This window comes from Paenibacillus cymbidii (assembly GCF_004764705.1).
Classification (GTDB): Bacteria; Bacillota; Bacilli; order Paenibacillales; family NBRC-103111; genus Paenibacillus_AN; species Paenibacillus_AN cymbidii.
Genome location: NZ_SHLX01000003.1, coordinates 1 through 57,671 on the forward strand (window position 1 = coordinate 1; position 57,671 = coordinate 57,671).

A 57,671-nucleotide genomic window follows, 5' to 3' on the forward strand; every position below is an offset into this window, starting at 1 on the left:
TTTTGGGGTGGTAACTATCTCGTCCACCTCCTGGGTAAGCAGCGTCGAAGATAGCATCGTCGAGACGGTTTACGGCGGCGTTGACCACGCGAACCAGATGATTGGCAGGAATATCTACTTCTAAATCCACTGGTAGGAAAAGTTGATCCATGCTATATTGAATGTACAAAGAAACCGACTCCTTTAGGTTTATGGTTGGGTGGTACCTCCATTTTACCAAGGAACGGTTTCTTTTTGTTGTACAAATTGTAACGCGGGTGCCCCCTCAGCCATTTTCATGGCTTTTGGGACACCCTCATTGGCCCCGAACTGCCGCTTTATCGCATTTTTTTGCGAAATAACCAGTGATTTCACTGGTTATTTCGCTAGGGCAGGCTCTTTTTGGCGAAATAGCCAAGAAAAAATGGCTTATTTCCCGGCCAGCGCCCGCTCGGGCCGCTCGCGGCGCGAATAGCGCATGAAACATGCGCTGCAGCGCCCGCTCGGGCCGCTCGCGGCGAGGCGCGTTTACGGCAGCATGTCCAGGAGCCGTTTGGCGGCGGCGGAAAGCGGCACGTCCTTCAGCGTCGCCAGCCCAATCCGCCGCGGCGGAAGCGGCACGGCCAGCGGCAGCGCAACAAGCGCGCCGTCCGCCAGCCCCTGCTCGGCGGCATGGCGGATGACCGCGGCGACGCCGAAGCCGGCGATGGCGAACTGGAGCAGCAGGTCGAAGCTGCCGAGCTCGATGCCGGGTGCGAAGGCGACGCCCGCCTCGCGAAAATAGCGCTCGATCCAGCGGCGCGAGCTTGTCCCTTGCTCCAGCAGCAGCAGCGGCTGGGCGGCCAACGCTGCCGGGGCAACAGGCGCGCCGGCCAGCGCGGCGTAAGGGCTGCCCGCGCCGGCGACGAAGATGTCTTCGACCGGCGCCCGTTCATGGATCGCAACCCGCTCGTCGTCGACGGGCAGGTGTACGATGCCAAGGTCGATGGCGCCTTCCTTAAGCAGATTGATCGTTTCGAGCGACGTGCGGTTCGCCACTTGAATCGCAATGTCCGGGTACTGGCGATGGAACTCGCCAAGGTGGGGCAGCAAGTAGTGCTTGCAGATCGTGTCGCCGGCGCCGATGGCGATGCGGCCGCGCCGCAGCTCGTGCATGTCGGCGATTTTGCGTTCGGCGGCGAACAGCAGGCCGAACGCCTGCTCCACGTGACGGAACAGCAACTCCCCTTCGTCCGTCAGCTTCACGCCCCGCGGAATGCGAAAAAACAGCTGGCCGCCGAGCGCCGTCTCCAACTGCTTGATCGTGTGGCTGACAGCCGGCTGGGTAAGATGAAGCTCCTCTGCGGCGCGCGACAAATTGCCATGTACGGCGGCGGCATGAAACGCGCGGTACCACTCCATATTGAACGATTGCAACGGTATGTTCATCCATAAACCTCATTTATAGTCTATATTATAAATATCAATTTTTTTCATGAATCAATCCCCATTATAATAAAGCTGACGAGCGGAAAGCAAACGGATGCGCTCGCCAATCCGATGCGGAAACGAGGCGGCGAACGATGGGTGTAATCGCGGTAGTGGGTGCCAACTGGGGCGATGAAGGGAAAGGCAAAATAACGGATTTGCTGGCAGGCGGAGCGGATGCCGTAGTGCGGTATCAGGGCGGCAGCAACGCCGGCCATACGATCGTCAACGGATTCGGCAAGTTCGGTCTGAACATGCTTCCGTCGGGCGTGTTCCATGCGCAGGTCGTGAATGTGATCGGCCCGGGCGTTGCGCTCGACGCAACGCGGTTGCTCGAAGAAATCGGGCAACTGTCCGCACAAGGGGTGCCGGAGCCGCGTCTGCGGATATCCGACCGGGCGCAGCTGGTGCTGCCTGTGCACAAGCTGTTCGACGAGCTGGAGGAGGAGCGTCTCGGCGACCGCCGCTTCGGTTCGACGAAGCGCGGCATCGCGCCGTTCTATGCGGACAAATATGTGAAGCTGGGCGTACGGGTTGCCGAAGTGGCCCAAGCGGCCCAAGCGAATGGGGCAACCGAATCGGCCGCCGTAACGCGGCTGCTTGAGCGGCTCGAAACGAATCTCGCCGCCAAAAACGTGCTGCTCCCGCAGCTGTACCACTGCGCGCCGCTACAAGCGGCGGAGCTGCTGCCGCAGCTGCTGCAGATCGGCCGCGCGATTGCGCCGTATATCGCCGACACCGGCGAACTGCTGCGCGAATTGCTGCGGGAAGGGCGAACGATCATCGCCGAAGGCCAGCTTGGCGCGCTGCGCGATCCCGATCACGGCATCTATCCGTACGTGACGTCGTCCTCGACGCTGGCCGGCTTTGCCGCCGTCGGCGCCGGGCTACCGCCGCAGTCGATCGGACGCATCATCGCCGTCACGAAAGCGTACTCCAGCTGCGTTGGCGCAGGGCCATTCGTCACCGAGCTATTCGGTGGCGAAGCCGAAGAACTGCGCCGCCGCGGCGGTTCGGCGGGCGAATACGGCGTCGTCACCGGGCGGCCGCGCCGCGTCGGCTGGTTCGACGCCGTGGCGACCCGCTACGGCTGCGCCGTGCAGGGCGCAACTGAAGTGGCACTAACCAATCTCGACGTGCTCGGCTATCTGGACACGATCCCGATCTGCACCGGTTATGTGCAGGCGAACGGAGCAACGACCGAACGCTTCGCCGCCGATACGGCCGAACTTGAAGGCGCCCGCCCATTGCTGGAGACGATGCAGGGCTGGCGCAGCGACATCGGCGGCGTTCGCCGCTATGCCGACTTGCCGGCGCAGGCGCAGCGCTACGTCGAACGGCTCGAAACGCTGATCGGCGTGCCGATCCGGATCGTTTCGGTCGGCCCCGGCCGCGACATGACGCTGGAGCGGCCATAACCCGCCCCGCGCAAACCAAAAGAACCTGCTCCCCAGCCGAAGGGAGCAGGTTCTTTTGGCCGTCGGGGTCGTTTGCCAGCTCGCAGCCGCCTCGCCAAGCCGCTACGCTTCCGGCATCACCCAAACGATGTGCGCGATGCGCACGAGAAACATCGCGCCGCCGGCCGATCGCAATATCGCATGATCCGGCTTGCAATCGACCAGCGTGCCGCTGACGGCGCCGCGCGTCGTTTCCACGACGAGCCGCCGGCCGGCTACCGTTTGCAGCGTCTGCACCAGGTACGGATCGACGGCAACGATCGGCTGCGCCGCAATTTGCGCCGGGATCGGCATCACATGGCTGCGGCCGTTAAGGCCGTCTTGGGCTCCATACATGGCGGATCGCTCCTTTGCAAGTGCCATACGTATGCCCAGCATATGCGGTTGCCCAGCCATAGGTTCGAATATTCGCCAGCCGGCGCACGGCCGGTGCGATTCGCTGTCCTGCCAGCCACGCCGCATCGTTCGGTGCGATTCGCTGTCCTGCCAGCCACGCCGCATCGGCCGGTGCGATTCGCTGTCCTGCCAGCCACGCCGCATCGTTCGGTGCGATTCGCTGTCCTGCCAGCCGCCGCATCGTCGGTGCGATTCGTTGTCCTGCCGGCCACGCCGCATCGCCGGTGCGCATTGCTGTCCTGCCGGCCGCGCCGCATCGGCCGATGCGCATCGCTCTCCTGCCGGTTGGCCCGGAAAACCGCCGATTGCGCCACTTTCGCACAATTTTACACCTTCATCCTCATTTAACAGTAGGCAGCGGAGGAAAAATAAGGGACGATAACGGTAGCAGTCAGACAGAGGGGGAATGGTCGCGAAGCAGCGAACGTCGGGCAGGGAGCGCGCGTGGGCGAGTGCTGCCACCTTCAGCGATGGAGGCATCCGTCAACGCTTGTCATCCAACATTCGAATCGCGAAGGAGAGATGATTATGGAAACGGTTGCAGAAACATGGCAGTCCCGGCGTCCGCGCCGGAGCGGGGGCGGAAGCAGCAGCGGCAGATTGTTGCTTTACGCCGCCTTGTTCGCGCTGCTCGCGCTGACGGCGTTGGCCGTCATCAGCCCGAACCGGGCCGCCGCGGCCGACACGAACTTCTATGTGGCGACGACCGGCAGCGACACGACGGGCAACGGCACGATCGGCAACCCGTGGGCCACGATCCAGAAGGCGCGCGACTACATCCGCACGAACGGCCTCAACGTCGGCATGACCGGCAACATCATCGTTAATGTCAAAGCCGGCACCTACTATGTCTCGTCGACGATCGCGTTTACCGACGCCGATTCCGGTTCGAACGGCTACAGCGTCATTTACCGCAACCAGGATGCGGCCGGCAGCGCGCATTTCGTCGGCGGCGAGGCGATCACCGGCTGGACGCTGTACAGCGGCAGCATTTACCGGGCGAACGTCGGCACGTCGTGGAAGTTTTACACGCTGTATGAAAACGGCGTGCGCGCCCGCACGGCGCGGTATCCGAACTACACGCCGGACAGCGCGTATCCGACGGCGCAGGCGCCGTATTTGCGGGCCGAAGGCGTGAGCGGCTCGAACACGGTGCTGCAGTACAAATCCGGCGACCTGAACCCGTCCGGGTGGGACCTCGACGACGCGCAGCTGTTCGTTTGGTCCGGCGGCAGCTGGTCGTGGTTCACCGACACGATTCCGATTACGGGCATCAACACGACGACGCGCCAAATTACGCTCGACCACGCAAGCCGTTATTCGCTTTACCAGAACGGCGTCGGCTCGCGTTATTACATCCAGGGCGTGCTGAACTTGCTCGACCAGCCCGGCGAATTTTACCTCGACACATCGGCCGGGTACTTGTACTACTGGGCCCGCGACGGCGCGATCGCCAGCCAGACGATCGTGGCGCCGAAGGTGCAGCGGCTTGTTTCCCTGATCGGTTCGTCCGACACGAACCGCGCGCACCATATCCAGTTCGACGGTCTGGCGTTCGAGGACACCGACTTCACCGACTGGTTCCGCCATGCGCAAGTGAACGCGGGCGATTCCGGCGAAAGCCACACCTACCCGGAATACGACCGGCAAATCAACATGCCGGCGCATCGCACGGGCATGATTTACATGGAAAATACCGATCATATTACGATCCAGAACGCCCATTTGAAAAACGCGGGTTATTCTGCGATCTACATGCTGTTCTACAACCAGAACAACACGATCGCCGGCAACTGGATCGAACATGCCGGTCTGGCGGGCGTGCTGCTCGAAGGCCGGTACCCGGGCGAAGGCGACGTGCTCAAAAACAACACGATCACAAACAATCTGATCCATGACGTCGGCGAGCTTGCCGGCCACGGCGCGGGCGTTTACGTGATGAACGCGGGCAGCAACGAGGTGTCCTACAGCGAAATTTACAACTCGCCGCGCTACGCGGTGGCGTACGACGCTTATCCCGACATTCCGTCCAGCGCCATCTACGTAAAAAACAACGTGTTCAAAAACCTGAACATCCACGACGTGGAGCACGACAGCGGCGATACGGGCGCGATCTACGCGTTCGGGATCAGCGACGATACGCCGTATTTGACCAACACGATCGACCAGGTGACGATCGACAACGTGTACGCCCACCCGTCCATGTCCGATTACGCGCCGAACGGCATTTTTATGGACAACGATTCGAACGGGCAGCTGTTCTCCAACATCAAGGTGACGAACACGCAGAACGGCGCGTTCCGCACGAACGATTCCGGCAGCCATTCGCTGACCAACGTCAGTTGGCAAGCCGGCTTCAACGACACATTGATGGACTACAACAACATCGGTTTCAAAAGCACGTTCGTCTATCCGGTCGTCCCTTCCGGGCTGACGGCGGCGGACGGCGGCAGTCAAGTGAATTTGTCATGGAAAAAAGTGAACAACGCCGCCAGCTACACGGTCAAACGCGGCACGGCAAGCGGCGGACCCTACGGGGCGACGGTTTGTTCCGGCGTGACGGCGACAAGCTGCGCGGATACATCGGCGGCAACGGGGACTACCTACTATTATATCGTCACGTCGACGACAAGCGGCGGCGCCGCAAGCGCGGCGTCGGCCCAAGCTTCGGTCGCTTTCGGGGCCTATTTTGAGGACGGCTTCGAAAGCGGGCTGACCAACTGGACGACGCGCAAAGGAACCGCTTCGACCAGCACAACGCAAGCAAGGCGCGGCGCGAACAGCTACGTGCAGAACGAGGACATGGACGTCGTTTCGCATCCGTTCGGCAGCAATTTGAACCGGGTCGTATCGCTCTATTACTATGACAACGCCGCCGATACGACGATCGATACAATGGCGCGCGTCGACAGCAGCGGGTGGGACGGCAGCGGCTGGCGGGGCATCGGCGTCATTTCGTCGACGTCGACGACGAAGTATGCGATCCGCGTCGACGGCACGTTCACGGCAACGTCCGTCAACCGCTCAACCGGCTGGCACGAGTTCCGCTGGGACTACACCTCGGGCACCAAAGTCGACCTGTACGTCGACGGCGTGCTGGTCGCCTCGCCGACCGGCGTTACATCGTTCAGCGAAATCGCCATGGGCGACTGGTGGGGAGACGGCAAAACCCGCACTGCCTACTACGACGACGCCGAAGTGCTGCGCCTGTTCGACAGCTTCGAGAACGGGCTCGGCAAATGGACGACGCGCAAGGGCACAGCCTCGACATCGACGACACAGGCTCATGCCGGCACGACGAGCTACGTGCAGAACGAGGATATGGACGTGATCTCCGCTTCGCTTGGCGCGGCGCTGAACAAAATCGTCACCCTCTGGTTCTACGACAACGCTGCCGACACGACGGTCGACGCGATGGCGCGGGCCGACAATACCGGCTGGGACGACGGCACGAGCTGGCGGGGCATGGGGGTCAGCACCGGCACGTCGACGACCAAATACGTCACCCGCATCGGCGGCACCTATGCGGCTACGACGGTAACGCGCACGACCGGCTGGCACCAGCTGAAATGGGACTATACGTCGGGCACCAAGGTCGATATGTACGTTGACGGCACTTTGGTCGCTTCGCCAACGGGTGTAACGAACGTCAGCGGCATTGCGATGGGCGACTGGTGGAGCGACGGCCAGACGAACACGATTTATTACGACGACGTTCGCGTCGGCAACTGACGGGCGGTATTGACCGCGGCGTCCGGCGCCGGGCTTGCTCCAAGACTGACAGGCATCTGCAGACTTTATTCCGAAACGGCGAAAAACTTCGCCGGGCGAGTAAGGTCGTCGGATGCCTGTTTTTTGCCGCCTATTCCTACTAATCAAGGGTATTTTAGTCGGCTTTTGACCCGCTGCGGCAGTGCCCGGATTTTGCTGCCAATCGGCCGATTTTGCCTACTTAAATCCAATGTAACAACAACTTCAAACCCAATTGACACCAGTTAGGCCCGGTGATAAGATTACGTTCATAAATCACAGTAATCGCATCGGAATTAAAAGCGTTGTCCTCCGGTCCACCGGCGACAAGCAGCGAGAGTACCATCGACCGATCGATTCGCACGATTTTAACCAAATCGATTCTGCAGGAAAAAGGGGAAATGAACAATGGCAAAGGCAAGGAAAGTACAAACGGCAAAACGGTGGTTTCTGTTCACCTTAACTTCGATTCTCGTCCTGGCGATCGCAGCTTGCGGCAGCAAAACGGATACGTCGAGCGGCGCAGGCGCCAGCTCGTCGCCGAAGGCAAGCGCCGCTCCGTCGGCATCGGGTTCGGCTCCGGCATCGGCATCGGCCACTCCGGCGCCGAAGCCGGCCGTGGAGCTGCTGAACGTCTCCTACGACCCGACCCGCGAGCTGTATGAAAACTACAACAAAGCGTTCGTGAAGTATTGGAAGGAAAAAGCGAACCAAACTGTCACGATCAAACAATCGCACGGCGGTTCCGGCAAACAGGCGCGTTCGGTCGTGGACGGTCTGGAAGCCGACGTGGTCACGCTGGCGCTCGCATACGACATCGATTCTGTGAAAGATAAAGGACTCATCACCAATGCCAACTGGCTGCAAGCATTCCCGAACAACAGCACGCCGTATACGTCGACGATCGTATTCCTGGTGCGCAAAGGCAACCCGAAAAAAATCAAGGACTGGGACGATCTGGTCAAACCGGGCATCGGGGTCATCACGCCAAATCCGAAAACGTCGGGCGGCGCCCGTTGGAACTATGTTGCCGCATGGGGCTACGCGTTGAAGAAAAACAACAACGATGAAGCGAAAGCGAAAGAATTCGTTACTCAGCTGTTCAAAAACGTGCCGGTGCTCGACTCCGGAGCGCGCGACTCGACCTTGACGTTCGTCGAGCGCGGCCAAGGCGACGTCTTGCTGGCTTGGGAAAACGAAGCGTATCTGGCGTTGAAAGAATTCGGCGCCGACAAGTTCGAAATCGTCACGCCGTCGATCAGTGTGCTCGCCGAGCCGCCGGTTGCAATCGTCGACAAAACCGTCGACAAAAAAGGAACGCGCGACGTTGCCAAAGCTTATCTCGAATATTTGTACTCGGAAGAAGGCCAAACGATCGCCGCGCAAAACTTCTACCGCCCGCGTCTGGAGTCGGTTGCGAAGAAGTTCGAAAGCCAATTTGCCAAAATCGAGCTGTTCACCATCAATGACCTCGGCTTCGGCGGCTGGACGCAAACGCAAACGAAACATTTTAACGACGGCGGAGTGTTCGACCAAATTTACAAACCTGCGAAGTAAGCTTCGAGAAGCAAGGCAAAGCAAGCAGAGAAAGGCTTGCCGCCCGTGGGCGCCGGCTGCGGCGCCCTGGCGGAACCGACGATAGCCTAAGGAGCGTATGAACGATGAAGTGGTTCAAGGAACGAAGCATTTTGCCCGGTTTCGGCTTGTCGCTCGGCTTTACCGTCCTCTATCTCGGCCTGATCGTGCTGATCCCGCTGGCGGCGATTTTCGTCAAGACGTCGAGCCTGAGCTGGGAGCAGTTCTGGCATACGGTGACCGACGACCGCGTGATCGCCTCCTACAAGCTCAGCTTCGGCGCAGCGCTGATCGGCGCCGGGATCAACGCCGTGTTCGGCTTTATCGTCGCCTGGGTGCTCGTGCGTTACGAATTCCCCGGCAAACGGTTCATCGATGCTCTGGTCGATTTGCCCTTTGCGCTGCCGACGGCGGTGGCGGGCATCGCCCTGACAGCGATTTACGCGCCGCGCGGCTGGATCGGCTCGCTGATGGAGCCGCTGGGGATCAAAACGGCGTATTCGCCGCTCGGCATCGTGATCGCGCTGACGTTTATCGGCATCCCGTTCGTCGTCCGCACCGTGCAGCCCGTGCTGCAGGAGCTTGACAAAGACATCGAGGAAGCGGCGGTCAGCCTCGGCGCGCGGCGCTGGACGATTTTTCGCCGGGTTATTTTCCCGGAAGTGCTGCCGGCGCTTATCACCGGGTTCGCGATCGCGTTTGCCCGGGCGGTGGGCGAATACGGTTCGGTTGTGTTCATCTCCGGCAACATGCCGATGAAAACGGAGATTGCGCCACTGCTTATCATGACCAAGCTGGAGCAATTCGATTACGCCGGCGCGACGGCCATCGCCCTTGTCATGCTCGTTCTGTCGTTCATCCTTCTGTTGATCGTCAATCTGCTGCAATGGCGCACCAATCGCCGTTTGCTGAGCGCGTAAGGGGGCGGCGGAGATGGCAGGATATGTCGCTACGAAGCTGGGTTCCCCTACCGCGGTTCGGCCCAAGCATGTAACGGAATCGAAGCTTGTCAAATGGATCTTGATCACGATTGCTTTGCTTTTCCTCGGTTTGCTGCTTGTGCTGCCGCTCGTCACCGTATTCGAGCAGGCGTTCCGCAAAGGCGCCTCCGTCTACTTCGCGGCGCTGCGCGACCACGACGCGGCCGCGGCGATTCGGCTGACGCTGCTCACCGCGGCGATCGTCGTGCCGCTCAACCTGATCTTCGGCGTTGCCGCCGCCTGGGCGATCACGAAATTCCGCTTCCGCGGCAAAAACGTGCTGCTCACGCTGATCGACTTGCCGTTCGCCGTTTCGCCGGTAATCGCCGGTCTCGTGTACGTGCTCGTCTTCGGCGCCCGCGGCTGGTTCGGCCCATGGCTGGACGCTCACGACATCAAAATCATTTTCGCCGTTCCCGGCATTGTGCTTGCCACGCTGTTCGTTACGTTCCCGTTCGTCGCCCGCGAGCTGATTCCGCTAATGGAGTCGCAAGGGACGCAGGAAGAGGAAGCGGCGGCGACGCTTGGCGCGAAGGGCTGGAAAATTTTTTGGCGCGTGACGCTGCCGAATATCAAGTGGGGCTTGATCTACGGCATCATCCTTTGCAACGCCCGGGCGATGGGCGAGTTCGGTGCCGTATCGGTCGTCTCCGGCCATATCCGCGGCGAAACGAACACGATTCCGCTGCAGGTGCAAATTTTGTTCGGCGAATACAAGCTTGCCGCTTCGTTCGCCGTCGCTTCGCTGCTCGTGCTGCTGGCGCTTGTCACGCTTGCCGTCAAAAGCCTGATCGAATGGAAATTCGCGCAAGATCACAAGGAAAGCGGGGACAAGTGACATGCACATCGTGGTGAACAACTTGCACAAATCGTTCGGTTCGTTCGAGGCGGCGAAGCAGATCAGCTTCGAAATTGAAAAAGGCCGGCTGATCGGCCTGCTCGGCCCGAGCGGCGGCGGCAAAACGACGATTTTGCGCATGCTGGCGGGGCTGGAGGAGCCGGATTCGGGCGATATTTTGTTCGGCGGCGTTCGCGTGAACGACGTATCGCCGCAGGAGCGGGAAATCGGGCTTGTGTTTCAGAATTATGCGCTGTTTCGTCACATGACGGTTTATGACAATATCGCTTTTGGTTTGACGGTGAAAAAACGGCCGAAGGCGGAGATCAAAGCCCGCGTGCAGGAGTTGATCGACCTGACCGGCCTGAAGGGGCTGGAAAAGCGGCTGCCTCACCAGTTGTCCGGCGGCCAGCGCCAGCGCGTCGCCTTCGCACGAGCGCTTGCTCCCGAACCGCAGCTGCTGCTGCTCGACGAGCCGTTCGCGGCGATCGACGCCAAGGTGCGCAAGGAGCTGCGCACCTGGCTGCGCGAAACGATCGACCGCGTCGGAATTACGACGATCTTCGTCACGCACGACCAGGAAGAGGCAGTCGAAGTGGCCGACCGGATTATGGTCGTCAACCAGGGACGGATCGAGCAGCAGGGCACGCCGTTCGAAATTTACCAGCAGCCGCGCACTCCGTTCGTCGCCGGCTTCATCGGCGAATCGAGCCGGCTGGCGAGCGTGTCCGGCTTGAAAGGCTTCGACGCCGGCTGGTCGTCGCCGGGCGCGATCGTCCGGCCGGAGTTCGTCGAAATCGGCCGCGAGCACGAAATTGCGCTGCCGTCCGCGGCGGAGCAGGCCGTCGTGCGCAATGTGTTTTTCCGCGGCACGAGCTGGCAGGTCGAAGCCGATATCGGCGGACGTTCCGTGTATGCGTACCGCACGCTGGAGCAGCCGCCGCTTCAGCCCGGCGATGCCGTGCTGGCGCTCATTCACCGGCTGTACGTGTTCGACGGCGACCAGACGAAGGTGCTGGAAAATACGCGAAAAATCGATCCGCTGCCCGTTCATATTTAACGGCGAAACAGCGGCAGAGGAGGAGGTTCGGCTATGGAGCACGCCATCACGATCGCATCCGGTTCCGGTTCGGGCGAGCTGTCCGCCGTCCTGCATTATCCGAAGCAGGCGCGCGGCGGCAAGGGAGAGAGCGGCAGCTGCCGCTGGCCGCTGATCGTCGTCTGCCACGGCTTCGTCGGCAACAAGATCGGCGAGAACCGGCTGTTCGTCAAAGCGGCGCGGGCGTTCAGCGAAGCCGGTTTCCTCGTCATCCGCTTCGACTATGCGGGCTGCGGCGAAAGCACCGGCGAATACGGCGGCGAAGGCGGCGGGCTCGACGCGATGATCGGGCAGACGCAGCGTGTGCTCGATTACGGGCTGGGGCTCGACTGCGTCGACGCGAACCGGGTGACGCTGCTCGGCCACAGCCTCGGCGGCGCCGTCGCCGTGCTGACCGCGGCGCGCGACAACCGCGTCAAGTCGCTGGTGCTCTGGTCGGCGGTTGCCCATCCGCTGAACGATATCGTCGGCATCGTCGGCAAACAAGCCTACGAAGAAGCGGTGGCGCTGGGTGCCGTCGACCATCGCGGCTACCGGCTGAGCGCACCGTTCTTCGAATCGTTGACCCGTCACCAGCCGCTGCGTCAGGTGCGCCAATTCCGCGGCGACGCGCTGCTTTTGCACGGCACGCTCGACGACGTCATCCCGGTCGATTACTGCTTCCTGTACCAGCGCGTCTTCTGGCTGCGCAGCGACGGGCAGTGCGACAAGGAAGTGATTTTGCAGGCGGACCATACGTATTCGGCGGATAAAAGCGCGCAGCAGCTCATCGCCAAAACGGCCGATTGGCTGACCTATCTGGAGAAGCGGAAGATGGAGTGGCACGACTGGACGATTTAAGCGGAGCAGGCGGATCAGTCCGGATTGGATTTACTCTGACGTAACTGGACCTGGCTTGATTGACTCCACGACTCAACTGACTCAATTGACTCAACCCGGCTTAAATCCGACTAATCATATTGGAATATACAAAATGGAGGGATTCGCGATGGGGAAACCGCTGGAAGTGGATGAAACCTGGATCGAGCGCATCAGCCGCAGCTTGAACGGACTGGAGTACGGCACGGTGCAAATTATCGTTCATGACGGCCGGATCGTACAAATCGAACGCACCGAACGAAGCCGTTACGAACTGGAGGCGGCGCAGTCGCAGCGCGAAGCTTCCGGCGGCACGCGTTCCGCCAAGCGGTTCAAGTAATCGTCCCTGTTGTGCACGGCTTATACAGTCGAGTCGACCAGATCGCTGGAGACTTCCCCGCCTTATGAGGCGCAGGGAAGTCTTTTTGTATTCGCGCGTGTGAAGCGCGCCCATTCGAATCGAAGGAGAGATCGATGATGAGCATCGTTATCATATCGGGCAGCCCGTCCGCGCGTTCGCGGTTGTCGGCCATTGTGGAGCAGGTGAAGGCGGCGCTTGCCGCCGAAGGGCAGGAGTGGACGGAAATCGCGGTGCGCGAGCTGCCGCCGGCCGATCTGCTTCACGCCGCGTTCGACAGCCCGGCGATCGCCGAAGCGGTCGGCAAAGTGGAGCAGGCCGGCGCCGTCGTCATCGCGACGCCGATATATAAAGCGTCCTATACAGGCATCCTGAAAGCCTTTCTGGATCTGCTGCCGCAAAAAGGGCTGGAGCGCAAAATCGTGCTTCCGGTCGCCATCGGCGGCACGATCGCCCACCTGCTGGCGATTGATTACGCGCTGAAGCCGGTGTTGGCGGCGCTCGGCGCGCGGCATGTGCTCGGCGGCGTGTTCGTGCAGGACACGCACGTGACCTGGAGCGAGCAGGGGCAAGCCGTGCTCGACGCGGAGACGGGCGCGCGTCTGGACGGCGCCGTGAAGGAACTGGTGCGCGAGCGGCGTGCGAGCGCCGGTGCTGCTGCGGTGGCGCAACGGGTGTAGAAATAGGCCCTGTTTTATTGCCTATTTCGCTAAAAACGGGTGGCAGCAACAAAATAGCCGGTGAAATCACTGGTTATTTCCGGGAACCATTCGATTTTGGGACTGTTTGCTCCGAATAGCCAGCGAAAACACTGGCTATTTCCGAAGAAGCAGCAAAAAGGAAGGCAATAAGCCATTTTTCATGGCCTATTTTGCAAAGATACTCATTCAAGGGAGCGATTATATCCATGTTAGCCGCGATTCGCAACAATATATTTCCCCGCAAGCCGAAGGCCCGACTTGCCGCCGTGCTGGCGTTGACGCTGGCGCTCGCCACGGCTCTGGCCGGCTGCGGCGCCAAAGACGGCGACAGCAAAACAACCGCCGCCGCAGGCGCGACGTCCGGCGCATCGGCCAAACCGGCCGACAAGAAAACGCTGCGCATCGGCTTCCAGAAGTACGGTACGGTCAACATTTTGAAAGCGAAAGGCGATCTTGACAAAGCGCTCGCGGCCAAAGGCTACACCGTCACCTGGACGGAATTCCCCGGCGGCCCGCAGTTGCTCGAAGCGCTCAACGTCGGCAGCATCGACCTCGGCCACACCGGCGAAGCGCCGCCGATTTTTGCCCAGGCGGCCGGCACGCCGCTCGTCTACCTGGCGCACGAGCCGGCAAGTCCGCTCAGCGAAGCGATTCTGGTGCCGGCGGATTCGCCGATCAAAACCGTCGCGGACCTGAAAGGCAAGCAGGTGGCGCTGAATAAAGGCTCGAACGTGCACTACCTGCTCGTCAAGCAGCTGGAAAAAGCCGGGCTGAAATACGAAGACATCAAAACCGTGTTTCTCCCGCCGGCCGACGCGCGCGTCGCCTTCGAGCAGAAAAACGTCGACGCCTGGGTCATCTGGGATCCGTTCTTCGCGGCGGCGCAAACGGCAACAAAGGCGAGAATATTGGCTGACGGCAAAGATACGGTAGCGAACAACGAGTTTTACCTCGCCTCCCGCACGTTTGCGGAAAAAAATGCGGACGCGGTTCAAACCGTGCTGGACGAAATCAAAAAAGTCGACGACTGGGCCAAGTCGAACCAGAACGAAGTGGCGAAGCTGCTGTCGCCGCAGCTCGGCATCGACATCCCGTCGCTGGAGCTGGCGTCCAAGCGGAGAGAGTACGGCATTCTGGCGATTGACGACGCCCTGATCGCCGACCAGCAGAAGATCGCCGACGCCTTCTTCAAGCTCGAGCTGATTCCGAAACAAATTTCGATCAAGGACGCCGTATTGAAAAAATAACGCCGATCGCCGGCGCAAAAGAAGGGTGAGCAACCGATGGAAGTGTTCTGGTTCATACCGCTGCATGGAGACGGGCGTTACTTGGGAACGAGCGCAGGAGCAAGAGCCGTTACTTATGCCTATGTGCGGCAAATCGCGCAGGCGGCCGATGAACTGGGGTTTGGCGGCGTGCTGCTGCCGACGGGAAGATCGTGCGAGGACGCCTGGGTTGCGGCGTCTTCGCTCATCCCGGTGACGGAACGGCTGAAATTTCTGGTCGCCATCCGGCCGGGGCTCATGTCGCCGACGTTGTCGGCGCGTATGGCGGCCACGTTCGACCGGCTGTCGGGAGGTCGGCTGCTGGTTAACGTCGTCACCGGCGGCGATCCGGTCGAGCTCGCGGGCGACGGCCTGTTCCTCGGCCATGACGAGCGCTACGAGCTGACCGACGAGTTTCTCCGCGTCTGGCGGCAGGCGCTGCAAGGAGAAGAGGTGAATCACGAAGGCGACCACCTGCACATCAAAGGCGGCAAAGTGTTGTATCCGCCAGTACAGGCGCCGTATCCGCCGCTTTATTTCGGCGGTTCTTCGCCGGCGGCGCAGCAGGTGGCGGCCGATCATATCGACGTTTACCTGACGTGGGGCGAACCGCCGCAGCAGGTAGCGGAGAAGATCGCGCAGGTGCGCAAGCTGGCCGCTGCGACCGGCCGCAACGTGCGCTTTGGCATCCGGCTGCACGTTATCGTGCGCGAAACGGAAGAGGAAGCGTGGGCGGCGGCGGATGAGCTGATCGCTCACCTGGACGACGATACGATCGCTTCGGCGCAGTCGATTTTTTCGCGGATGGACTCCGAGGGGCAGCGGCGCATGGCGCAGCTTCATACCGGCGACCGCGGCAAGCTGCGCATCGCGCCGAACTTGTGGGCCGGCATCGGCCTCGTCCGAGGCGGCGCCGGCACGGCGCTTGTCGGCAGCCCCGAACAAGTGGCGGCCCGCATGCAGGAATATGCGGCGCTTGGCATCGAAACGTTCATTTTCTCCGGTTATCCGCATCTGGAGGAGGCGTACCGCGTGGCGGAGCTGCTGTTCCCGCTGCTGCCGCTGCAGCAGCAGCGGCCAGGTCGCGCCGAAGCGGACGAACGGCATTTCATCAGCCCGTTCGGCGAAATGATCGCCAATGAACAGCTGCCTAAGCCGGCGAAAGGAGGGCAGCCGCATGAGCCGCACGAATCCGGCGATCCGCGCCGGCAGCAGAAGCTGGCGCTTTGACAAGTGGCTCGCCTGGGCCGTGCCGGTCGCCATCGTCGCCGTCTGGCAGCTGCTCGGCGATAACGGCCTGATCGCTACCCGGGTGCTGCCGACGCCGTACGAAGTGGCGCAAGCGGCCGTGCGCATGGCGCACAAAGGGGTGCTGCTCGACTACATCGGCACCAGCACGGGCCGGGCGCTGCTCGGCTTCGCCATCGGCGGCGGCATCGGTTTTGCCCTCGGCCTGTTGAACGGTCTGTTCCGGTTGTCGGAGACGCTGCTCGACACGTCGGTTCAAATGCTGCGCAACATTCCGCATCTGGCGATTATTCCGCTCGTCATTTTGTGGTTCGGCATCGGCGAAGAAGCGAAGCTGTTCCTCGTTGCGCTCGGCAGCGTGTTCCCGATTTACCTCAATACGTTCCACGGCATCCGTTCGGTCGACCCGGGGCTGATCGAAATGGGGCGCGTTTACGGCTTGCGCGGCGCGAAACTGTTCTGGAAAGTTGTGCTGCCCGGCGCGCTGCCGTCGATTCTGGTCGGCGTGCGCTTCGCGCTTGGCTTCATGTGGCTGACGCTGATCGTGGCGGAAACGATATCCGCCGATTCCGGGATCGGCTACATGGCGATGAACGCGCGCGAGTTCATGCAGATGGACGTGGTGGTGCTCAGCGTCGTGCTGTACGCGCTGCTCGGCAAACTGTCCGATGCGGCGGCCAAGTGGATGGAGAGGGCGTGGCTGCAGTGGCATCCGAATTTCAAGAAACAGGCGAAAGCGGGGAAAGCGGCATGAGCGGCGCAGGCAAGGGCATTCACTTGAAGGCGAGCGGTTTGTCCAAAACGTTTGGCGCGATCAACGTGCTGCAAGGCGTCGAGCTCGATATCGCACCGGGCGAATTCGTCGCCATCGTCGGCCGCAGCGGCTGCGGCAAAAGCACGCTGCTGCGCCTCGTCGCCGGACTGGAGCAGGCAAGCGGCGGCGACGTGCGGCTCGACCGCGAGGCCGCGACGGGCATTCGCCGCGACGTGCGCGTGCTGTTCCAGGATGCGCGGCTGCTGCCGTGGAAGCGCGTCGTCGATAATGTGCGCATCGGCGTGCGCGGCGGCGGCAAGGCGGAAGCGCTGGAGGCGCTGCGGCTTGTCGGCCTGGCGGAGCGCGCGGCGGAGTGGCCGGGCGTGTTGTCCGGCGGCCAACGGCAGCGGGTGGCGCTGGCCCGCGCGCTGGCCGGCGAGCCGCGGCTGCTGCTGCTCGACGAGCCGCTCGGCGCGCTGGACGCGCTGACGCGCATCGAAATGCAGCAGCTGATCGAGAGGCTGTGGCTGGAGCAGCGGTTTACCGCGATTCTCGTCACGCACGACGTCAGCGAAGCGGTGGCGCTTGCCAATCGCGTCGTGCTGATCGAACGCGGCCGCATCGCATTGGATGTGCGCATCACGCTCGACCGGCCGCGCGACAGAGACTCCGGCTTTGCCCATTTCGAAAAACTCATTTTGGACCGGGTCATGGAAAAAGAACGCGAAACGGCCGATGTGCCGCCGCGCAAAGAAATTTCCTTTTCGATTTGAACGTTACGGCCTCAATTATGGCGACTGGAGGGACATGCCGATGAGTCAAGCAGCAGCGGAGCGGGTGCCGGCTGGCCCGCAATTGGTCCATCTTCCCGACCTGCAGTTTGCAAGCTGGTGTTATGAGCATTACGGCTTGAACAAGGGGGTGTACAACACGATCGACGAGCGGCTGTTCGCCGCCGGATTGGTAGAAATCACGTCGCGCCGCGCGGCGTTGCTTTCCTTTCTGGATCAGGCGACGCACCGGGGCATCCGGATGCGCGACGGCAAGTTTCTGCGCTTCGGCAAAGGCGGTCTGACCGTGCTGCTGGAGCATTTTCTGCAAGGGGGAAGGGCCTGAAGTCAAGGGAAGGATGCCCTTCCGAAGCGGTGACAGTCGCCGTTTCGGAAGGTTTTTTGTTTCCTATTATATTGAAAAAATAACTATTATTCTATATTATAGAATAATATATTAAAAGAAAAGAGGCCAATAATAGCCAATGGAAAAAAAACTGCCGCTGATTGAACATCCGTTTACCTCTTACCCGGTACCAACCGCCATCTTGTCCATCATCCTTCAGAATCAGAACGCGCTCCCATGGCTCTATAACAACTTTATCCAACTGTATTCGCGCAACATCCGCTTCAACCTCGGTTTTTATCATCACCCGGATTTGCTATTCGCTATTTGTCCGTTCGTGAAGCGGTTTGTGATTCCGAGAAGCGTGATGAGACGTATGGAGACCGTCGTCGACTGGATGCTGCCGAATCTTGACGACGGGAATTATATCCTGGTGATGGTGAACGGCAAATACATCCCTGCCTACAAGCAGTATTACCGCAAAGAGCACTTCAATCATCCGGTGTTGATTTATGGCTGCCATGCCGACGAACGCCTGTTTTATGTTGCCGACTTTGCAACCGGCAGATATGAGTCGTACACCGCAACCTTTGACGAGATGGACATGGCGTATCGCTCCACCGATCGATTCGAAGGGCTTGACGATTATATCGGGGGCGTCAATATGCTGCATTATGAGTCGGCCCCTGAATTGTCGGGCATTCGGAGCTATCGGTTCAATACGGAGCTCGTTGTGAAGCTGACGGCCGATTATCTCGACTCGCGCGATACGTATCGATTATTCGGGTTCAACAGCGACGATTGCCTCTACGGGATTCGCATTCATCAAGCGCTGGCGGAAAAACTGAACGCATTGGCGGAGGGGGAGCTGAAGTTTGACGACTTCGGAAAAATCCCCCTCCATGTGTTATGGAACCATAAAATGTGCATGCTGGACCGATTGAAATATATGGGGCAAACTAATCTTTTGCAGGTGAGTCCCGAACTGATAGCCCGTTACGAACCTCTGGTGGCGTTGTCGCTCATCAATCGAAATTTATTTCTGAAAATGCAGCTTACGGGGCAACGAAGCACCGCAGCCACAATCGCAAAAAATATAACCCAAATCGTTGAAGCGGAACACGACATTTTAACGGAATGGCTGCAATTGAATCGAATGTAAGTACAGGTCGCCAGATACGGAGGGATAACGGATTACCCCAACTTATCGCAGATCAGCAGCGCAATTTGCTGAATCGTGGCAAAATGTTCGAACAACAATTCCTCTTCTTCAAACATAATGTTGAACTTCTCTTCCAGTACGACAATCAATTGCACCGATTTGATGGAGTCCAGTCCCAGTTCGCTTAATTTTCGTTCCGCTGCAATGTCCTCCGAGTGGCCAAGTATGCTTTTAATGACGGTTCCGATGCTTTGCGGCAGATCGGCAATTTCCGAATGGACCTCCATTCCCGCTCACACTCCGGCAGCAGCAAATCGGTATTCGGTAGGCGATTGATTGTAGTATTGCTTAAAGAACGAGCAAAACTGCGAAGTCGAAAAATAGCCGAGGTTTGATGAAATATCTTTTACGCTCAGCGTCGAGTTGGTCAGCAGAAAGGCGGCTTGTTTCATGCGCAGCATCTGAATGTGCTTGATGGGTGAAATTTGGAACACCTTGGAGTACATATTGCTTAAATAAACGGGATTGCATGGAACCAGTTCGGCCAAATCCGAAAGCGAAATCGGCTTGCAAAAGTTGGCGCGAATGTAGCGGTTGATGCGGATCAGCCGCGAGTCCACTTTTCCCGCCAAATCTTGTCCGCGTGGTTCGGTCATGCCCCCGTTGCCTGCCTGGAGCGTATCGAGCAGTTGCTTTATGAAGGCGGCCGTTTGCTTCAGAAAGGAAGGCGTAATGGGGCGGTCGGCGATAAAGATCGCATTGATGTCATGAAGCAGGGGGGCGAGCTGCCCTCTGTTCTCCGCCATGAGCAAGGGCATGGAATGACAGGCTTGAAACGACGGGCCTTTCAAGACCAGGCCTCTTACGGTGACCACATAGGCGCTCCGGTTGCTGATTTTGAATTTTCTTCCGATTGCGAAACTGCCTTTGTTCAGCGTCTGCCGGGTTCGATTCCATTCCAGGGTGATCGAATCGATAGCTTCGACGAAAATAAGCTGTTCCTCTCCTGTATGCCATAACTCATGGTGTCGCGGAACAATGGAGATATTGCGTTTGATCGAACAAACCGACAACTCCACCTTGCACCATCCATTCTTGGTATACTATGTATACAAAACTCATAAAATATACTCCTTAAAATAACAGAAATGAAATGGCAATTCAAGTCTATGGACAGAACTGTTGATCATTATACATTTTATATCCAGATATACATATAGGATTGAGTGAAATAGGCATGTATGGTAATTTAAGTTTTATATTCCTGCAACGGAGGGGCAGATGGAATGAGTAACCACGCGTTGGAGAAAGAGCTGATTCTTCTGGCGGTTCTAAAAAATCGATCGAATGCGGAAAATAATAGAATAGAGGAAATCGCTGCGAATGAATTGGATTGGGGATGGATCGGCGGTCAACTTTTACATCATCGGCTGACGGGCTACTTCGTAATTGGTCTTGGACCGCTCGCAGAACAATTGATGCACGAGGAATTCTCGAAAGCGCTTGAACTCATCATGAAGTCACAAGCACAGCAATTAGCGGAAACGAATCAAATCATTCTGCCGATTCTTAAGCAGTTTGAGGAGAGCGGCATTCCATATGCGGCGCTGAAGGGATTGGTATTTAACGCCTCTTTATATGAACCCGGAGAACGGCGTTCGAACGACAGCGATATTCTTGTCATGGAGGATGACCTGGATCGCCTGGACGCCATTTTACGAAAGAACGGCTACATCCAATCCAATCGGCCAAATGGCGAATTCAAGGAAGCTTCCAGGAAAGAGAAAATGATACAACGGATGAATTATCATGACTTGGTTCCGTATGTGAAACAAATCGACGCTGTATTTATGAAGATTCATGAAATTGATATCAACTTTCACATGGATTCCAAGGATAACGATATTACCAAAAAGGTGTTTATGCTCGGGACCGAGCGTTATAAAAACGGGCATTATGAGGTAAAGGGTCTGCCATGGGAAACTCATTTGGCGCAGCTTTGCATTCATTTCTGTCGGGAAGGCACCAGCAGCATATGGAGTTCGGGCCGCCGGGATGTCGTTTTATACAAGATAGTCGATATTGCGAATACAGTAAGGCTTGCCAAAGACGAAGAGCATCTGTTCCAATGGATATCCCTGATGAAGCAGTTGAGTCTTGATAAAGCATGTTATTATACGCTCCACTATATAGCGCAATTTTATCCGCAGCTCCTCTCCCTGCAAATGTTGGCGACTGTCCGGCCTGACGACACAGCGTACTTGGACGAAATTGCAATTGCGGGGGAAGACAGGATCGTCAAGCGCCAATCGGCGTTTATCGACACGGCTTTCAATCTTACCTATAAAAAATGAGGTCGCGATCATGATTCGTATGAAAATCCCGATCGCCGAACAAGCGGAAGCCGCCGACGATTTGGTTCGGCTTGTCGGTTTTGCCTCGGAGAAAATCGTTTCCATCGAAACGCTCGGAGAAGATCTGGTAGTTTCGTTGGAAGAGGGAGCGAATGAAGAAGATATCGGTTCCAAAATAAAACGAATCCTCAAGCATCGTTCATCCTCAAGCCCGCCTGCGGTTATATGTTCCATCGGGGAAACGAGGCGGGAGCGATTTTGTACAGATTTCCCCGAACAATTGGTGAAGCGGTACGGGAACGGTTTGATTGGCCTGAAAGGCGAGGCACTGCGATTGTTTGATTACTTTAATGAAAGGTTTCGGGCGTTTGCTCTCGAAGCGGAGGCTGTCGAGAACCAATACCCCACGTTGTTGCCGATATCCGTCTTGGACAAAACCGGGTATTTGCGAACCTCGCCGCAATATTCCATGTACGTATGCCATCCCAAGGAAGACGTAGACGACTTGTTGCTGACGAGTAAAGCTGCAGGAGACAAGCGCATCAAAGAAATCATTCATGAACCTGAACATGTCCTCTCTCCGGCAGCCTGCTTTCATTGTTATATGGATTTGGAGAAGACAGAACTGGCGCGGCCTTCGGTTTTTACTTTCTTGCAAAAAGTATTCCGACACGAAGGAAGGATGAATTGGCGCGGTTTTGGCCGGTTATGCGATTATCATGTGAGAGAAATTGTATTTATCGGCGATGATCGTTTCGTCAGAAAGAAACGAAGCGAATGTATCGAAAAAGTCAAACAACTTGCAGAAGAACTATCCATTGCCTCAAGACTTTGCGTAACGAGCGATCCTTTTGTCGTGCCGACCATGCAAAAATTCAAACAAATTCAGATGGAAGAAGAAAGCAAACTTGAACTTCAATTGGCTTACGGAAAGGAACAATTTCTGGCAACCGCCTCCTTCAATTTGCACGGTGCAGCCTTTACATCTCCTTTTCAAATTCAAGTAAAACATATCCCGCATGCGGTAACCGGATGCATCGGATTCGGACTGGAAAGATGGGTGCTCGGTTTTATGGCGCAGCATGGAACAAACCCGAACGATTGGAAAAAAATCATCCCTTTGTGAGTGGTAAGGAGAATGAAGTATGGGGAATGTAGAACAAATTGTTTTGAATAGCTACCGTAAAGTGCTGGAAGATTCGGGAAGGGATACGAATGTATCACTGGATGTCGTCATCGGAAGAAATACCGGCCTCGATTCGTTAGGATTGGTAAACCTTATGGTAGAGATTGAGGAAGCGCTTGACATTACACTGGAATCCGTATTGATTGAAATCCGGCAAAGTATCATGTTATTCGAGTTGGTGCCATTGGTGGAACGGGCGCTTAAGGAGTCTATGTCATGAGTTTCATAAGCGTGGACAAGATCTCGAAGCAGTTTTTAATACCCAAAAAGAAGCAAGGTTTTTGGGGATCCGTTCAAGCGTTGTTTTCCACACGACATGAAAGCAAGATGGCCGTTAATCAGATTTCTTTTGCGATTGAGCGGGGAGAAATGATCGGATTCATTGGGCCGAATGGGGCGGGTAAATCAACCACCATAAAAATGTTGACGGGCATCCTTGTTCCTACATCGGGAGAAATAAAAGTGAACGGGAAAATACCAATCAAGCATCGTGAAGAAATGGCTGCCGACATTGGTGTCGTCTTCGGACAGCGGACCCAACTATGGTGGGACTTACCGCTAATCGAATCGTTTCAGCTTTTGCGTTACATATATAAAATTCCTGCATTGCAGTTTCACAAAAACCTGGCATTTTTAACTGACTTGCTGGATGTGGGCGAATTTATGAACACACCGGTTCGACAGTTGAGTTTGGGGCAACGAATGAGAGCCGACCTGCTGGCCGCCCTGCTTCACAATCCATCCGTACTCTTTCTGGACGAGCCTACAATCGGTTTGGACGCGATTGCCAAGGAACGAATCAGAGAACTGCTAGTTTCAATCAATAAAGAGAAGCATGTCACCGTATTGCTTACGACACATGACATGATCGATATTGAAAAGACGTGCAATAGAATGATCATTATCGACAAAGGCAACAAAGTTTACGATGGCGGCATCGATGAAATTCGGGCCAACTATGGCAGAACTCGAACGCTTGTTGTCGATTTTAAACAGTTCCCTCATCTTCCCGCCATTGATGGCGTCACCTCGGTCTCGCAGAACGGGCTGCGGTTCGAAATCCAATTTGAAAAGAATAAAATATCGGCCTCTCAACTTGTCAGTCTGATTTCCAAACATAATGATCTTATGGATCTTACCGTTCAGGAACCTGAAATTGAAGCCATAATCAAAGAAATATACAACAACCCGGCAATAAAAAAAGCCGGCCGCAGTCATGAGACCGCCATATGAGAACCTATGTACAAGTTGCGAAGCAATCTTTTCACCGAAAGTCTTCCTTCAAGCTTGAATATTATTTGGGGCTATTTGGATCCATCCTGAGTATTTTCATCAGCATTGCCATTTGGAGTGCGGTATACGGCTCTTCTTCCCGGATTGCAGACATCAGTCAATCGCAAGCGATTACTTATGCCGTTCTGGCCCTGTTGCTCAGAACCGGGTTAACCATGAACGAATTCATTATCGAGAATAAAATCAGAACAGGAGAAATAGCGACTGAACTGATTCGTCCGTACCGTTTTTTAGCCTATCTTTTTTCGATTGTGATCGGCGAAGTCGGATTCAACATATGGGCCAAAGCAATTCCGCTGGTCTTGATTTGCTTGGTATGCATCCATCTTGACATCTCGAGTTCGTGGCTTCATATCGCTGCATTTATGATAAGTGTGATGTTCAGTTACTTGCTGTTGTATGTTATCAATTGTATTTTTTGGCTATTGTCGTTTTGGGTACATCAGACGTGGAGTATGATTACGATAAAAAACGCCATTTTCCTTCTCGTCTCCGGAGCGACTGTTCCTTATTGGTTTTTGCCCGAATGGCTTGCCCGTATTTTCGAGTGGATGCCTTTCAAAACGATTTATTTCAGCCCGTTATCCATTGTCTTGGGTAAAATGTCGAATGGGGACATTTGGAAGCTTTATGGCGAACAAGCGGTTTGGATTCTCGTATTTGCTGCCGCAGGATTGTGGATGTGGCGAAAAGCCCAGAATAAGCTTGTCATCCAAGGAGGCTAGTCGGTTGAAAGGCTTCGGCAGACATTCCGCAATGGAGTACGCTGTGTTGTATGTCCGATTTTTAAAAATGATTCTCATGTCTCGCATGGTGTATAAATGGGATACGTTTCTGATCTCGTTCTCCGTGCTGGCCAGAGAAAGCGTTACAGTAATCACGTTATTTCTCATTCTTGCTCGTTTTCATGACATTCGGGGATGGGATATGCCGGACTTGTTGTTTATGTACAGCTTTGTATTTTTAACCTACAGCCTTTGCGTGCTTGTATTTACAGGCGTAAGAGACTTCGAAGGGGCTGTCCATCTCGGCGAGTTCGATAGTTACCTGACCAAACCGATTTCGCCCTTGTTCCATGTTATCGCCAGAAAATCGGATATCATGGCAACATTGGGCCATGGCGGATTGGGAATCCTTCTTTTCGTGTATTCCTTTGATCGGGTCGGATTTGCGTGGTCGCCGCGAATGGTGCTTATTGTGTTGTGGCTGCTGCTGAGCGGCGTACTTATCCAGGGAGCTCTATTGCTGGTATGTGCCGCCTTAACATTCTGGACGACAAAGTCGAGCGAAATTCAAAGCATTTTATTTTATCAGACGAGAGGCTTTATTGCTTACCCGATTTCCATATATCCCAAGGTAATTCAAGCCATTCTGACCTTCGTCGTGCCCTTGGCATTCGTCAATTATTATCCATCCAAGTACCTGATCAACCAAGAGCAGATGTGGCTTTACCTTTCTCCTCTCGTGGGGATTGTTTTTTTTGGTTTTGCCTATTCATTATGGCGAAGAGGATTGCTTCAATACAAAAGCACAGGTCATTAATCGAGGTGGGCCATGGATAAATTTGATCTTGTTGTCGCCAAAAAATATGACTTTATTAAGGATTGTCCCGAGCATCAAGTCATTACCTGGATCGAAAGCAACGGAATGGACGCCAGGCTCCTTTTTCATCGCCAGATTCACGACAGTTTGTCGTTTCTTTATCATTGTTTTCAAGAAGGAGAATACAATTGCAGTTTTTTGTCGGTGGACATATGGCAAGAACTTTATGAAGTGTACGGCATAACCAATCAGTCGGATAATTCATTGCTGCTCGACCTTACCGTCGACGACATCATTGAGCGGTTTGGAGTGCCTGTTATGCTGTCATGCGACAGTTATTACTTGCCATACTCCAAAAATTTCAACCAATCGCACACCGGAACGCGAGTGATTATCCTGAAAGTGGATCCTGACACGAATCGGTATTTGATCGGGGAAGCGCCTTTTCAAATTTGCGAATGGGTTCAGAAGCCGCTCATTCAGCGATCTCATACAGCGGAACAGCCCGGCAGAGGGTATTTTCATCTTCCCCGTCTGTCTTCAATGAATGCGAATCCAATGGAAACAACGCATCTTGTCGAGCGGTTGAAGGAGCAGTTGTTGAAGGTCCTCAGCGTAGATTCGGACAGAATCCTTCAAGATTTGCTCCAGGAACTGCCTGCGTTGCTGCTGCAAAATGCCACCGTTTTCGTGCTGGAATGTTGCATGCATCTTCAAGCGGGATGGATCAAGATGGCGAAGTTTCTGGAATGGCTGCAATCGTCATCCGGCAGGGACGAGAAGTTGATCGAGGAGGTTTACGGGTTGGTTTATGCTTGGCAACGATTGCAGTTGGATTACGTGAAGATGGCAAAAAAGCCCGGTCCTCTCGGGGAACTGCTGTGTCACAGGCTTGACAACCTCCGCAAACAAGAGTGTTCGTGTTACCGTTCCCTGATGATTTATCTCCAGGAGTTGAAAACGATTCATGTCGGACGATCGTAGTCAGTTGGTGGAGTTGGTTTCGGCAATTGTCAAGAATCATTTGGGCTTGCAAAATGACATCGCGGCTACAACGGATTTAAAGCAGTGCGGCTTGGATTCCATTACCTTCATTCAAATTGTGGTCGATATTGAAACGAGTTTGGCGATTACATTTGCGGATTCCGACTTGATTTCGGATCGTATGGGCACGATCGATCAAATCGTAACGTGCATTCGGTAGCAACGGAGAGCAAAACATCAGTAAAAGGAAAGGTGAAACTTATGGCGGAATCTGTTCAAACGATCGATGAAGGTACGGAAAGCTTGCTTGATCTGAATGAATTTTTCTTCACGCCGACCGAAGATATCGTCATGATCGAAGGCAGCGGTATTTATCTCAAAGATAATAATGGCAAAGAATACATCGATTGTGCATCGGCAACGTTTAATTTGAGTTTGGGATACAGCCATCCGGATGTGATCAACGCAGTAAAGGAACAAGCGGATAAATTGATTCATGTTACTTCGAGCTATATGACCAACCCGGTAGGAAATTTGGTGAAGAAACTGATTGAAGTAAGTCCGGAAGGGCTGTCCAAAGTACATTTAAAAATATCCGGGGGCTCTACGGCAAATGAAGGCGCCATCAAAATGGCACAGCATTATAACGGCAAAACCGACGTCATCTCGCTGTTTCGATCGCATGTGGGCCAAACCATTTTCACCATGAATGCTTCCGGAAATTCTTTCCGAAGAGAGCCGTTTCACTTGGGGCAACCCGGTATTGTCCATGTGCCGCCGGCATATTGCTATCGTTGTTTCTATAACCAGAAACCTGAAACATGCGGAATGTTATGTGTGGAAAGAATCAATGATTTTATCGACTATGCAAGCTCGGGACAGGTTTCCTCCATGATTGTTGAACCTATCCTTGGGAACGGAGACAACATAACGCCGCCCGCGGCATACTTTCCCGCTCTTCGCAAATTATGCGACGAGCGAAACATCACGTTGATTTTTGACGAAATTCAAACGGGAATCGGCAGAACGGGGCATATGTTTGCGGCGCAATATTATGGCGTTACGCCGGATATTATAACAACCGCAAAGGGATTGGGCGGAACCGGGTTTCAGGTAGCTGCGATTATAACAAAGCCGGAGTATGCCGCGATGGAAGGACATCATCATTCCTTTACTTATGGTTCGAACTTATTGTCGGCGGCAGCGGCAGTAAAAACGCTCGAGATTGTTTGGGAAAAAAGCTTTTTGCAAAACGTTGCCGATGTAGGAAAGTATATCATGAAACGATTGTGGAAATTGCAGGAGATTTATTCTGTTATTGGCGATGTGCGAGGAGTAGGATTGATGATCGGGATCGAGATCGTTGACGATGAAAACAACCCGGATGTCAATTTAACCGGATATATCAAGAAGAAGGCATTTGAATACGGTCTCATCATGAGAACATCGCGATATGGTTATGGAAATGTTCTGAAGATTCGCCCGCCGCTTACGATTACGATGGAACAGGCCGATGAACTGTGCAATCGATTGGAATCCTGTTTTAACCAAATTTTCCGGAAACAATAATGGCAATGGTGTAAGGGGTATGAGTCAACATGCAGAAAAATTGCGATCTCGTTATTATCGGCGGCGGGTTTCGTACTTCGACCTTTCTGGCATCGTCGCCGGAATTATTCAAGCACCATATTGTTGTCATCGAAAAACGCAATGAATTGGGACCGGGAGCCTTTGGCGAATATAATGTGACGACATCTTCCTCAGGGGCGAGTTTATTGAAAGAGATTGTTTACAAAGGACCTTTCGAGCAATTGAACCAACATCCGCAAGTCAGGATGGTGGCTCAATGCGAGAAACCGGTACAAGCAGAAACGTTGGCATTGGCGCTAAAGGAAATCGGGCATGTAATTTACGATACGCTCGGAGGAGCTTCAAACGTCATCCTGCATTCATCGGTCAGAAGGATTGAAATGGATTCTGCGTCAAGCTCCGTAACTATTTTGCTGGATGACAATAAGCGAATTCGCGCCAACCATGTGCTATTGGCCACCGGCAGATGTGAAAGGGCTCATCCGGAACTTGAAGCTTGGCGGGACAAGGTTTGGTTGTCAAGTAAAATAATCCGTTCCGCTGCCAGATTGGCTTTAAAGGAGGAGCTTGTCCGTATCCAAGCTTGCCCGATCGTTATCGCGGGATGCTCGCATAGCGCAATGTCGGCATTAAGTTTACTGCTTGCGGCGACAGATGAATTGGCAGTGGATTGCAAAGGCTACAAGCGGCCTCCAATCACGATTTTGCAAAGAAGTCCGGCGCGGCTTATGTATGACAACGTGGCGGAAGCAGGCAGCGGGCAGGTGCCCGGCAGAGAGCAAATATTCAACCGCTCCCGGGACGTATGTCCCGTTACAGGCATCGTATTTCGCGACTCCGGTTTGCGTCACGGTTCCAAAGAGCTGTATATCAAGCTGTTTAACGGACAAGTCGACAACACGCGGGTCGTACGGGTGAGCAAACTTGAAGATGCTTCCGGGCTGCTGGATGCTGCCGGGTTAATTGTTCAGTCGCTCGGGTATCATGGCGCAGCTCCGGATATATTCATGGCAGGAAAATTGTTTCGTTCCGCGGATTCCGATAAGCGGCTTAATGCGGATCCTAATGGGGCTGCGGTTGTAGGCGGCGTAAATTTTGAAAACTTATCCGTTTTGAGAGCTGAACCTACCCCCAAAGAGTATCGGGATCATTCCGTTTACGGAAGCGGATTGTACAAGCGGTTAGCGCTGCGTTTGGAGCAAAGAATAACGGGTGCAAGGGTGAATGGGGATGCCGGGCGATAATCGCACGTTTCTGTTAAATCTTTTGGCTGACCGGTTATGGGAAAATAAAACGCCGGACACTCCTTATATCGTTGGCATTACGGGGATCGACACTTCAGGTAAAACCGAACTTTCCAAAGAATTATATCAAACGTTTCAAATGAGGAAGGTCGATGTGCAGATCATACATCTGGACGATTTTCATCATCCCAAAGCAATTCGATATTGCCCCGGCCTAACCGAGCCTCAACAGTATTATAAGCAAAGTTTTGATTTTGAAAGACTGATTGATGAAGTTCTCGATCCCATCCGAAAGCATAACGGTTTTCAAGGAAATCTTCTGCATCTCGATCTGACCGCGGACACCCGGACTGTCCGGCGAAAGTATTCGATTCATCCCCATACCGTTGTCCTTCTTGAGGGAGTCTTTCTGTTTCGCTCCGAAGTACGGCCGTATGTCGACTTCTATATTTATCTGGAAGTAAACGAGGACAACGTTATGAAACGCGCTATGTTGCGCGATGTGCCTTCACAAGGCAATGAAGTTTTAAGGAAGTACGCCAATAAATACTTGCCTGCCCAAAAAGAGTATCTCATGGAGCATCCCCCGATGACGATTGCCGATGTAATTGTTAACAATTGCGACTGGGACAATCCGCAAATCATAAAATGGCCAAGGGAGGAGGGGGATAAGCGTGACGAGTAGGGCGGTAGTTTTCGACTTATGGAACACCCTTGTTCCTTTGCCGGATTGGCTCAAGGACTATGCATTCAGAGAAACGACAACGATTCTTCAAACCGATCCGTTGCTGCTCAAAGAAGCTTGGTCCCAAACGCGAACGAGCCGGGAAACGATGAATTTATTTACGTACTTGAAGTGGTTGCGTTCTTATCTCGATGCAAAGTGGTCGGATGAAGAGATGACAGCCTTTATAAGGCTTCGTAAAGCGATTCACGGCACTGCGTTTTGCAATCCGGACGAAGAAACGGTAAATGTATTGAAGTCCATAAAATCAATGGGAATACCGACTGCGCTTGTATCCAATTGCAGCAGCGATGTACGTGAAATGATTTCCAACTCGTTTCTCGAGTCGTTAATTGACTGTAAAGTTTTATCGGCAGAAACCGGCATAATGAAACCGGATGAACAAATTTTCAGACTGGCGGCAAATCGATTGGGAGTGGAGCCTGCTGAATGCCTATACGTTGGCGATGGGCATGACAATGAACTTGAGGGAGCGACCGGAGCAGGAATGAAAGCGATGATGCTGGATAAATATAGTGGGAAGAGATGGAACGGGAATTGTGTTTCATCACTTTCCGAGGCATGGAAGGAAATTTCGCAAAACTGGATTCGGGAGGAATACCGGTGAAAAAAATACTTGTCGCTAATACGGGAGAACGAGTTTATGCCAAACAACTGATCCAACGCGCCGATGTGCAGGCAACATTTATCACAGAAGCAAGATTCGTAGACGCTTATCCGGAAGGGACGGATATCATCGTCGTTGATAATTTAAACGAACCGGCTTTGACTGCACAATCGGTGCTGACTCAATGCGACGCCGGCATGTATGATGCCGTGATCTCCCTCTCGGAGCGGGCTGCGCCTGCCGCGGCTTATTTACGGGATTATCTTGGCCTCGGCGGAGCGTCGGTTCGTACCGTTCTGAACTGTACGAACAAATTTGCCATGAAGCGACGATTTTCGGCGGCCGGATTAAGATCAGCCCAATTCCAACTTGCATCTACGCCGGAAGAAGCAGTAACCGCGGCCAAGAAATTGGGCTGGCCCGTCATTATAAAACCGGTCATGGGGTCAGGTTCCGATATGACGATGGTTTTCGAAAATGAGGATGTTTTTGCCTCCATACAAGGACAGGAATATTTTCAAAAGTTAACGAATCCGGCTACTACATCTGCCAAAAGATTTCCGGTTATCGTTGAATCGTTTTTGAAAGTGAGTTCGGAGTATCATTGCGATGGATTCGTCAGGAATGGCACCGTTGTTTTTGCACGAGTATCCCGTTATATCAGGCCGGTTCTTGAGTTCACTGCCGGCATCCACGGCTCTTTCTTGTTGAACAAACAAGATCCGATGGCGGGGAGGATTCTGGATATTCATCAACAAGCCGTACTCGCGACCGGAATAGAAAACGGCGTAACGCACTTTGAAATCATGCAAACGGATGAGGACTTATTCGCCGGCGAAATCGCGTGTCGCCCGGGTGGCGGCGGTATCCGCAGAATGATCGAGCTCCAGAGCGGTTTTGATGTTTGGGCGGCATATTTGGCCGCTTCTCTGAACGAAGAATACAAATGGGAAGAACCGGAATCCGTAACGGCAGGCAAACAAATCGCGGAATTTATGCTGCCCGTCAAACTCGGGACTGTAAAAGCCGTGAGTACGGCAAGTGACTTTAGCGGAGTTCCCGGCTATATCGAAGCAAATATGAAAATCAAATCCGGCGATACAGTAGACGGTCTGATCGATTCCGGGGCTATTAGCGGCATTGTGTTTGCATGGATAGACGAGCACAATCGAATGGAAGAAGTCATGAGAAAAATCGAGGCTGTTTTTTTTCTTGAGATGGATACTCATTAATGGGGTTGGACAGCTAAAAAAGCGTATTGGAGATCATTATGGCATCCAAATATCTTATTGTTCCCATGCAGCCTACTCCTAATGGACGATTGCATATTGGACATGGTGCCGGAACGTATTTGCGCGCCGATATTTTGAGTCGAGCGCTTAAAGTTCGCGGTCATATGGTTCGAACCATTACAGGAAGCGACGGTTTTGAAAATTGGGTCTTGGCCGAGGCTTACCGAGTTGGAGTGGCGCCGGAACTTGTTTGCAGCGAAAATCATGAGAACATACGTCGCGATTTACATGCGATGGACATTCAATTTGACAGTTGGATCGATCCTCGTTCCGAGCAGCATTTTGCCGCTTATGCAGCCGTACATGAACGGATTCTCGACTGTATGCAGCAATCGGGAGGAGCTTCCTTGATCGAGGAAAGAATGCCCTACTCGACAGAAACCGGCGAAGCATTAATTGGAACATGGATAGCAGGGGAGTGTCCTCAATGCGGGAAGGCTTGCGGAGGAAGTTCTTGTGTTTTTTGCGGGGCGCACTTTCAACCGGAAGAAATTGTGGCTCCCCGATCGCGATTGAATGAAAGCACAATCACATGGAAAACGGCGTCATGCTGGTTCGCCAAGCCGAATAATAGCAACAAGATCATTGCGTCACTTGAACAATCCGGAGTCAAATCGATTTGGATGGAAGCCGTTATTCACTATCTGAATCGGCGCGAAGGGAAGATTCGTTTGAGCGCACCGGGCAGTTGGGGGATTCCGAGTAAAATGGTGCCCGAAGGTTACGTTCTGTCCAATCCGTACTATGTTTACAGTATTTATTGCGGCGAAGTTTATAAACAACTCGAAGGAACGGAACGAAATCCATTCGATGCCCTAAGCAAGGTAATTACGGTGGGGGCCTTTGGAAATGACAATTCAACGCCGGGGCTGGTAGCGCCGCAAGTAATAGCGCAACGGTCGAATGGGTTATTCAAGCCGTTTGACGCGACGTTAGTCAATGGAATGTTGCTACTGGAAGGGGAGAAATGTTCAACAAGCAAGCGTCACGGTATTTGGCTGTCGGAGCTGCTTCAGGGTTCCGCCCTGGTAAATTCGGATGAAATCAGATATTTTTTCGCTCAAACCGCTCTCGATCACGGCAGCGACAATATGACGTTATCGAACTTGGTGCAACAAATAAATTTGTTCAGAGAATGGATTCGATTCAAACTGGCACCTTCGATTGAAGCCGTAACCAGTGCCGCAATCCATTATGACGACGGTTTGGCCCTGGCATTGGCGAAGCAATCGCGATGGCTGGAACCCAATCAGTTCGATCTTGTTGCCGCGATGAAAGTGCTCCAGGATTGGATGGTTGCCGACCAAATAGAAACCGGCTTGTGGCTGCTTGGCGTGTCGCTGCTCGGTTTTCCCATTATGCCGAAACTATCGCGACAAATTTGGGAAAGGCTCGGTTTGCATGGCGATCCCCGGATCCATGCGCTGCTTGACGGTCCTGCGCAACCGGATCCCGAACAAAAATGGATATTCGCCGCACAACTGGATTTGACAGTAAGTTTAATGAGCCCCTATGTTCATTTTTCCGGGAAATGAATCCGACTATCGGGCACACAACGGAGGGATCGGGTGAACACAAGAAAAAAAGGACCATCTGTGTTGGTGGACGAGAACGTTTCTTATCTGATAACGAAACCCGACTGTTTGAATAATCCTGCGGTGATCAATGATTTAAAAAGCCAACTGCACTACTATAATTTGGAGATTATCGGCGAGTTCACGATAACGCTTTCCAGGCATGAAGTAACCTTATGTTGGCCCGATTACGTACGTTATCCTGTCACGCTGCATTTGCTGTTCCAATATATTGCCGATCGGCCGCTCGGAGTTTATTTGCTGAAAGGCAACGATGCGATTAATAAAACGAGTGAAATCAAGAAGATCGTTCGCAGTCGATATGCACAACATGCCTTTGCCAATTGCATCCACACGCCGTCCAATAAGCAGGAACTGCTGCTTCAACTTAAGGTGATAGAACCTCGGATGGGGATGAAAGTGGAGTATTCGATGCCAATTGAACCCGATAGCGTTGTACGAGACGAGGCGATTTTACCGGGAATTTGGGGGGGATTGGCAAAAATAACGGGAGAAACGTTCCATGAGGTTATCGATTCTGTGTGGAAATCATTGGGCAATTTGCACGAATTCAAAGAGGGCATAGAAACACAAGCAGGGGAAGAACAGGCGCTATTGTTCAATGATGACACGAACGGGATTGATTATGTCGCATCCTGTTTGATCGAAACGTTTCCGGATTGGACTCCCGAACGAGCGATAATAACCGTTCTGAAAGTCGACCAGACAGGCAGTGCTTGTTTGTACTCGGGCGACAAGGAGAAGATAAGCGATATTATCGGCAAGTTGAACGGGTTGAATTTGCAGGTAAAGGCGGTTCGAATTCAGGACATGCAATAAACCGGCAGTTGATGCGGTGAGCCTGGTCCGAAGCGGGTTGGGGGAAAAATGAATTTATTTCAAAAACAAATGAATCATTATGCAGAATTAGCCGTTCGTTTAGGCGTCAATATTCAACAAAATCAAACACTGGTTATTGACGCCCCGGTTTGTTCCGCCTATTTTGTAAGAGTTTTGGCGGAAAAGGCATACGATGCCGGTGCGCAAACCGTACATGTCGAGTGGAGTGACGGAGAAGTTCAACGTTCAAAATTAATGCGCTCTTCTTTGGAATCGTTAGCGGATTATCCGAAATGGAAAGCGGCAGGATATGTGGAATGGGCGCAACGTGGCGCTGCATTTCTTACGATTCAAGCTCCTCAACCGGGCTTAATGAAAGACGTTCCTACCGAGCGTGTTGCCTTGTTTCAAAAAACAAGCGGACAAGCTACGCAAGCGTTTCGTGCCTATCGCATGTCCGAAAAGGTAAATTGGCTCGTGATTGCGTTGCCGACACAAAGGTGGGCGGATCAAATATTTTGCGGTTGGCCGGGTCTCACTGCTGAAGAACGATTGGAAAAATTATGGGAGACAGTGTTTGCGGCACTTCGCCTGAATCAGGACGATCCGATGGAAGCATGGCAATCCCACATCGGCAGAATGAAAAACCGACTGATGAAGTTAAATCGGGCTCAATATAAACAACTGCATTTTACGGCACCGGGAACTTGTCTGACGATCCAACTGCCCCTGAATCATGTTTGGATTGGCGGGGGAAGCAAGACGGGAGACGGCGTTAGTTTCGTACCGAATCTGCCGACAGAAGAATGCTTTACTGCCCCGATTCGCACCGGCGTTAATGGAACCGTACGCGGTACCAAACCGCTTTATCATGGGGGGAAGCTCATCCAAGAATTTGCTTTTACATTCCGGGAAGGAAAAGTAATTGATTTTCAGGCGGATGTCGGCAAACAAGATTTGCGTTCTTTATTCGAAACGGACGAAGGGTCGTGTTATCTTGGCGAAGTTGCCCTCGTCCCGTCCACTTCCCCACTCGCAAAGGAGAACCTGGCGTTTTACAATACGCTATTTGATGAAAACTCTTCTTGTCATATTGCTTTTGGCGCAGCGTATGCCAAAAATATTGCCGGAGGGGAAAAAATGACAAGAGAACAATTATTGCGACACGGTATCAATCAGAGTTCGCAACACGTTGATTTTATGATCGGTTCCCGGGAAATGGATGTCGAAGCGCAAGCGCCTTCCGGCGAGTGGGTGCCATTATTTAGAAGAGGGGAGTGGGTTTAAGCAACATCGATCGCCTCCCCTTTCAATCTAGCAATCGGGCCATCCCGCTGGTACAAGCGTCGTTTCGGACGGACCTGCCGCCGCATAAGCTGTTGGAAAAGCCGGCGGAGGGTGAAGAACGTGTATGGAGGGATATTCAATTGCGCTGTCGGGATAGCGGGGGCGATCATGGCATACTCATTTGGCGAATGGACGCAGCTTCATCACTTTTTTCTTCTGGTCATCGCAGTCGATTATTTCACCGGCGTTGCCGCTTCGCTCAAGGAAGGGAAAGGATTGAACAGCGCCTTCGGCTTCTGGGGCATCGCCAAAAAAGGGCTGATGCTGCTGATCGTCATGATTGCGCACCGGATGGATCTCTTGTTCGGCACGGAGCTGGTGATGATCGGCACGATTTATTTTTACACGGCGAACGAGCTTATTTCGATCACCGAAAATTACGGCCGCATGGGACTGCCGATGCCGGATGTGATTCGGCGCATGATAGCCGTGCTCAAAAACAAGGGCGACAGCGACCGGCAATAATCGGAAGCTGCGCTTTTTTTTTGCCGTCTCGGCCCTGGCGGTCCGGCCCAGTGGAGGCATGACCGGCAATATGGTAAAATGGAGCCACACGTTAACCGCAGCCGGGAGTGATGGCCATGAACAAAAAGTATTTTACGCTGGAGGAAGCGAACGCCTTGTTGCCGCTTGTGGAACGCGAGCTTGTCTCGCTGCAGCAGATGAAACGGACGTTCGAAGAGAAATATACGGATCTGCAGGACAAGAAGGCCGAGCATGTTTACGGCGTGCAGGAAGCGGCGGAGGAAGAGGATCCTTTTTTTGCCGCGGAATTCGAGCTTGAATTTCTGCAGATCGAAGCCCGCACGCTGATGCAGAGCATTCGCCGCAAAGGGGCCGAACTGAAGGACATCGACAGCGGCCTTGTCGATTTCCCGGCGCTGCTGGACGGGAAGGAAGTGCTGCTCTGCTGGAAGCAAGGCGAAGCGAGCATTACGCACTATCATGGCCCGTACGACGGCTTCGCCGGAAGAAGGAAGCTGGAAGGGGAAGCGTGAGCCGGATCGTGGCGAGAAAAAACAGCCGCAGCGCGGCGATGACGCAGAAGCAGGCCCACAGAGGCATGATCGCCAGCAAACCGCCGGCTGCAAGCGCTCCTGCAGCGTTGCCCAAACACATGACGAGCTGGTAATCGGAGAAGTAGTCCAGCTCCTTGCGGTGTTTGCCGGCTTCCTCCATCATGATCGACTGCGAAGCTACCTCCTGCACGGCGATGCAGACGCCGATCCAGGCTTGCAGCGCGACGAGCAGCCCGAATTTGCCGATCCACCCATACGGAAGCACAACGACGGCGGCGCCAAGAATGGCGGCGCCGTAAATTTTGCCCGGGCCGAGCTTCTCGATGCCGCGCCGGGCCAGCGGCAGGGCGAGCGCCGACAGCGCGCCCGACACGACGGCGAACAAGCCGATTTGCGCGTTGGTCAGGTGCAGCATCTTCACATGATAGATAATGAACAGCGGCGCAACCATGTTGATGCCCGCCGTATTGAGCCCGATCCACCACATCGTCCGGTCGCTTTCCCGCAGCGGCGTTACTTTGCGGAAGCGGATCGGCTGTTTGTCGTTTGGCGCCAAGCCGGCGATTAATGCCATTCCGGCGAATGTGGACAAGCAGCCGACCAGCATCGATACGACATAGTTGTAAGGAAAGAAGCGGTCGGACATGTCGAGCGCGTGCCCGATCGTATAGCTGCCGGCTACCATGATGACGATGCCGATCAGTTTGTTCGTGCTGAAGATGCGCGGGAACTCGCCCGGCTCGACCCATTTGCGCAGGATGGCCGGCTTCTGCGCCTCCGTCACCATGACGGCAGCCGCGTTCAGGCCCCAGAACGTGAGTACCCACGGAATCGCATGAGGAAGCATGACACATAGCGCCATACTGAGGAAGGCAAACTGGCGAACATAACCGCCGGTCAAATAGACGAGCCGGCTGATCGGGAACTGGCGCGCCAGAAACGCCAACGACAAGGCGCCGAACAGCTGCGGCAGCACGTTCGACAAGGCGATCTCGAAATTGCTGGCGCCCAGCCGGGCGATCAATACTTGCAGAAATGTAAAAAAGGCGACGTTTTTGATGTTTTGCAGCGCGGCGTCCGCGTATATTCGGTTGGTGAGCTTCATCGGTTCCGCATCCTTCCGCCTGTTGCGATGGTCATCAATCATTCGTGAGGCAAAAGGCAGTCGAATCGTCTTGTGCAGCAGCGTCAACATGCACATTCTTGCATCGTCAGGAACGGTTCCGCTTACGATAAGATATTGTCTCTTCCCAGCGTACCTCCAACCGGATGCCGTTAACATGGACTTTTGTGCTGAAAAACATGGATTATTATGAGCAGTTGGGGAGGAGCGGAATCGTCCTTGCTTGCTGCCGATTGTCGAAATGATGCTCATATTTAAGAAATATGCCGTTTAATTGTGCGTAATATATATTGAATAATCATGAATTAGTGTGTAATATATAGTTATTAACAGCAATCATACGACATGTATGCGGCGGGCGTGCGGCATCGGTGCAGCACAAGCTTGCAGCCGGAGGAGGCGAAATGCAGGTGGAGCAGACGGCAATCGAGAACATGAGGAGCCATGCGTCGGAGCGGCATCTCGGAACGGTAATTTGCCAGCATTGCGGCAACGTGATCGATACACTCCCGACGAATGGCGTGAAGATGCTGTACGGCGATTGCGGCACGATCGAATGCGCAGTCGCCAGAGCAGGGGCGGCGCAGCAGCAGAGCGGCTGCCGCTGACGGAGGATGCAGATGGGCGGCAAGCCGCGTATCATTCGCGCGGGTCGCAACGGCAATGTTCAACCGGCCGTTCTCGCGAAGAGGCGAAAGCTTCTTCGGCGGGAGCGGCTTTTTTTGCGTCGGGACTTTCGCGCGCGAGGTGGAACAAGTGGAGACAACATTATGAGGGCTGCGAAGTCGCTTCAGGCGCCGGCATGCGGCATAAGGAGCGTTTCACCGGAAAGTAAATGTCGAGTTCGGAGTTCGGGGCGTGCGGCCCGCGGTAACGGGCGTCATAAAGCTGGATATCGTAGCGATCGGCGTAATTGTAGCCCGCAAGCGTTCTCCATTTGGAATGAAAATAGCCGTACGTGTCATACAGCGCCCGCAAGCTTCCTTTATGCGTGACGTCCGCATATTCGTGTTCGGGGAACGTCCGTGCCGCCATTCCTTCGGGGATTTCGTCCGTGCCGCGCACCTCGTAGCTACAAAACCATTCGTACTCCTCAAAGCCGGTGAAGCCCTGCGGATAAATGCTGACGCCAAACAGCTTCCGCGAAACGGTTGACCTGATTTCGCCGGCCCGCTGGGCGAGAAACGAGAGGGTGAACTTGCCGATCGTGTCGTTCTTTTTGTGGTCGGCTTTGGAGGTGGTGCAACCCATCCCAACGACGGTGATGGCTTCCACCCTGGCCAGGCGGATTGCGAGAACGCCAGACGGCTTGTGTTCCATGGCAATGGACTCCTTTCAGCGGAAAGCAGGATTCGGCATGTCAGGTACGGCAAGAAGCAAATGCCAGGATATGCCCGTCAAGGTCGCGGATGGCGAACTCTCTCATGTCGTATTCGACCGGATCCTTCGGGGGATAGGCGATCAAAGCGCCATTGTCGAGGAATTGTACAGCGCATCGGCGTCGTCGATCCAGACGTACATGTCCCACGACCAGCCGTCGATATGATGATTCGGCGTTATCGGCGCTTGCGCATTGGCCGGTCTGCCGACATGAAGACGGGGCGATATTCCAGCATCCTGGCCTTGTTCATGGTATCGATCCTTTCTCGCGATTTGCGGTCATTGCGATTTGGAGCGGACGGGCAGGCAAAAATCGATAAACGCTTTGCGATCCGGATCGGTAAGCGGGTTGTTGTAAGATATCAGCAACGTCGGGCGCCAATCGAACTCGTAGTCGCTGCCGGGCAGCCAATTGCTCAAGCAGGTCATCATAAGCCGGCGATTGACGTGTTCCTCTTCGGCCAAACGGATGACGGCATATGTGCCGCCGGGCAGTCGGCACATGCTCAAATCCGCGGGAGGCGCGGGATCGGGGCGCAGCGTCAGGCAAGCGTCGAAGTGCCCGTTGTCCGGCTGCCGCAGGTACCAGGGGAACCGCGGGATGCCGAGCAGCACAGTGTCGCTTCGCCACAAGCCCCTCCCCGAAGCCAATGCGTTCAGCCGCGCGAATGAGTCCGCTATTTGCCGGTCGGTGCGCCGGTCGCCGAAATGGCGAATGTAAACGGCCCGCCCCGGCGGCAGATGGCGAATGGCCATGCGCATCGTGTACTCGCAAGCGACCGTATTGCCTTCATTATACTCGCGCCGATAAAAATAGCTTTTCCAAAGCTGGTTTTCCATTTTGCAAATCTTGCTTTTAATGAAGGTGTGCTGTCCGGCGTAATCGGTCGGGCTGACGCCGTAACCGGCTTTGAACGATCGCGAGAAAACGGCCAGCGAAGAGAAGCCGCACTCCAATGCGATCGTCGTGAGGGTGGCCGATTTCCGGAACAGCAGCATATGCACGGCCCGCTCCAGCTTGCGGCGAACGCAGTACGCGTGGATGTTTTCCTGAACGACCGCTTTGAACAGGCGGTGCAAATAGAACGGCGACACCGCCACGGCGGCCGCTATGTCGTGCAGCGCGATATCCCGTGTTGCGTTTTCGTCGATATAATCGATGGCCCGATTGACGATCGCCGCATGCTCTTCCGCCAGGCCCGGATTTTTGGTTCTCATCACGGCGCAGCCGATCCCTCCCTCCGCCACTGGCTGACTGGAATGCTTATTTCATTTCCATTTCCGGCCAGCCTTTCCCTTCTTTATGCCAAAATCTTTTGCGCCATAAAGGCGCCGCGGGAAATAGGCCATAAAAAATGGCTTATTCGCGCCATTTCACGCGACTCTTCGAAAATAGCCAGCGAAAACATGGCTTATTCAGCCCAGAGAGCCGCCAAGCGGGGCTTTGCTAACGAAATAACCAGTGTTTTCACTGGCTATTTCGCCAATACCCCCCATTTTCGGTATAATAGCCAGCGAAAACATGGCCTATTTCGCCATCCCCCTTGTCTCAGCGCACAAAAACCCCCTCGACCGCCGTTCCAGAGGACGGCGGGAGGGTGTTCGAGCCGCAAGCCAGTACAAATTCAATACAAATGGCAAGCCGCGTAGTGGTTCGGTTCAATTTCCTTGAACGGCGGCATCGTTTCCGCGCATTGCGGCATCGCTTTCGGGCAGCGCGTGCGGAACGGGCAGCCCGACGGCGGGCTCAGCGGGCTCGGCACGTCGCCCTGCAGGATGATGCGCTCGCGCTGCCGTTCCACCGCCGGGTCGGGAATCGGAATCGCCGACAGCAGCGACTGCGTGTACGGATGCAGCGGCTCCTTGTAAAGGCGGTCCGCGTCGGCCAGCTCGACGAGCTTGCCCAAATACATCACGCCGATGCGGTCGGAGATGTGTTTGACCATCGCCAGGTCGTGCGCGATAAACAAGTACGTCAGCCCGCGCTCGCGCTGCAGCTTCATCAGCAGGTTGACGACCTGCGCCTGCACGGACACGTCGAGCGCGGAAATCGGTTCGTCGGCAATGATGAACGACGGCTCGATCGCCAGCGCCCGGGCGATGCCGATCCGCTGCCGCTGCCCGCCGGAAAACTCGTGCGGGAACCGCCCCGCGTGCTCCTCGTTCAGGCCGACCGCATGCAGCAGCTCGCCGACGCGCTCCTTGCGCTGGCGGCCTTTCGCCAGGCCGTGCAGATCGAGCCCTTCGGCGACGATGCTGCCCACGGTCATCCGCGGATTAAGCGACGCGTACGGGTCCTGGAACACCATCTGCATGCTGCGGCGAAAGTGCATCAGTTCCTTGTCCTTCAATCGATGCACGTTTCGGCCTTCGAACAACACTTCACCGCCGGTCGCCTCGTACAGCCGGATGATCGTCCGACCGGCCGTCGATTTGCCGCATCCGGACTCGCCGACGAGGCCAAGCGTCTCCCCTTGGCGGATGGAGAACGACAAGTCGTCGACAGCCCGCAGCATGCCGCCGCCGACCGGGAAATGCTTCTTCAGCCCGCGCACCTGCAAAATCGGTTCACCCACGCGCCATCGCCTCCTTGTCGTCGACCGGGCCGCGACTGCCGGCCGTAGCGCCTCCCTGCACATGCGCGGCGAACACCGGCGCCTCCACCTGCGGCGCGTCCGCATGGTTCAGCCAGCACGCCGCCGTATGGCCCGGGCCGATATGAAAATGCAGCGGATCGTGGTCGATGCATACGTTCATCGCATGCGGGCAGCGGGCGGCAAACGCGCAGCCGGCCGGCGGCGCATACAGATCGGGCGGCGTGCCCGGAATCGGCGCCAAATCTTCCTTGCGCATGCTGTCGAGCCGCGGCACGGAGCGCAGCAGCCCCCACGTATACGGGTGTCGCGCGCGGTAGAAAATGTCTTCGAGCGAGCCCTGCTCCGCGACTTTGCCGGCGTACATCACCACGACGCGCTGCGCCATATCGGCGACGACGCCGAGGTCGTGCGTAATCAGGATGATCGCGGCGTCCGTGCGCTGCTGCAGCTCTTTCATCAGCGCGATAATTTGCGCCTGGATCGTTACGTCGAGCGCGGTCGTCGGCTCGTCGGCGATCAGCAGCTTCGGGCTGCACGCCAGCGCGATCGCGATCATGACCCGCTGGCGCATGCCGCCGGACAGCTCGTGCGGATATTGCCGCACGCGGCCTTGCGGATTCGCGATGCCGACCAGCTTCAGCAGCTCGACTGCCCGCGCCTCCGCCTGCGAAGCGCTCATCCGCTGGTGCTTGCGCAGCCCTTCGGCGATTTGGCTGCCGATCGTCATCGTCGGATTGAGCGACGTCATCGGATCCTGAAAAATCATCCCCATCTCCGAACCGCGGATGCGCTCCATCTGCTTGTCGGACAGCTTGACCACGTCCAGCTTGCCGTCGAAGACGATCGAGCCTTCCTTGATTCGGCCGGGCGGCATCGGGATCAGCCGCATGATCGTCTGCGCCGTCACCGATTTGCCGCAGCCGGACTCGCCGACGATAGCGAGCGTTTCGCCCTTGTTCACCGCAAACGACACGCCGCGCACCGACTGCACTTCGCCGCCGTGCATCCGAAACGACACCTTCAAATTGTCCACTTGCAAAATCGGTTCGCCCATCGTGGCGCCTCCTTGCTTTTTTGCGCGCTTATTTGCGCATTTTCGGATCGAGCGCGTCGCGCAGGCCGTCGCCAAGCAGATTGAAGCTGAGCAAAATCAAGCTGAAGACGATTGTCGGATAAACGAGCCGGTGCGGGTAAAGCCGCATATACGTCGCGCCGTCGGACAACAGGTAGCCGAGCGATGCGAGCGGCACCCGAATGCCGAGGCCGATGAAGCTGAGGAACGCTTCGGTGAAAATCGCCGCCGGCACGACAAACGTCAGCTGCACGATAATAATGCCGAGCGCGTTCGGCACCAGATGGCGAAAAATAATCCGTCCCGAACCCGCGCCGAGCGTACGCGCCGCCAGCACGTAGTCCTGCTCCTTCAGCGTCAAAATCTGGCCGCGCACAAGCCGCGCCATCGGCACCCAGCCGGTAATCGAATAGGCGATAATGATGGTTGAAATGCCCGGTCCGATAAACATGATCATCAGAATCGTAATCAGCAGGAACGGGACCGAATAAACGATTTCGATGACGCGCTGCATGATGTCGTCGACTTTGCCGTCTTTGTAGGCGGAGATGCCGCCATAGATAACGCCGATGACCAAATCGAGCAGTGCCGCAACGATGCCGATGAACAGCGAGATGCGCGTGCCCCACCAGACGCGAACCCATAAATCTCGGCCAAAATCGTCGGTGCCGAACGGATGCGCCCAGGTCGGCTTTTGATTTTTGATCGGCAAATTGATCGTCTTGTAGTCGTAATGCGAGAAGAGCGGGGCCGCAATCGCCAGCAGCGCCAGCACAATCAGGATCGCAAGCCCCGCCATCGCCGGCTTGTTGCGGCGCAGCCGCTGCCACGCGGCTTGCCAGAACGTCACGGAAGGGCGCACGATCGTTTCGCAGCCCGCTTGTTTGTCCGCCGGAGCGAACGGTTCGTTGACCATTGCGGACACGTTACGACCTCCCTTTGCCAAGCCGGATGCGCGGATCGATCAAGCCGTACAGCAGATCGGTCAGGAACAGCACAACGACCAGAATCGCCGAGTAAAAAATCGTCAGCCCCGCGATCATCGTATAGTCGTTGGTCGATACCGATGAAACGAAATGCGTGCCGAGCCCCGGCACGGCGAATATTTTTTCCACAACGAACGTGCCTGTAACGACATTGACGAACACCGGGCCAAGAATCGTCACCACCGGCAAAATCGCATTGCGTATCGTATGGCGCCAGACGATCGACGAGCCGCTGAGGCCTTTGGTTTTGGCCGTTTTGATGTAGTCGTTGTTCAGCACGTCGAGCATCGACGTACGCATGAGCCGCGCCAGAATGGCGACCGTGCCGAACGAGAGCGCGATCGCCGGCAGGATGCGGTGCGCAGGTCCCGTCCACAAGCCGGGCGGCAGCCACTTGAGCTTGACGCCGATGTACAGCGACAGCAGCGGGCCGAGCACGAACGAAGGGATGGAGATGCCGATCACGGCGGTGACCATCGAGACGCGGTCGAGAAAACGGTTGTGGTTGAGCGCGGCGATCAGTCCGAGCGTCAGCCCCGCAACGATGGCGATGGCAAGCGCGAGCAGGCCGAGCTCCAGCGATGCCGGGAACGCCTGGCGAATCACTTCGGTCACGCGGCGGGCCGGAAACTGGAACGACACGCCAAGATCGCCATGCAGCAGATCGTTCAGAAATTTGAGGTATTGCTGCCAAATCGGCTTGTCGAGCCCGTATTGCTCGTACAGGATGCGCCGGTTCGCCGGGCTCAGCTTGGCCGACGCTTCCCCGAACGGGTCGCCCGGCAGCAGCTTCATCAGCAGGAACGTCAGCGTGGCGATCAGCCATAACGTAACGAGCATGTAGAACGTTCGCCGCAGCGTATATTTCAGCACGAAGCCCACTCCAATGCGGGAGAATAAAAGCAAAGAAAAGCCGTTCGCCGATAAAGGCTCGGGAACGGCCGGTCATGCAGCGGTTTTACCACAATAGAATTTATGAGGTTCCAGACGAAGCGGAGATGTCAAAATCTATTTGGCGATAAAACCTGCCTTTATACGCGGTCGCTCATCCTGAATGGCCTCGATAGAGGTTTTCTCATTTTACGTTGGCCCAGCGCAGCTCGAATTCCATGCCGTAGGACGGCAGGATGACGCCGTCGATATTCGGTTTCTTCAAATATACTTTCGAGCGGAAATAAAGCGGGAAGATGCCGGCTTCCTTCATCAGCAGCTTTTCGGCGTCGGCCAGCTCCTGCGCCCGTTTCGCCGGGTCCCGCTCCGTATCGGCCGAACGGATCAGACCGTCATACGTCGCATTGGAGTAGTCGCCGTAGTTGAACGCGCTGCCGGTCGTAAACATGTCGAGGAACGTCATCGGATCGTTATAGTCCGCGCCCCACAACGACAGCACCATCACGTAGTTTTTGGACATTTCCTTCTCGACGCGCAGCGCGTGTGGCACCGGTTCGGCTTGCACGTCGAGCTTCAGGTTCGTTTGCAGCTGGGAAACGATGTATTCGAGCGATTTTTTGGCCGTTTCCGTGTCGTCGCTCGTAATCGTCAGCTTCGGCAACGCCGGCATGTTCAGTTCTTTCAGGCCGTCGGCCAGGAGCTGCTTCGCCTTGTCCACGTTGAACATTTCCTGTGTGTCGCCGACCGTTTTGCGGAAGTCGTTGCCGTTGCCGTCGAGCGTGCCGGCCGGCACATAACCGGTGGACGGGACCGAACCGTTGGCGAGCGTCGAGTCGACCAGCCCTTTGCGGTCGATGGCGAGGCCGATCGCCTGACGGACTTTGGCGTTCTTGAACGCCGGCACTTTCGTTTCCTGGAATGTGATGTAGGAGCTTGTCAGCTCCGGCTTCAGCGTCGTGTCCGGCTTGCCTTCGTACAGCTTGATCTGGTCCGCCTTGATTTCGGTCAAGGTGGCGCCGCCCGTTTCGTACAGGTTAAGGCCGAGGTTCGTGTCTTTGACGATATTGACCGTAAATTTCTCCAGCTTGACGTTGGCAGCGTCCCAATACTTGTCGTTTTTGACGAATTCCATCGTCTGGTCGTGCGTCCAGCTGACGAGCTTGAACGGGCCGGCGCCGATCACCTTGTCTGCGTCCGCGCCGTTCTTTTCGCCGAGCGGCTCGATAAAGTCTTTTTTCTGCGGGAAGAACGTACAGAATGCCAACATTTGCGTAAAAAACGGCACCGGTTTTTCGAGCGTAATGACGAGCGTTTTGTCGTCTTTGGCGACGACGCCGAGCTCTTTTTGCTTCGCTGCCACTTCGTCCGGCGTTTTCGCCGCGGTTACGGCCGCGCCGCCTTTGATCCATTGCAGCAAAAACGCGTAGGAAGCTTTGGTCGCCTTGTCAAGCGTGCGTTGGTACGAATAAACAAAATCTTGCGCCGTCAGCGGGCTGCCGTCGGCCCAGACGAGCCCGTCGCGCAGCGCGATCGTATACGTCAGGCCGTCGGCGGAAATTTGCGGAAGCTCCTTGGCCAGCGCCGGCTGCGCTTTGTTGTCCCGATCGAGCCGGTACAACGATTCGCCGATCGCGTTAATGAACGTAAACGCGGCGTTGGAATTCGCTTTTGAAGTATCGAGCACGGGAGGTTCGGCGGAGTAATTGATTTTCATCTCTTGCGCCGGCGCTTTGCCGCCCGCATTGCCCGTTGTTCCTTCTTCTTTGTCTTTGCCGCAGCCGACGGCTGCCGTGCCAATGACGGCCAGCGCGAGCGCGGCGGTCACCCCTTTTTTCCACAACATGCAAAAGACCCCTCCTGATGATTAAGGTGCAGCCATACCGGCAAATATTGACCGGCAGTTCAGCCTTTGCAACTATATCGGGCGGCATCGCTTCCATCCAGTCCGTTTTGCTGGGATGAAAGGCGAATGCTGGACAGGTTAGTTTTTCATAGGATGTCGCGGCCACGGCGGATCTATGCGCTTTGCGGCGGCGGCGCGGCATGCGCGACGGCGCGATTGTGTGGTACAATGGGGAACGATTGCAGACGCAAGCCACAAGGCCGCTTGCTGCTTGCCGCTGGTATCGGCGGCGGGGGCGGTCCGGATTACATAGCGGGTTATCGACGAGGAGGCGCGTAGGATGGGAGACTTTGCAGGCGGCGAAACGATTCGGATCGGCATTATCGGAGCGGGGGGCATCGCACGGGATCGGCATATCCCGAATTTGCGCCAGTTGCCTGGCGTGCGGCTGGTCGGCGCGGCGAACCGTACGCCGGAGAGCGCGAAACGGGCGGCGGCCGAGTTCGGGCTGGAGCGGGCGTACGACGATTGGCGGCAGCTGCTGGACGATGATGGCATCGACGCCGTTTTTGTGTGCGCGCAGCCGTATATGCACCGGGAAATGACGCTTGCCGCGCTGGAGCGGGGCAAGCATGTGTTCTGCCAGGCGCGGATGGCGATGGACCTTGCGGACGCAAAACGGATGCTGGAAGCGGACGAACGCACGCCGCTGACAACGCAGCTGTGCCCGGCGCCGCATTATATGGCGGTGGAGCCGTATGTGCGCGAGCTGCTGGCGGAAGGGCGGCTCGGCGACATTCGCCATGTCGAGCTGGTGCACGCGAACGCGTCTCTGCTCGATCCGCAGGCGCCGCTGTACTGGCGGCAGCGCGCCGACAAGCAGGGCATCAATTTGCTCGACGTCGGCATCACGGCCGAAATCCTGAACCGTTGGTTCGGCACGGTCGGTCGCCTGAGCGCGCTGACGCGCACGTGGGTGAACGAGCGCCCTGCGGACGAAGACGGCCGCACGGCGGTGGAGTTGGCCGATTCGGTGACGATCATCGGCGAGTTCGCGGCGGGGGCGATGCTGACGGCGCTCTACACCGGCAGCGTGGCCGGCGGCAGCCAGCGGCTGACGATCTCCGGCTCGCGCGCGACGCTGACTTGCTTCCCGACGGAAGCGTTTGTGCTGCTGAACGATGGAGGCGGCGAGAAACGCGTGGATATTCCGGCCGAGCGTCTCGGCGTTTGGCGAGCGGAGGCGGAGTTCGTCCAGGCGATCCGCGAAGGCCGCAAAGGCAACCCGTCGCTGCGCGAAGGCATCCGCTACATGGCATTTTCGCAGGCGGTGGCGGATTCGCTGGCCACAGGGAAGTTGACGGAGCTGGAGCGGGTGTGAGGGAAGAGGCATTAATTGCGAAATAGGCCATGTTTTCACTGCCGGCTATTATGACGGCAACGAATAACAGGGAACAGAACACGCAGACGGCGGCACCCCAGGGCTACGCGATTCGTAGACTGGGGCCGTTTATGTTTCGTCGATGCAAGTCCGTCGTGCGGCGTTGGCGCGGTCGCAGCAGCTTCCTGTTGTAGCCGGAACGAGCTTGCATTATCATGATGTGGAAGGGAGGGACAAGGGTGTCTACTGTCAGAAAACAATCAAACCAATCAATCTTTATCCAGTATTTGTTATCCTATTTGCTGGTCCTGATTATCCCGATCATCGGCGGGGTCATGATGTACAGACAAATGATCGATGTTGTGGAGAAGGACGCCGTACAGTCGAATTTGGCGCTGCTTGAGCAGAGCAAATCCAGTCTGGAAGGACGCTTGGCGGAAGTCGACAATATTGTAAGGCTGCTCAGCCTGGATTCGAAGGTCACCCGGTTGCTCGCCGGCGGCAATAATATGTTCTACGATTACGAATTGAATCTGGTGCTGCGCAATTACAAGCTGACCAACAATTTTATCGATTCCATCCTTGTATACATCAATGATAGCGACAAGCTGATTTCAAGCGATCTTGTGATGGACAATCCCGGCCTGTACTACGGGACTTTGTTTCAGTATCAGGACCTCACTTACGAGCAATGGAAACGGTACATAGTCGGCAAAACCTATTACAAAGAAGTGCTGCCCACGGTCAACGTCAGCATTAACGGAAAGGAGGAGCCGAGACTGGCTTTTCTGCAAACGATTCCGATCAACAACTCAGGTGCTTCCGGAGCGATTATGGTGCTGATCAAACAATCCGAAGTGCAGAACATGATTCGCCCCGCCAAAGTCGAAGACGGATGGGTAACCATTCTGAATGAGTCGGAGTCGAGGTTGGTTGCTTACGGTGACATACCCGGGACGGTCAATTTTGATGCCGTGACGAAGGGCAAGTCGAACGAGGTCATGCAAAGCCGGCACCAGCTTATTTTTTCTGTATTTTCCCCGGATACGAAGTGGTCTTACGTGGCGGCGATTCCCAAGGATTACGTAATGGGAAAAGTAAATGCGATCAAAATGACGATCATCGCCATCATGCTAATTGTTATCGGGTTCGGCGTATTCGTATCCTATATGCTGACGAATCGCAACTTCCGCCCGATCAAGAAGCTGTTTGAGTTTGTCAAGGATAATCTTGGGAACGAAAATGGCCGAAAGTATTCCTTCGATTCGCTGCAAGGGTCGATTTCGGAGCTGCTGAACAACAATGAAAAGTTAAAGCTCGGGATGATGCAAAAAACGCCTTTGTTGAAAGCAGCTTTTATTGAAAGGGTTTTCAGCGGCAGAATCAACAACGGTGCGGAATTGCAGCTTGCGCTGGAAGGGGCCGAGTTGGTTTTGCCGGCTGCCGACTATGTTGTTTTCATCGTCAGAATCGACTCATACGGTGATGCATCGATCGACGAAACGTCGCTCGGGCTGAGCGCGGCCAAGGTCGTGTTCGAGAAAACGTTGACGGATGTCGCGGGCACCCAACTGCTTGTCCACGATTTCGAGGAAGATCGGGTGGCCGTGCTGTTTCCGCTGAATGCCGGAGACCAGGCGCACAACCGGGCTGAGCTGGAACGGCTGCTGAACGGTCTGCATTCCCGGTTGAAGGACAACAATGGCATTTCGACATCGTTCAGTGTCGGATCCGGTTGCCCGTCCTTGCTGGAAGCTTATCGTTCCTTTCGCGACGCGTTGGATGCGCTTCAATACGGCAGCGGAGGGAACGAGCGGATCGTTTGGTACGATGCCGGCCAGCAGGACCGTTATTACTTTTATTATCCGACCGATATGGAGAACAAATTAATCAATCTGCTGAAAATCGGCGACATTGCCGGCGTGACACGCCTTGTCGGGGAACTGCGGGAGGAGAATGTCTTCTCGCGCAAATTGTCGCGGGAAGTAACGGGTTATTTCCAGTCGGCCATCCGCAATACTTACGTCAGACTGGTTTCCCAGTTGGTCCGCGAAGACGCGGCGATCATCGACTGTCTGACGGAAGAAATCAAGTTGGCGGAACAAACGAAACGCGCGGAAGAGCTGCTCGAACAAATCCAGCGCGTCGCGCGTATTTTGTCCGAACGGATGAACGACAAGAAGCAGAAACAGACGAGTCAGCTTCGGGACCAAGTGATGGCTTACATTTGCGATTCGTTTGCCAATCCGAATTTGAGCCTGTATATGATCGCTTCCCGGTTCGGCATGACGGAGGTATACATGTCGCGCTTCTTCAAAGAACATGCCGGGGAAAACATTTCGCAATACATCGAGCGCATCCGCATGGAAACCGCCAAAAAACTGCTGGTGGAAACACAAACGTCGGTCAACGAAGTCGCGGAGCAAGTGGGCTATACGAGCGCACAAGTGTTTCGAAGAGCGTATAAGCGCGTGTATGGCACCGTCCCCAGCGCCAGAACGTAATGCTGTCTTCGTGGCAGTCACGACCCGCCATTCGCTCGCAGGCCAACTGCGTCCGAATGGCTTTTTGCGCTGCCTGGGATAAGAGAAGTATGTTCTGCAAGAAGTGTTTCCTTGGCGAGCCGCTCGTTTCATTGCCGTTTCGGTCGCCAGTCGTCAGAATTGTACGCAAAAGCGTCCCGCTGCAAGAACCGCCCCTTTTGCCTGCCGGACAGAGCATTATACTGAAGATGATTTACACGATGAAAGGTGGAGGATGAACAGGTGTTCAGGCGAACAAGATTAATTTGGCTGGCTTTTTTTCTGCTGGCGACGGGCGTCGCGTTGTTCGCGAGCGAACGGGCCATGGCGGCGGCAAGCGACAGGTATACGATGGATTTGAGCGGCACTTGGAGCTTCACCCCTGTAGGGGGGACAACGTCGACGATGAAGGTGCCGGATACGTGGGACCGGTACGAGGAGTTCAAGGATTCGACACAGGCCGCCTATGAGCGTACAGTCTATATTCCTGCCGATTGGGCGGGGCATACGATCCTCATCGACTGCGAGAAGATGAGCGCCAAGGCGGAGGTATATATCAACAACTCCGGAACTCCCGCCGGAACGCAGACCGGCGTTTTTATGCCTTTTACTTTCGATATTACTCCATACCTCACGCCAGGAGCCGATAATACGATCAAAATCGTCGTTACGTCGGACGGCTCCGACATCAGGGATGCGAACGGCAAACCGTTGTGGCCGGTTGGCTCCAATGCTTACAACAGATTCTACGGCCTTCAGGCGCCGGTTGTTTTGAAAGCGGTTCCGCAGGTGCATGTGGAAAGCGCCTTCGTTCGCACGTCCGTCACCGCCGGCGAAATTGCGATCGACTACGTCGTCCGGAACGACAGCGCGGCAAGCCGCACGCTGGTGTTGTCCGGGTCGGTTCGGCACAACGGAACGACGGAGAAGACGCTCGCCGACAGCGCACCCTTTACGGTAGGCGCCGGTCAAACGGCGACAATTACCGTTTCCGAGAGCTGGAGCAATGCCGTCCTGTGGTTCCCGGACAACCCGTATATGTATCAGCTTGCCGCAGCCGTCAAGGAAAGCGGAACGACGTTGGACACGTTCGAGGCGGTCAAGTTCGGCTTCAAAGAAGTGAAGGTGGATACGACGGCGGGGAATTTGCTCCTGAACGGCATTCGCCTTAATCTTCGCGGCGACTCCCCGGTGCTTGTCGGCCGCTCCGACAGCTTCTCGATGAAGCGGATCGAAACGGATATCGACTACGTCAAGATGATCGAAGAGTGGAAAGGCCTGAACATGAACGTCGTACGGAGCCACAAGGGCGAGTTTCCGGAAGCATTGCTGGACTTGTGCGACGAGATGGGCATGCTGGTCATTTCGGAAACGACTTTGTTCGGGAGCATCGGGCCATCGCTGTTTACTGCCGCCAACTGGCAGGCGGTGAAAGCCAATTCAATCGCATATTACAATGCCCGCATTCCGCGCATTCGCAATCATCCGTCGATCGTCTTCTATTCGCCGGCGAACGAGTTGTATGCGCTTCCTCATGCGACGTCGCAAGAAAGGAAGGATCTGGTCGACGCCGTCAGAGCGATCGACCCGACTAGGCCGGTTTGCCTCGATGGCGACTGGACGGCGGGCGGCGGGGTTACGCTTCGAAGCGACAGCCTCAACTCGCACTATCAGGGCGGATTCCATACGGACTATCCGGTGAACAACGATATTTACGGGCGGCTCAGCAATAAAATTACGAACAGTCTGATTATGGCCTATGGTGAATTCCTGATGGGCCAGAGCGGCGAGAATGGCGGCAACAACAGACCGCACACGGTTGTGGAGGTGCAGGCGATGCAAGGGCTGCAGTCCAGAGCGGCCCGCTACAAGGATTATGCCGATATACGGCCGTTCTCTCTCGATTGGGCCTGGAAGGAACATTCGCGCAGCCGGCTGCAGGCCGACATCCTGCGCAAGTCGTTCGCGCCGGTGGCGGTATTCGACAAAGAGTATGACCGCTTCGGGGTGAATCCGCTGCTGCACGCGACGGAATATCCGGCTGTCGCTTCCGGTGGAACGGTCTCCCGGACGCTGATTGTGTACAACGACGAGTTCAGCGATTCGAGTGTGACCTTGAAGTGGTACGCTTATTTTGGCGGCAGCCTGGTGGCGAGCAACAAGTACAGCTTAAGCGTGCCTTTGGGCGGCCATGCGGAGCAGAACGTAAGCTTCACGGCTCCGGCGGGCAACGGAAATCTTGTGTTTCGGATGGAGGCATGGAAAGGCGGGAGCCTGAAGTTCGACGATACGCGGCATTTCAAGCTTGGCAACGGCGGAGACGATCTTGCGCCGGGCGCTGTCGCCAATCTGACTGCCCATTCGCCGACGGAAACGTCAGTCGTGCTGAACTGGAACGCGCCGGGCAATGACGGGATGTACGGAAGGGCAAGCTTTTACGATATCCGCTACGCCACCGCGCCGATTACGGCCGCAAGCTGGCCGGATGCCGTTCAAGTGCCGAATGTCGTTCCGCCATCAGCCGCACTCGACGAAGAGAGCATGGAAATATTCGGCTTGTTGCCCGGCACGACGTATTATTTCGCTATCAAGTCCTTTGACGGGAGAAATACATCCGGGCTTTCCAATGCGGTCAGCTTGTCGACGGTTGCCGAAGGATATGTCGGCCGGATCGCGGCCATGGCGGCCAAAAGCTCCTCCGGCGATGCGGTCGAACAGTGGACGGACGATCTGGCCATCACCACCGTCGACCAGGGGTATGTGACACCGGCGGGAGGTACGGATCCGTCGGCGGGTCTCAAGTATACATTTCTGAATTTCGACATCGCGGCGATCAGCGATGCCGACAACGTTTATCTCAAGCTATTCTATAAAGGAAATGCAAGCGGCAAAAATGCGGATTTGACCCTCTACGGCATCGACGACACGAGTTGGACCAATGCGACGGCATTTACGCAATCCGGCTTGCCTGGCATCCGCAGAGGCTCGAGTATGGTCGACGGCGACAAAGGACTGCATTTTATCCGCATGCAAAGCTTGGCGAACGGTTCGGTCGGCAAGTACGTGACGATCGATGTTACCGAATATGTAAAGAGTCGCCTGAATGCGGGCCAAACCAAAGCCGCCTTCATGCTGTACGGCTTTAATATGTACTGGGACGATCAGGATTACGTCGGTTATTTTGCCGGTATTAACGAAACGGGGCATGAGCCGGCGCTGGTCGTGAAGTCGGGCCAGCCTGCTTCTTGGTCTGTCGGAACGTGGGCCGCAACCGATCCGGATGCGAATGCGGCCATCGGAACAAACGCCACTGCTTCCACGACATATAGTTCCGCCGTAGTGGCCGCGCAAGCGGTGGACGGTCAGCCTTCGACCTGGTGGACGGCCTCGTCCGGCGCGTATCCGCAATGGCTGCAAGTGGATCTGGGAGAGCCTTTCCTGCTTCGGGCGGTGAAAGGGGATTTCAACTACGACGGAACGACGTATTACAAGCTCGAAGGCTCGCTCGACAACGTCAACTGGACGACCGTGGCGGATCGGACGACGACGGGGGCGGTGCGGTTTTTCGAGGAGAAAATGAATGGAGCTGCTTATCGTTATTTGAAGCTGACCGGGACTGGCAACAGCAATGGCCATTGGATGCGAATCGCGGAACTGGAAGTTTACGGCCGAAACGCGACACCGCCTCCGCGGGATCTCGCCCGATTCAAGGCGATGCTGGTTTCCAGCAAGTACAATGACGGCGTGAAAGGGTCCAAAGCGTTCGACGGTCTCCCTTCCACGTGGTGGACGGCGTCATCGAGCGCCTATCCGCAATGGATAAAGGCCGACTTGATCGATCCCCGCACATTGGGCTCCGTCAGCGGGGAAATCCGGCAGACAGGCGCGAATATCGGGACCAGCTATTACAAAATCGAAGGCTCCAACGACAATGCCAACTGGACGCTGCTGAGCGACAAAACCTCGACGGGGACGCAGAAAACGATTCAGGATACCGTGGAAGGCACCTACCGCTATGTAAGATTGACCTTGACGGGCAATACTGTCGGCCAATGGGCCAGCATTCCGACGCTGGAGTTCTATGGAGGTCTGCAGGACAATTCGGGCTTCGAAGCCAATCAGGCCGCTACCCAAACGCCGGACGGATGGAGCGAGTGGGTTAACGGCAATGTGGCTGCTTCGCTTACGGAAGCTGCGAATCCGCGGTCGGGCGGCTACAATCTGGCACATCGCGGCACAAGCGCATACAAGACATTGACGTACCAGACGAAGACGGGGCTTCCGGACGGTCTTTATACGGTGAAAGCATGGGTCAGAAGCAGCGGAGGTCAGAACCAGGCAAGGATGATCGCCAAAGACTACGGAGGCGCGGATCGGTTCGTCAACATACCGGCCACGACGACGTATACGCAAGTCACGCTTGCCGACATCGAAGTGACGCATGGCACGTGTGCGATCGGGTTCTGGTCGGATGCCCATGCGAACGAATGGATCACCGTGGACGATGTGGAGTTTTATCGGCAATAACAAGCCGATTGCAGCCGATAGAACAGGCTCGATCGCCGCGCATGCGGAGGTCGGGCCTTGTGATAACCGGCGGAAGTTAAGCGGCGTATGGTATGCAACAAACGTTCCTTCACGTAACCGCGGGGCAAAATGGCCAAAAGCCTCTCCTGCAACAATTGTCTCTTTTCGAACCGGATGCAATTCCCTATAGTGAAACCAACGAACAGTCTCGCGAGCTGCTTGCTGCAATTGCTTGCCATTGCATACTGTATGAAGAAGGTGAAAGAGCGTTTGAGTGATCTTGCGAACAGATCCGGAATGGGCCGGACGATCGCCGGGATGCCGGTTCCTGCCAAGCGGCTGAGCAAGACGGGCAAGGCGATATGGCGCCACTGGGGATTGTATTTGATGCTATTGCCTCCCGTTGTTTACGTGCTGGTGTTTAAATACGTACCGATGTACGGGATCCAGATCGCCTTCCGGGATTTTTACCCGACCGATGGAATATGGGGAAGCGACTGGATCGGCATTGCCAATTTCGAGCGGTTTTTCTCTTCGTTCGTCTTTTGGCGGCTGATTCGAAACACCCTGGGGATCAGCATTTATTATTTGCTGGCTACGTTCCCGCTGCCAATCGTATTGGCGATCGGGCTGAGCGAATTGCGCAACCGTTTCTTTCAGAAAACCGCGCAGCTGGTGACGTATGCCCCGCATTTTATTTCGACCGTGGTTATGGTGGGGATCATCGTCCAGTTTTTGTCCCCCCATGGCGGCATCATCAACAATATGATTGTGGCGTTGGGCGGCAAACCGATTAATTTTATGGGCGAACCGGCTTACTTCAAATCGTTGTACGTCTGGTCTGGCGTCTGGCAGAACGTAGGTTATTCCGCGATCATTTACATCGCGGCATTGACGGGAATCGATCCGCAAATTCACGAAGCTGCCGTCATTGACGGAGCGAGCAAATGGAAGCGCATTCTTCATATCGATATTCCGTACATTCTCCCGACGGCGGTCATCCTGCTCATCTTATCCGTCGGCCATATGATGAACGTTGGCTTCGAAAAAACGTATTTGATGCAGAACACGATGAACATCAGTTCCTCCGAAGTCATATCCACTTACGTGTACAAGGTCGGGCTGCTACAAGGCGATTTCAGCTATTCGACCGCGGTGGGCTTGTTCAATTCCGTTGTCAATCTGGTGCTGATCCTTGCCGTCAACCGGGCGGCAAGACGGTTCGGCGACACGAGTCTATGGTAGGGAGGAGCGGTGGAATGAAGACGCGAATGAAACGCAGCCACTCGGACAACTTGTTTGACTTTTTCAATGTGTTATTCATCGGAATTCTGGTGCTTGTCATCGCTTATCCGCTGCTCTTTATCGTGAGCGCGTCGCTCAGTTCGCCGTACGCCGTCGTGTCCGGCAAGGTGTGGCTCCTGCCGGTGCAGTTCACTTGGCGCGGGTACGAGGCTGTATTTCGGAACGATCAGGTGCTGATCGGCTATGCGAACTCGGCGTTCTATACGATCGTCGGAACGCTGCTGAATGTCGCCATGACAGTGTTTGCGGCCTATCCGTTATCGAGAAGGAGCTTGAAGGGACGAGGGTTGTTCACCTTTCTGTTCGTCTTCACCATGCTGTTCTCCGGGGGGCTGATTCCGAGCTACTTTCTGGTCAAGGATCTCGGCCTGATCGACACGCGGCTTTCCTTGATATTGCCCGGCGCCATGGCGATCTGGAATATGATTATTACGAGAACTTACTTCCAGACGACGATTCCGGAGGAGATGTACGATTCGGCGCAAGTGGACGGCAGCGGAGACATCCGGACGTTCTTCCGCATCATTCTGCCGGTTTCCGGTCCGATCCTGGCCGTGAATGCTTTGTTCTATGCGGTGGGGCATTGGAACAGCTACTTCGATGCGCTGCTGTACATCAAGCGGGCAAGCTTGTATCCTCTTCAGATCGTATTGCGCAACATTCTGATCGTCAATTCCGCCGACATGACGATGATCGCCGATGTGAAGGAAGCGGCCGAACGCGAAGGGCTGATCGAGCTGCTCAAATATTCGTTGATTGTTGTGGCGAGCGCGCCGGTATTGATCCTGTACCCGTTCGTGCAGAAGTATTTTGTCAAAGGCATGATGATCGGGTCGGTTAAAGGATAGCTGCATTGACGGGTAGTCTTCGTCTCTGGAGAATAGAAGATCATAGGGCAACCATAAAGGGAGGATTCACATGTACAAACATGCGGCAAAAATCGGGTTCGGCTCGCTTGTTTTGGCCGTGCTGCTGGCAGGCTGCGGCGGGTCGGGGACAAAATCGGCGGAACCGTCAGTCAAACCGGCCGAAAGTGCGAACGGATCGGCGCCGGGTACGTTCCCGATCACGAAAGAGAAAACGACGATGCGGGTATTTGCGGCGCAGAAGGCAACGATCGAAAACATGGAAACGAACGCATTCACCAAGATGTACGAAGACAAGACCAATGTGCATATTCAGTGGGAGCTGTCGCCGGAGAACGCATTGGCGGAGAAACGGAAGCTGTCGCTGGCGAGCGGCGATCTGCCCGACTTCTACCTCGGCGCCAACATTGCCAAGGACGAAGAAATTTTATACGGCTCGCAAGGAATTTTTCTCCCGCTTAACGATCTGATCAACAAGCATACGAAATGGATCAAGGAGACGCTGGAGTCGGACCCGATTGTGAAGCAATCGGTGACGGCGCCCGACGGCAACATTTA

The 57,671-nt window shown here is 55.3% G+C and carries 54 protein-coding genes and 1 pseudogene (1 of these 55 running past the window's edge); 41 read left to right on the forward strand and 14 right to left on the reverse strand.

What is annotated here, in order from left to right:
• Both EXY20_RS40785 and EXY20_RS05400 read right to left on the reverse strand, forming a co-directional pair.
• A pseudogene (locus EXY20_RS40785) lies at window positions 1-169 on the reverse strand (IS1182 family transposase); the annotation flags it as partial.
• Between the two features lie 338 nt (window positions 170-507).
• Window positions 508-1,407, reverse strand: a complete 900-nt coding sequence (locus tag EXY20_RS05400) for a LysR family transcriptional regulator (protein WP_135548472.1) — start codon at window positions 1,405-1,407, stop codon at window positions 508-510.
• Window positions 1,408-1,541: 134 nt separating this feature from the next.
• Between EXY20_RS05400 and EXY20_RS05405 the strand changes: the two genes are divergently transcribed.
• Window positions 1,542-2,864 (forward strand): adenylosuccinate synthase, encoded by a 1,323-nt coding sequence (locus tag EXY20_RS05405; protein ID WP_135548474.1) that lies wholly within the window; start codon window positions 1,542-1,544, stop codon window positions 2,862-2,864.
• A 102-nt stretch (window positions 2,865-2,966) separates the two neighbouring features.
• Here the strand turns inward: EXY20_RS05405 and EXY20_RS05410 are convergent, their stop codons facing one another.
• A complete protein-coding gene (locus tag EXY20_RS05410; RefSeq protein WP_235885372.1) occupies window positions 2,967-3,239 on the reverse strand; it encodes a YuzF family protein in 273 nt (90 codons plus the stop codon).
• Window positions 3,214-3,570, reverse strand: a complete 357-nt coding sequence (locus EXY20_RS05415; RefSeq protein WP_135548476.1) for a hypothetical protein — start codon at window positions 3,568-3,570, stop codon at window positions 3,214-3,216. The genes EXY20_RS05410 and EXY20_RS05415 overlap by 26 nt, the downstream gene beginning before the upstream one ends.
• Window positions 3,571-3,827: 257 nt before the next feature.
• On the opposite strand from EXY20_RS05415, the gene EXY20_RS05420 reads away from it, so the two are divergent.
• The 14 genes from EXY20_RS05420 to EXY20_RS05485 all read left to right on the forward strand — a co-directional run bounded on the left by EXY20_RS05420 (window position 3,828) and on the right by EXY20_RS05485 (window position 19,003).
• Window positions 3,828-7,031, forward strand: a complete 3,204-nt coding sequence (locus EXY20_RS05420) for a right-handed parallel beta-helix repeat-containing protein (protein ID WP_167859008.1) — start codon at window positions 3,828-3,830, stop codon at window positions 7,029-7,031.
• Between the two features lie 426 nt (window positions 7,032-7,457).
• Window positions 7,458-8,606, forward strand: a complete 1,149-nt coding sequence (locus EXY20_RS05425) for a sulfate ABC transporter substrate-binding protein (RefSeq protein ID WP_135548480.1) — start codon at window positions 7,458-7,460, stop codon at window positions 8,604-8,606.
• 104 nt (window positions 8,607-8,710) lie between these two features.
• Window positions 8,711-9,544, forward strand: a complete 834-nt coding sequence (gene cysT, locus EXY20_RS05430; RefSeq protein WP_135548482.1) for a sulfate ABC transporter permease subunit CysT — start codon at window positions 8,711-8,713, stop codon at window positions 9,542-9,544.
• Window positions 9,545-9,557: 13 nt separating this feature from the next.
• Entirely contained in the window at window positions 9,558-10,442 is an 885-nt protein-coding gene (cysW, locus tag EXY20_RS05435) for a sulfate ABC transporter permease subunit CysW (RefSeq protein WP_135548484.1), read from the forward strand.
• Between the two features lies 1 nt (window position 10,443).
• The gene (locus tag EXY20_RS05440; protein WP_135548486.1) at window positions 10,444-11,502 is read left to right on the forward strand and encodes a sulfate/molybdate ABC transporter ATP-binding protein; all 1,059 of its coding nucleotides are present in this window, start codon (window positions 10,444-10,446) and stop codon (window positions 11,500-11,502) included.
• 33 nt (window positions 11,503-11,535) lie between these two features.
• A complete protein-coding gene (locus tag EXY20_RS05445) occupies window positions 11,536-12,381 on the forward strand; it encodes an alpha/beta hydrolase (protein ID WP_135548488.1) in 846 nt (281 codons plus the stop codon).
• Window positions 12,382-12,529: 148 nt separating this feature from the next.
• Window positions 12,530-12,739, forward strand: a complete 210-nt coding sequence (locus EXY20_RS05450) for a YezD family protein (RefSeq protein WP_135548490.1) — start codon at window positions 12,530-12,532, stop codon at window positions 12,737-12,739.
• Between the two features lie 134 nt (window positions 12,740-12,873).
• Window positions 12,874-13,437 carry an NADPH-dependent FMN reductase gene (gene ssuE / locus EXY20_RS05455; RefSeq protein ID WP_135548494.1) on the forward strand — a complete coding sequence of 188 codons (564 nt, stop codon included), beginning with the start codon at window positions 12,874-12,876 and terminating at the stop codon, window positions 13,435-13,437.
• Between the two features lie 227 nt (window positions 13,438-13,664).
• Window positions 13,665-14,705, forward strand: coding sequence for a sulfonate ABC transporter substrate-binding protein (locus tag EXY20_RS05460; protein WP_135548496.1), 1,041 nt, complete (start codon window positions 13,665-13,667; stop codon window positions 14,703-14,705).
• Between the two features lie 36 nt (window positions 14,706-14,741).
• The gene (gene ssuD / locus EXY20_RS05465; RefSeq protein ID WP_135548498.1) at window positions 14,742-15,953 is read left to right on the forward strand and encodes an FMNH2-dependent alkanesulfonate monooxygenase; all 1,212 of its coding nucleotides are present in this window, start codon (window positions 14,742-14,744) and stop codon (window positions 15,951-15,953) included.
• Window positions 15,901-16,725 carry an aliphatic sulfonate ABC transporter permease SsuC gene (ssuC, locus tag EXY20_RS05470; protein WP_135548502.1) on the forward strand — a complete coding sequence of 275 codons (825 nt, stop codon included), beginning with the start codon at window positions 15,901-15,903 and terminating at the stop codon, window positions 16,723-16,725. Before ssuD ends, ssuC begins: the two co-directional genes overlap by 53 nt.
• Window positions 16,722-17,498, forward strand: a complete 777-nt coding sequence (locus EXY20_RS05475) for an ATP-binding cassette domain-containing protein (RefSeq protein WP_135549102.1) — start codon at window positions 16,722-16,724, stop codon at window positions 17,496-17,498. Before ssuC ends, EXY20_RS05475 begins: the two co-directional genes overlap by 4 nt.
• Before the next feature lie 40 nt (window positions 17,499-17,538).
• Window positions 17,539-17,841, forward strand: coding sequence for a hypothetical protein (locus EXY20_RS05480; protein ID WP_135548504.1), 303 nt, complete (start codon window positions 17,539-17,541; stop codon window positions 17,839-17,841).
• Between the two features lie 139 nt (window positions 17,842-17,980).
• The gene (locus EXY20_RS05485; protein WP_135548506.1) at window positions 17,981-19,003 is read left to right on the forward strand and encodes a cysteine peptidase family C39 domain-containing protein; all 1,023 of its coding nucleotides are present in this window, start codon (window positions 17,981-17,983) and stop codon (window positions 19,001-19,003) included.
• Window positions 19,004-19,035: 32 nt separating this feature from the next.
• On the opposite strand, the gene EXY20_RS05490 is transcribed toward EXY20_RS05485, so the two are convergent.
• Window positions 19,036-19,290: an acyl carrier protein gene (locus EXY20_RS05490; protein ID WP_135548508.1), complete on the reverse strand. Its 255-nt coding sequence runs from the start codon at window positions 19,288-19,290 to the stop codon at window positions 19,036-19,038.
• A gap of 6 nt (window positions 19,291-19,296) precedes the next feature.
• Window positions 19,297-20,082, reverse strand: a complete 786-nt coding sequence (locus tag EXY20_RS05495; protein WP_135548510.1) for a helix-turn-helix transcriptional regulator — start codon at window positions 20,080-20,082, stop codon at window positions 19,297-19,299.
• A 207-nt stretch (window positions 20,083-20,289) separates the two neighbouring features.
• On the opposite strand from EXY20_RS05495, the gene EXY20_RS05500 reads away from it, so the two are divergent.
• From EXY20_RS05500 to EXY20_RS05585, 18 genes are all read left to right on the forward strand, one after another.
• A complete protein-coding gene (locus EXY20_RS05500) occupies window positions 20,290-21,357 on the forward strand; it encodes a nucleotidyltransferase family protein (protein ID WP_135548512.1) in 1,068 nt (355 codons plus the stop codon).
• A 10-nt stretch (window positions 21,358-21,367) separates the two neighbouring features.
• Window positions 21,368-22,483 (forward strand): hypothetical protein, encoded by a 1,116-nt coding sequence (locus EXY20_RS05505; protein ID WP_135548514.1) that lies wholly within the window; start codon window positions 21,368-21,370, stop codon window positions 22,481-22,483.
• A gap of 19 nt (window positions 22,484-22,502) precedes the next feature.
• Window positions 22,503-22,763, forward strand: a complete 261-nt coding sequence (locus tag EXY20_RS05510; protein WP_135548516.1) for a phosphopantetheine-binding protein — start codon at window positions 22,503-22,505, stop codon at window positions 22,761-22,763.
• Entirely contained in the window at window positions 22,760-23,776 is a 1,017-nt protein-coding gene (locus EXY20_RS05515) for an ABC transporter ATP-binding protein (RefSeq protein ID WP_135548518.1), read from the forward strand. Before EXY20_RS05510 ends, EXY20_RS05515 begins: the two co-directional genes overlap by 4 nt.
• Complete coding sequence (locus EXY20_RS05520; protein ID WP_135548520.1) at window positions 23,773-24,561, forward strand: ABC transporter permease; 789 nt, start codon at window positions 23,773-23,775, stop codon at window positions 24,559-24,561. The genes EXY20_RS05515 and EXY20_RS05520 overlap by 4 nt, the downstream gene beginning before the upstream one ends.
• A 4-nt stretch (window positions 24,562-24,565) precedes the next feature.
• Window positions 24,566-25,378, forward strand: coding sequence for an ABC transporter permease (locus EXY20_RS05525; protein ID WP_167859009.1), 813 nt, complete (start codon window positions 24,566-24,568; stop codon window positions 25,376-25,378).
• A 12-nt stretch (window positions 25,379-25,390) separates the two neighbouring features.
• Entirely contained in the window at window positions 25,391-26,362 is a 972-nt protein-coding gene (locus EXY20_RS05530; RefSeq protein ID WP_135548525.1) for a hypothetical protein, read from the forward strand.
• On the forward strand, window positions 26,346-26,582 hold the full coding sequence (locus EXY20_RS05535; RefSeq protein WP_135548527.1) for an acyl carrier protein: 237 nt from the start codon (window positions 26,346-26,348) through the stop codon (window positions 26,580-26,582). Before EXY20_RS05530 ends, EXY20_RS05535 begins: the two co-directional genes overlap by 17 nt.
• Window positions 26,583-26,623: 41 nt before the next feature.
• A complete protein-coding gene (locus EXY20_RS05540) occupies window positions 26,624-27,931 on the forward strand; it encodes an aspartate aminotransferase family protein (RefSeq protein WP_235885373.1) in 1,308 nt (435 codons plus the stop codon).
• 29 nt (window positions 27,932-27,960) lie between these two features.
• Window positions 27,961-29,196 (forward strand): FAD/NAD(P)-binding protein, encoded by a 1,236-nt coding sequence (locus tag EXY20_RS05545; protein WP_135548529.1) that lies wholly within the window; start codon window positions 27,961-27,963, stop codon window positions 29,194-29,196.
• Window positions 29,177-29,881: a nucleoside/nucleotide kinase family protein gene (locus EXY20_RS05550; protein WP_135548531.1), complete on the forward strand. Its 705-nt coding sequence runs from the start codon at window positions 29,177-29,179 to the stop codon at window positions 29,879-29,881. Before EXY20_RS05545 ends, EXY20_RS05550 begins: the two co-directional genes overlap by 20 nt.
• Entirely contained in the window at window positions 29,871-30,548 is a 678-nt protein-coding gene (locus EXY20_RS05555; protein ID WP_135548533.1) for an HAD family hydrolase, read from the forward strand. The genes EXY20_RS05550 and EXY20_RS05555 overlap by 11 nt, the downstream gene beginning before the upstream one ends.
• Complete coding sequence (locus tag EXY20_RS05560; RefSeq protein WP_167859010.1) at window positions 30,545-31,780, forward strand: ATP-grasp domain-containing protein; 1,236 nt, start codon at window positions 30,545-30,547, stop codon at window positions 31,778-31,780. The genes EXY20_RS05555 and EXY20_RS05560 overlap by 4 nt, the downstream gene beginning before the upstream one ends.
• 38 nt (window positions 31,781-31,818) lie before the next feature.
• Complete coding sequence (locus EXY20_RS05565; protein ID WP_135548537.1) at window positions 31,819-33,375, forward strand: class I tRNA ligase family protein; 1,557 nt, start codon at window positions 31,819-31,821, stop codon at window positions 33,373-33,375.
• A 33-nt stretch (window positions 33,376-33,408) separates the two neighbouring features.
• Entirely contained in the window at window positions 33,409-34,254 is an 846-nt protein-coding gene (locus tag EXY20_RS05570) for an ATP-dependent Clp protease adaptor ClpS (RefSeq protein WP_135548539.1), read from the forward strand.
• 48 nt (window positions 34,255-34,302) lie between these two features.
• Complete coding sequence (locus tag EXY20_RS05575) at window positions 34,303-35,541, forward strand: aminopeptidase (protein WP_135548541.1); 1,239 nt, start codon at window positions 34,303-34,305, stop codon at window positions 35,539-35,541.
• A gap of 168 nt (window positions 35,542-35,709) precedes the next feature.
• The gene (locus EXY20_RS05580) at window positions 35,710-36,066 is read left to right on the forward strand and encodes a phage holin family protein (protein WP_135548543.1); all 357 of its coding nucleotides are present in this window, start codon (window positions 35,710-35,712) and stop codon (window positions 36,064-36,066) included.
• Between the two features lie 116 nt (window positions 36,067-36,182).
• Window positions 36,183-36,599 (forward strand): DUF2203 domain-containing protein, encoded by a 417-nt coding sequence (locus EXY20_RS05585; protein WP_135548545.1) that lies wholly within the window; start codon window positions 36,183-36,185, stop codon window positions 36,597-36,599.
• On the opposite strand, the gene EXY20_RS05590 is transcribed toward EXY20_RS05585, so the two are convergent.
• Complete coding sequence (locus EXY20_RS05590) at window positions 36,535-37,725, reverse strand: MFS transporter (protein ID WP_135548547.1); 1,191 nt, start codon at window positions 37,723-37,725, stop codon at window positions 36,535-36,537. The two genes, EXY20_RS05585 and EXY20_RS05590, sit on opposite strands and share 65 nt — an antisense overlap.
• A gap of 428 nt (window positions 37,726-38,153) precedes the next feature.
• On the opposite strand from EXY20_RS05590, the gene EXY20_RS05595 reads away from it, so the two are divergent.
• Entirely contained in the window at window positions 38,154-38,351 is a 198-nt protein-coding gene (locus EXY20_RS05595) for a GapA-binding peptide SR1P (RefSeq protein WP_235885374.1), read from the forward strand.
• Between the two features lie 160 nt (window positions 38,352-38,511).
• Here the strand turns inward: EXY20_RS05595 and EXY20_RS05600 are convergent, their stop codons facing one another.
• Complete coding sequence (locus EXY20_RS05600; protein ID WP_135548549.1) at window positions 38,512-39,063, reverse strand: GyrI-like domain-containing protein; 552 nt, start codon at window positions 39,061-39,063, stop codon at window positions 38,512-38,514.
• Window positions 39,064-39,100: 37 nt separating this feature from the next.
• Between EXY20_RS05600 and EXY20_RS05605 the strand changes: the two genes are divergently transcribed.
• A complete protein-coding gene (locus EXY20_RS05605; protein ID WP_135548551.1) occupies window positions 39,101-39,289 on the forward strand; it encodes a hypothetical protein in 189 nt (62 codons plus the stop codon).
• Between the two features lie 113 nt (window positions 39,290-39,402).
• Here EXY20_RS05605 and EXY20_RS05610 read toward each other — a convergent pair whose 3' ends face one another.
• The 6 genes from EXY20_RS05610 to EXY20_RS05635 all read right to left on the reverse strand — a co-directional run bounded on the left by EXY20_RS05610 (window position 39,403) and on the right by EXY20_RS05635 (window position 46,512).
• Window positions 39,403-40,341 (reverse strand): AraC family transcriptional regulator, encoded by a 939-nt coding sequence (locus EXY20_RS05610; RefSeq protein WP_235885393.1) that lies wholly within the window; start codon window positions 40,339-40,341, stop codon window positions 39,403-39,405.
• Window positions 40,342-40,748: 407 nt separating this feature from the next.
• A complete protein-coding gene (locus EXY20_RS05615) occupies window positions 40,749-41,639 on the reverse strand; it encodes an ABC transporter ATP-binding protein (protein ID WP_328592500.1) in 891 nt (296 codons plus the stop codon).
• A gap of 52 nt (window positions 41,640-41,691) precedes the next feature.
• Window positions 41,692-42,774, reverse strand: coding sequence for an ABC transporter ATP-binding protein (locus tag EXY20_RS05620; RefSeq protein WP_135548557.1), 1,083 nt, complete (start codon window positions 42,772-42,774; stop codon window positions 41,692-41,694).
• Window positions 42,775-42,802: 28 nt separating this feature from the next.
• A complete protein-coding gene (locus EXY20_RS05625; RefSeq protein ID WP_135549108.1) occupies window positions 42,803-43,708 on the reverse strand; it encodes an ABC transporter permease in 906 nt (301 codons plus the stop codon).
• 10 nt (window positions 43,709-43,718) lie between these two features.
• Window positions 43,719-44,651 (reverse strand): ABC transporter permease, encoded by a 933-nt coding sequence (locus EXY20_RS05630; RefSeq protein ID WP_135548559.1) that lies wholly within the window; start codon window positions 44,649-44,651, stop codon window positions 43,719-43,721.
• Window positions 44,652-44,853: 202 nt separating this feature from the next.
• A complete protein-coding gene (locus EXY20_RS05635; RefSeq protein ID WP_135548562.1) occupies window positions 44,854-46,512 on the reverse strand; it encodes a peptide ABC transporter substrate-binding protein in 1,659 nt (552 codons plus the stop codon).
• A 340-nt stretch (window positions 46,513-46,852) separates the two neighbouring features.
• On the opposite strand from EXY20_RS05635, the gene EXY20_RS05640 reads away from it, so the two are divergent.
• The 6 genes from EXY20_RS05640 to EXY20_RS05665 all read left to right on the forward strand — a co-directional run.
• On the forward strand, window positions 46,853-47,893 hold the full coding sequence (locus EXY20_RS05640) for a Gfo/Idh/MocA family protein (RefSeq protein WP_135548563.1): 1,041 nt from the start codon (window positions 46,853-46,855) through the stop codon (window positions 47,891-47,893).
• Window positions 47,894-48,132: 239 nt separating this feature from the next.
• The gene (locus tag EXY20_RS05645) at window positions 48,133-50,397 is read left to right on the forward strand and encodes a helix-turn-helix domain-containing protein (protein ID WP_167859011.1); all 2,265 of its coding nucleotides are present in this window, start codon (window positions 48,133-48,135) and stop codon (window positions 50,395-50,397) included.
• A 261-nt stretch (window positions 50,398-50,658) separates the two neighbouring features.
• Complete coding sequence (locus tag EXY20_RS05650; RefSeq protein ID WP_135548567.1) at window positions 50,659-54,942, forward strand: discoidin domain-containing protein; 4,284 nt, start codon at window positions 50,659-50,661, stop codon at window positions 54,940-54,942.
• A 297-nt stretch (window positions 54,943-55,239) separates the two neighbouring features.
• Complete coding sequence (locus EXY20_RS05655; protein WP_135549111.1) at window positions 55,240-56,187, forward strand: ABC transporter permease; 948 nt, start codon at window positions 55,240-55,242, stop codon at window positions 56,185-56,187.
• Between the two features lie 14 nt (window positions 56,188-56,201).
• A complete protein-coding gene (locus EXY20_RS05660; protein WP_135548569.1) occupies window positions 56,202-57,095 on the forward strand; it encodes a carbohydrate ABC transporter permease in 894 nt (297 codons plus the stop codon).
• Window positions 57,096-57,165: 70 nt separating this feature from the next.
• Window positions 57,166-57,671: the beginning of a type 2 periplasmic-binding domain-containing protein gene (locus EXY20_RS05665; RefSeq protein WP_135548571.1), read on the forward strand. Its footprint extends 1,159 nt past the window's final position; only the first 506 of its 1,665 coding nucleotides appear in the window; it begins with the start codon at window positions 57,166-57,168; its stop codon lies off the right edge, out of view.

What these genes read in the sequence shown, in the direction of transcription:
- EXY20_RS05400 (WP_135548472.1), bottom strand. Translation starts at nt 1,407, where the DNA reads ATGAACATACCGTTGCAATCGTTCAATATGGAGTGGTACCGCGCGTTT.
- EXY20_RS05405 (WP_135548474.1), top strand. Translation starts at nt 1,542, where the DNA reads ATGGGTGTAATCGCGGTAGTGGGTGCCAACTGGGGCGATGAAGGGAAA.
- EXY20_RS05410 (WP_235885372.1), bottom strand. Translation starts at nt 3,239, where the DNA reads ATGTATGGAGCCCAAGACGGCCTTAACGGCCGCAGCCATGTGATGCCG.
- EXY20_RS05415 (WP_135548476.1), bottom strand. Translation starts at nt 3,570, where the DNA reads ATGCGCATCGGCCGATGCGGCGCGGCCGGCAGGACAGCAATGCGCACC.
- EXY20_RS05420 (WP_167859008.1), top strand. Translation starts at nt 3,828, where the DNA reads ATGGAAACGGTTGCAGAAACATGGCAGTCCCGGCGTCCGCGCCGGAGC.
- EXY20_RS05425 (WP_135548480.1), top strand. Translation starts at nt 7,458, where the DNA reads ATGGCAAAGGCAAGGAAAGTACAAACGGCAAAACGGTGGTTTCTGTTC.
- cysT (WP_135548482.1), top strand. Translation starts at nt 8,711, where the DNA reads ATGAAGTGGTTCAAGGAACGAAGCATTTTGCCCGGTTTCGGCTTGTCG.
- cysW (WP_135548484.1), top strand. Translation starts at nt 9,558, where the DNA reads ATGGCAGGATATGTCGCTACGAAGCTGGGTTCCCCTACCGCGGTTCGG.
- EXY20_RS05440 (WP_135548486.1), top strand. Translation starts at nt 10,444, where the DNA reads ATGCACATCGTGGTGAACAACTTGCACAAATCGTTCGGTTCGTTCGAG.
- EXY20_RS05445 (WP_135548488.1), top strand. Translation starts at nt 11,536, where the DNA reads ATGGAGCACGCCATCACGATCGCATCCGGTTCCGGTTCGGGCGAGCTG.
- EXY20_RS05450 (WP_135548490.1), top strand. Translation starts at nt 12,530, where the DNA reads ATGGGGAAACCGCTGGAAGTGGATGAAACCTGGATCGAGCGCATCAGC.
- ssuE (WP_135548494.1), top strand. Translation starts at nt 12,874, where the DNA reads ATGATGAGCATCGTTATCATATCGGGCAGCCCGTCCGCGCGTTCGCGG.
- EXY20_RS05460 (WP_135548496.1), top strand. Translation starts at nt 13,665, where the DNA reads ATGTTAGCCGCGATTCGCAACAATATATTTCCCCGCAAGCCGAAGGCC.
- ssuD (WP_135548498.1), top strand. Translation starts at nt 14,742, where the DNA reads ATGGAAGTGTTCTGGTTCATACCGCTGCATGGAGACGGGCGTTACTTG.
- ssuC (WP_135548502.1), top strand. Translation starts at nt 15,901, where the DNA reads ATGAGCCGCACGAATCCGGCGATCCGCGCCGGCAGCAGAAGCTGGCGC.
- EXY20_RS05475 (WP_135549102.1), top strand. Translation starts at nt 16,722, where the DNA reads ATGAGCGGCGCAGGCAAGGGCATTCACTTGAAGGCGAGCGGTTTGTCC.
- EXY20_RS05480 (WP_135548504.1), top strand. Translation starts at nt 17,539, where the DNA reads ATGAGTCAAGCAGCAGCGGAGCGGGTGCCGGCTGGCCCGCAATTGGTC.
- EXY20_RS05485 (WP_135548506.1), top strand. Translation starts at nt 17,981, where the DNA reads ATGGAAAAAAAACTGCCGCTGATTGAACATCCGTTTACCTCTTACCCG.
- EXY20_RS05490 (WP_135548508.1), bottom strand. Translation starts at nt 19,290, where the DNA reads ATGGAGGTCCATTCGGAAATTGCCGATCTGCCGCAAAGCATCGGAACC.
- EXY20_RS05500 (WP_135548512.1), top strand. Translation starts at nt 20,290, where the DNA reads ATGAGTAACCACGCGTTGGAGAAAGAGCTGATTCTTCTGGCGGTTCTA.
- EXY20_RS05505 (WP_135548514.1), top strand. Translation starts at nt 21,368, where the DNA reads ATGATTCGTATGAAAATCCCGATCGCCGAACAAGCGGAAGCCGCCGAC.
- EXY20_RS05510 (WP_135548516.1), top strand. Translation starts at nt 22,503, where the DNA reads ATGGGGAATGTAGAACAAATTGTTTTGAATAGCTACCGTAAAGTGCTG.
- EXY20_RS05515 (WP_135548518.1), top strand. Translation starts at nt 22,760, where the DNA reads ATGAGTTTCATAAGCGTGGACAAGATCTCGAAGCAGTTTTTAATACCC.
- EXY20_RS05520 (WP_135548520.1), top strand. Translation starts at nt 23,773, where the DNA reads ATGAGAACCTATGTACAAGTTGCGAAGCAATCTTTTCACCGAAAGTCT.
- EXY20_RS05530 (WP_135548525.1), top strand. Translation starts at nt 25,391, where the DNA reads ATGGATAAATTTGATCTTGTTGTCGCCAAAAAATATGACTTTATTAAG.
- EXY20_RS05535 (WP_135548527.1), top strand. Translation starts at nt 26,346, where the DNA reads ATGTCGGACGATCGTAGTCAGTTGGTGGAGTTGGTTTCGGCAATTGTC.
- EXY20_RS05540 (WP_235885373.1), top strand. Translation starts at nt 26,624, where the DNA reads ATGGCGGAATCTGTTCAAACGATCGATGAAGGTACGGAAAGCTTGCTT.
- EXY20_RS05545 (WP_135548529.1), top strand. Translation starts at nt 27,961, where the DNA reads ATGCAGAAAAATTGCGATCTCGTTATTATCGGCGGCGGGTTTCGTACT.
- EXY20_RS05550 (WP_135548531.1), top strand. Translation starts at nt 29,177, where the DNA reads ATGGGGATGCCGGGCGATAATCGCACGTTTCTGTTAAATCTTTTGGCT.
- EXY20_RS05565 (WP_135548537.1), top strand. Translation starts at nt 31,819, where the DNA reads ATGGCATCCAAATATCTTATTGTTCCCATGCAGCCTACTCCTAATGGA.
- EXY20_RS05575 (WP_135548541.1), top strand. Translation starts at nt 34,303, where the DNA reads ATGAATTTATTTCAAAAACAAATGAATCATTATGCAGAATTAGCCGTT.
- EXY20_RS05580 (WP_135548543.1), top strand. Translation starts at nt 35,710, where the DNA reads ATGGCATACTCATTTGGCGAATGGACGCAGCTTCATCACTTTTTTCTT.
- EXY20_RS05585 (WP_135548545.1), top strand. Translation starts at nt 36,183, where the DNA reads ATGAACAAAAAGTATTTTACGCTGGAGGAAGCGAACGCCTTGTTGCCG.
- EXY20_RS05590 (WP_135548547.1), bottom strand. Translation starts at nt 37,725, where the DNA reads ATGAAGCTCACCAACCGAATATACGCGGACGCCGCGCTGCAAAACATC.
- EXY20_RS05600 (WP_135548549.1), bottom strand. Translation starts at nt 39,063, where the DNA reads ATGGAACACAAGCCGTCTGGCGTTCTCGCAATCCGCCTGGCCAGGGTG.
- EXY20_RS05605 (WP_135548551.1), top strand. Translation starts at nt 39,101, where the DNA reads ATGTCAGGTACGGCAAGAAGCAAATGCCAGGATATGCCCGTCAAGGTC.
- EXY20_RS05610 (WP_235885393.1), bottom strand. Translation starts at nt 40,341, where the DNA reads ATGAGAACCAAAAATCCGGGCCTGGCGGAAGAGCATGCGGCGATCGTC.
- EXY20_RS05615 (WP_328592500.1), bottom strand. Translation starts at nt 41,639, where the DNA reads ATGCTGCGGGCTGTCGACGACTTGTCGTTCTCCATCCGCCAAGGGGAG.
- EXY20_RS05620 (WP_135548557.1), bottom strand. Translation starts at nt 42,774, where the DNA reads ATGGGCGAACCGATTTTGCAAGTGGACAATTTGAAGGTGTCGTTTCGG.
- EXY20_RS05625 (WP_135549108.1), bottom strand. Translation starts at nt 43,708, where the DNA reads ATGGTCAACGAACCGTTCGCTCCGGCGGACAAACAAGCGGGCTGCGAA.
- EXY20_RS05635 (WP_135548562.1), bottom strand. Translation starts at nt 46,512, where the DNA reads ATGTTGTGGAAAAAAGGGGTGACCGCCGCGCTCGCGCTGGCCGTCATT.
- EXY20_RS05640 (WP_135548563.1), top strand. Translation starts at nt 46,853, where the DNA reads ATGGGAGACTTTGCAGGCGGCGAAACGATTCGGATCGGCATTATCGGA.
- EXY20_RS05655 (WP_135549111.1), top strand. Translation starts at nt 55,240, where the DNA reads ATGGGCCGGACGATCGCCGGGATGCCGGTTCCTGCCAAGCGGCTGAGC.
- EXY20_RS05660 (WP_135548569.1), top strand. Translation starts at nt 56,202, where the DNA reads ATGAAGACGCGAATGAAACGCAGCCACTCGGACAACTTGTTTGACTTT.